This window comes from Mycolicibacterium gilvum, from assembly GCF_900454025.1.
In the GTDB taxonomy this organism is placed as follows: domain Bacteria; phylum Actinomycetota; class Actinomycetes; order Mycobacteriales; family Mycobacteriaceae; genus Mycobacterium; species Mycobacterium gilvum.
Window position 1 is genome coordinate 5,622,054 of record NZ_UGQM01000001.1, and the last position, 57,671, is coordinate 5,679,724.

General features: G+C 69.0%; 41 protein-coding genes, 1 tRNA gene and 2 pseudogenes (2 of these 44 cut by a window edge). 20 read left to right on the top strand and 24 right to left on the bottom strand.

The window, feature by feature from the left end; translation table 11 throughout:
• Nucleotides 1-31, top strand: the final stretch of a protein-coding gene (locus DYE23_RS26495) for a hypothetical protein (RefSeq protein ID WP_013473032.1). It extends 443 nt beyond the left edge of the window; the window shows 31 of its 474 coding nt (coding positions 444-474); its start codon lies off the left edge, out of view; it ends in the stop codon at nt 29-31.
• A 19-nt stretch (nt 32-50) separates the two neighbouring features.
• The gene (locus DYE23_RS26500) at nt 51-872 is read left to right on the top strand and encodes a crotonase/enoyl-CoA hydratase family protein (protein ID WP_011892091.1); all 822 of its coding nucleotides are present in this window, start codon (nt 51-53) and stop codon (nt 870-872) included.
• A 67-nt stretch (nt 873-939) separates the two neighbouring features.
• On the opposite strand, the gene DYE23_RS26505 is transcribed toward DYE23_RS26500, so the two are convergent.
• The gene (locus DYE23_RS26505) at nt 940-1,299 is read right to left on the bottom strand and encodes a DoxX family protein (RefSeq protein ID WP_011892090.1); all 360 of its coding nucleotides are present in this window, start codon (nt 1,297-1,299) and stop codon (nt 940-942) included.
• Nucleotides 1,300-1,454: 155 nt separating this feature from the next.
• Between DYE23_RS26505 and DYE23_RS26510 the strand changes: the two genes are divergently transcribed.
• Nucleotides 1,455-2,270, top strand: coding sequence for a sigma-70 family RNA polymerase sigma factor (locus tag DYE23_RS26510; RefSeq protein ID WP_264033112.1), 816 nt, complete (start codon nt 1,455-1,457; stop codon nt 2,268-2,270).
• A 14-nt stretch (nt 2,271-2,284) separates the two neighbouring features.
• Here DYE23_RS26510 and DYE23_RS26515 read toward each other — a convergent pair.
• Nucleotides 2,285-2,374, bottom strand: a tRNA-Ser gene (locus DYE23_RS26515).
• Nucleotides 2,375-2,384: 10 nt separating this feature from the next.
• Nucleotides 2,385-2,898, bottom strand: a pseudogene (locus DYE23_RS26520) (MarR family winged helix-turn-helix transcriptional regulator).
• Between the two features lie 78 nt (nt 2,899-2,976).
• Between DYE23_RS26520 and DYE23_RS26525 the strand changes: the two are divergent.
• On the top strand, nt 2,977-3,963 hold the full coding sequence (locus DYE23_RS26525) for an NAD(P)H-quinone oxidoreductase (RefSeq protein WP_013473036.1): 987 nt from the start codon (nt 2,977-2,979) through the stop codon (nt 3,961-3,963).
• A gap of 6 nt (nt 3,964-3,969) precedes the next feature.
• On the opposite strand, the gene DYE23_RS26530 is transcribed toward DYE23_RS26525, so the two are convergent.
• Complete coding sequence (locus DYE23_RS26530; RefSeq protein ID WP_013473037.1) at nt 3,970-5,166, bottom strand: cysteine desulfurase-like protein; 1,197 nt, start codon at nt 5,164-5,166, stop codon at nt 3,970-3,972.
• A 357-nt stretch (nt 5,167-5,523) separates the two neighbouring features.
• On the opposite strand from DYE23_RS26530, the gene DYE23_RS26535 reads away from it, so the two are divergent.
• The 4 genes from DYE23_RS26535 to wzm are packed head-to-tail and all read left to right on the top strand — an operon-like array spanning nt 5,524 to nt 8,609.
• Nucleotides 5,524-6,045: a bacterial proteasome activator family protein gene (locus tag DYE23_RS26535; protein ID WP_011892085.1), complete on the top strand. Its 522-nt coding sequence runs from the start codon at nt 5,524-5,526 to the stop codon at nt 6,043-6,045.
• Nucleotides 6,046-6,052: 7 nt separating this feature from the next.
• The gene (gene wzt / locus DYE23_RS26540; protein ID WP_115328593.1) at nt 6,053-6,871 is read left to right on the top strand and encodes a galactan export ABC transporter ATP-binding subunit Wzt/RfbE; all 819 of its coding nucleotides are present in this window, start codon (nt 6,053-6,055) and stop codon (nt 6,869-6,871) included.
• Entirely contained in the window at nt 6,868-7,782 is a 915-nt protein-coding gene (gene glfT1 / locus DYE23_RS26545) for a galactofuranosyltransferase GlfT1 (RefSeq protein ID WP_115328594.1), read from the top strand. The genes wzt and glfT1 overlap by 4 nt, the downstream gene beginning before the upstream one ends.
• Nucleotides 7,779-8,609: a galactan export ABC transporter permease subunit Wzm/RfbD gene (gene wzm, locus DYE23_RS26550; RefSeq protein ID WP_011892082.1), complete on the top strand. Its 831-nt coding sequence runs from the start codon at nt 7,779-7,781 to the stop codon at nt 8,607-8,609. The genes glfT1 and wzm overlap by 4 nt, the downstream gene beginning before the upstream one ends.
• A 3-nt stretch (nt 8,610-8,612) precedes the next feature.
• On the opposite strand, the gene DYE23_RS26555 is transcribed toward wzm, so the two are convergent.
• Nucleotides 8,613-9,056: a pyridoxamine 5'-phosphate oxidase family protein gene (locus DYE23_RS26555; protein ID WP_011892081.1), complete on the bottom strand. Its 444-nt coding sequence runs from the start codon at nt 9,054-9,056 to the stop codon at nt 8,613-8,615.
• Nucleotides 9,057-9,169: 113 nt separating this feature from the next.
• Here DYE23_RS26555 and DYE23_RS26560 point away from each other — a divergent pair, with 113 nt between their 5' ends.
• On the top strand, nt 9,170-10,498 hold the full coding sequence (locus tag DYE23_RS26560; protein ID WP_435404778.1) for an IS701 family transposase: 1,329 nt from the start codon (nt 9,170-9,172) through the stop codon (nt 10,496-10,498).
• Between the two features lie 134 nt (nt 10,499-10,632).
• Here the strand turns inward: DYE23_RS26560 and DYE23_RS26565 are convergent, their stop codons facing one another.
• Nucleotides 10,633-11,094, bottom strand: coding sequence for a carboxymuconolactone decarboxylase family protein (locus DYE23_RS26565; protein ID WP_115328595.1), 462 nt, complete (start codon nt 11,092-11,094; stop codon nt 10,633-10,635).
• 50 nt (nt 11,095-11,144) lie between these two features.
• Here DYE23_RS26565 and pdxR point away from each other — a divergent pair, with 50 nt between their 5' ends.
• The 9 genes from pdxR (at nt 11,145) to DYE23_RS26610 (ending at nt 28,500) form a co-directional block, all read left to right on the top strand.
• Nucleotides 11,145-12,566 (top strand): MocR-like pyridoxine biosynthesis transcription factor PdxR, encoded by a 1,422-nt coding sequence (pdxR, locus tag DYE23_RS26570; RefSeq protein ID WP_115328596.1) that lies wholly within the window; start codon nt 11,145-11,147, stop codon nt 12,564-12,566.
• 107 nt (nt 12,567-12,673) lie between these two features.
• Complete coding sequence (locus tag DYE23_RS26575; RefSeq protein WP_115328597.1) at nt 12,674-14,233, top strand: HNH endonuclease signature motif containing protein; 1,560 nt, start codon at nt 12,674-12,676, stop codon at nt 14,231-14,233.
• Nucleotides 14,234-14,265: 32 nt separating this feature from the next.
• The gene (locus DYE23_RS26580) at nt 14,266-14,661 is read left to right on the top strand and encodes a GtrA family protein (protein ID WP_115329116.1); all 396 of its coding nucleotides are present in this window, start codon (nt 14,266-14,268) and stop codon (nt 14,659-14,661) included.
• Between the two features lie 32 nt (nt 14,662-14,693).
• Nucleotides 14,694-16,076, top strand: a complete 1,383-nt coding sequence (dprE1, locus tag DYE23_RS26585) for a decaprenylphosphoryl-beta-D-ribose oxidase (protein ID WP_013473041.1) — start codon at nt 14,694-14,696, stop codon at nt 16,074-16,076.
• The gene (gene dprE2 / locus DYE23_RS26590) at nt 16,077-16,859 is read left to right on the top strand and encodes a decaprenylphospho-beta-D-erythro-pentofuranosid-2-ulose 2-reductase (RefSeq protein WP_115328598.1); all 783 of its coding nucleotides are present in this window, start codon (nt 16,077-16,079) and stop codon (nt 16,857-16,859) included.
• Nucleotides 16,859-18,721, top strand: coding sequence for a galactan 5-O-arabinofuranosyltransferase (locus tag DYE23_RS26595; RefSeq protein WP_115328599.1), 1,863 nt, complete (start codon nt 16,859-16,861; stop codon nt 18,719-18,721). Before dprE2 ends, DYE23_RS26595 begins: the two co-directional genes overlap by 1 nt.
• Nucleotides 18,722-18,725: 4 nt before the next feature.
• On the top strand, nt 18,726-21,959 hold the full coding sequence (locus tag DYE23_RS26600; protein ID WP_115328600.1) for an arabinosyltransferase domain-containing protein: 3,234 nt from the start codon (nt 18,726-18,728) through the stop codon (nt 21,957-21,959).
• A gap of 128 nt (nt 21,960-22,087) precedes the next feature.
• Nucleotides 22,088-25,303 (top strand): arabinosyltransferase domain-containing protein, encoded by a 3,216-nt coding sequence (locus DYE23_RS26605; RefSeq protein ID WP_235660641.1) that lies wholly within the window; start codon nt 22,088-22,090, stop codon nt 25,301-25,303.
• Nucleotides 25,300-28,500: an arabinosyltransferase domain-containing protein gene (locus DYE23_RS26610; RefSeq protein ID WP_011892071.1), complete on the top strand. Its 3,201-nt coding sequence runs from the start codon at nt 25,300-25,302 to the stop codon at nt 28,498-28,500. Before DYE23_RS26605 ends, DYE23_RS26610 begins: the two co-directional genes overlap by 4 nt.
• Here DYE23_RS26610 and DYE23_RS26615 read toward each other — a convergent pair.
• The 14 genes and pseudogenes from DYE23_RS26615 to glf all read right to left on the bottom strand — a co-directional run bounded on the left by DYE23_RS26615 (nt 28,497) and on the right by glf (nt 50,124).
• Entirely contained in the window at nt 28,497-29,852 is a 1,356-nt protein-coding gene (locus tag DYE23_RS26615) for a serine/threonine-protein kinase (RefSeq protein WP_115328602.1), read from the bottom strand. The genes DYE23_RS26610 and DYE23_RS26615 overlap by 4 nt on opposite strands.
• Nucleotides 29,853-29,871: 19 nt before the next feature.
• Nucleotides 29,872-30,771 (bottom strand): DUF4331 family protein, encoded by a 900-nt coding sequence (locus DYE23_RS26620; RefSeq protein WP_011892069.1) that lies wholly within the window; start codon nt 30,769-30,771, stop codon nt 29,872-29,874.
• Between the two features lie 44 nt (nt 30,772-30,815).
• Entirely contained in the window at nt 30,816-32,366 is a 1,551-nt protein-coding gene (locus DYE23_RS26625; protein ID WP_011892068.1) for an acyl-CoA carboxylase subunit beta, read from the bottom strand.
• Nucleotides 32,359-37,695, bottom strand: a complete 5,337-nt coding sequence (gene pks13 / locus DYE23_RS26630; protein WP_115329117.1) for a polyketide synthase Pks13 — start codon at nt 37,693-37,695, stop codon at nt 32,359-32,361. Before pks13 ends, DYE23_RS26625 begins: the two co-directional genes overlap by 8 nt.
• A gap of 55 nt (nt 37,696-37,750) precedes the next feature.
• Nucleotides 37,751-39,640: a long-chain-fatty-acid--AMP ligase FadD32 gene (fadD32, locus tag DYE23_RS26635; protein WP_115328603.1), complete on the bottom strand. Its 1,890-nt coding sequence runs from the start codon at nt 39,638-39,640 to the stop codon at nt 37,751-37,753.
• A 165-nt stretch (nt 39,641-39,805) separates the two neighbouring features.
• The gene (gene culp6 / locus DYE23_RS26640; RefSeq protein WP_011892065.1) at nt 39,806-40,813 is read right to left on the bottom strand and encodes a carboxylesterase Culp6; all 1,008 of its coding nucleotides are present in this window, start codon (nt 40,811-40,813) and stop codon (nt 39,806-39,808) included.
• Nucleotides 40,814-40,831: 18 nt separating this feature from the next.
• Nucleotides 40,832-41,219: pseudogene (locus DYE23_RS26645) on the bottom strand (DUF732 domain-containing protein).
• 122 nt (nt 41,220-41,341) lie between these two features.
• On the bottom strand, nt 41,342-42,244 hold the full coding sequence (locus tag DYE23_RS26650; RefSeq protein WP_115328604.1) for an alpha/beta hydrolase-fold protein: 903 nt from the start codon (nt 42,242-42,244) through the stop codon (nt 41,342-41,344).
• A 138-nt stretch (nt 42,245-42,382) separates the two neighbouring features.
• The gene (locus DYE23_RS26655) at nt 42,383-43,432 is read right to left on the bottom strand and encodes an esterase family protein (protein ID WP_115328605.1); all 1,050 of its coding nucleotides are present in this window, start codon (nt 43,430-43,432) and stop codon (nt 42,383-42,385) included.
• A gap of 218 nt (nt 43,433-43,650) precedes the next feature.
• Complete coding sequence (gene aftB, locus DYE23_RS26660) at nt 43,651-45,561, bottom strand: terminal beta-(1->2)-arabinofuranosyltransferase (RefSeq protein WP_115328606.1); 1,911 nt, start codon at nt 45,559-45,561, stop codon at nt 43,651-43,653.
• Nucleotides 45,539-46,468 carry a decaprenyl-phosphate phosphoribosyltransferase gene (locus DYE23_RS26665; protein ID WP_013473053.1) on the bottom strand — a complete coding sequence of 310 codons (930 nt, stop codon included), beginning with the start codon at nt 46,466-46,468 and terminating at the stop codon, nt 45,539-45,541. The genes aftB and DYE23_RS26665 overlap by 23 nt, the downstream gene beginning before the upstream one ends.
• Nucleotides 46,465-46,983, bottom strand: coding sequence for a phosphatase PAP2 family protein (locus DYE23_RS26670; RefSeq protein ID WP_011892059.1), 519 nt, complete (start codon nt 46,981-46,983; stop codon nt 46,465-46,467). The genes DYE23_RS26665 and DYE23_RS26670 overlap by 4 nt, the downstream gene beginning before the upstream one ends.
• Nucleotides 46,976-48,922: a glycosyltransferase gene (locus tag DYE23_RS26675; RefSeq protein WP_115328607.1), complete on the bottom strand. Its 1,947-nt coding sequence runs from the start codon at nt 48,920-48,922 to the stop codon at nt 46,976-46,978. The genes DYE23_RS26670 and DYE23_RS26675 overlap by 8 nt, the downstream gene beginning before the upstream one ends.
• On the bottom strand, nt 48,919-50,124 hold the full coding sequence (gene glf / locus DYE23_RS26680; protein ID WP_115328608.1) for a UDP-galactopyranose mutase: 1,206 nt from the start codon (nt 50,122-50,124) through the stop codon (nt 48,919-48,921). The genes DYE23_RS26675 and glf overlap by 4 nt, the downstream gene beginning before the upstream one ends.
• Nucleotides 50,125-50,295: 171 nt before the next feature.
• On the opposite strand from glf, the gene DYE23_RS26685 reads away from it, so the two are divergent.
• Together DYE23_RS26685 and DYE23_RS26690 are read left to right on the top strand one after the other, a co-directional pair.
• A complete protein-coding gene (locus DYE23_RS26685; RefSeq protein WP_115328609.1) occupies nt 50,296-51,267 on the top strand; it encodes a hypothetical protein in 972 nt (323 codons plus the stop codon).
• A 138-nt stretch (nt 51,268-51,405) separates the two neighbouring features.
• Nucleotides 51,406-53,031 carry an N-acetylmuramoyl-L-alanine amidase gene (locus tag DYE23_RS26690; protein WP_115328610.1) on the top strand — a complete coding sequence of 542 codons (1,626 nt, stop codon included), beginning with the start codon at nt 51,406-51,408 and terminating at the stop codon, nt 53,029-53,031.
• On the opposite strand, the gene DYE23_RS26695 is transcribed toward DYE23_RS26690, so the two are convergent.
• The 4 genes in view from DYE23_RS26695 to DYE23_RS26710 are tightly spaced (at most 5 nt apart) and all read right to left on the bottom strand, a layout consistent with a single transcriptional unit that may run on beyond the window.
• Nucleotides 53,028-55,733, bottom strand: coding sequence for a helix-turn-helix transcriptional regulator (locus tag DYE23_RS26695; protein ID WP_115328611.1), 2,706 nt, complete (start codon nt 55,731-55,733; stop codon nt 53,028-53,030). The genes DYE23_RS26690 and DYE23_RS26695 overlap by 4 nt on opposite strands.
• Before the next feature lie 4 nt (nt 55,734-55,737).
• A complete protein-coding gene (locus tag DYE23_RS26700; RefSeq protein WP_011892053.1) occupies nt 55,738-56,550 on the bottom strand; it encodes a Cof-type HAD-IIB family hydrolase in 813 nt (270 codons plus the stop codon).
• Nucleotides 56,547-57,293, bottom strand: a complete 747-nt coding sequence (locus tag DYE23_RS26705; protein WP_011892052.1) for a lysophospholipid acyltransferase family protein — start codon at nt 57,291-57,293, stop codon at nt 56,547-56,549. Before DYE23_RS26705 ends, DYE23_RS26700 begins: the two co-directional genes overlap by 4 nt.
• Nucleotides 57,294-57,298: 5 nt before the next feature.
• Nucleotides 57,299-57,671: the final stretch of a lysophospholipid acyltransferase family protein gene (locus DYE23_RS26710; protein ID WP_011892051.1), read on the bottom strand. It continues 416 nt past the right edge of the window; 373 of the gene's 789 nt are visible here — the last part of the coding sequence; its start codon lies beyond the right edge, outside the window; it ends in the stop codon at nt 57,299-57,301.

Consider the following 57,671-nt stretch of genomic DNA (forward strand, 5'->3'; position numbering starts at 1 on the left):
CGAGGTCCTGATGGGCGGCACGCCGCCGTAAGTGGCTAGCCTGCATACCTATGGGTAACTACGAAGCCGTCACGGTCGAGATCGCCGATCACATCGCGCAGGTGACGCTGATCGGCCCCGGTAAGGGCAACGCCATGGGCCCGGCGTTCTGGTCCGAGCTTCCCGTCGTGTTCCGCGAACTCGACGCAGATCCCGACGTCCGCGCGATCGTGCTGGTCGGCTCCGGACGCAACTTCAGCTACGGCCTCGACCTGGCCGCGATGGGCGACACCCTCGGCTCGATGATGAGCGACGCGTCGTCGTCGAAGCCGCGCGCCGACTTCCACACGCGCCTGAAGAGCATGCAGGACGCGATCACCGCCGTCGCCGACTGCCGCACCCCGACCATCGCGTCAGTGCACGGATGGTGCATCGGTGGCGGCGTCGACCTGATCTCGGCGGTCGACATCCGCTACGCCAGCAGCGACGCCAAGTTCTCGGTGCGCGAGGTCAAGCTCGCGATCGTCGCCGACGTCGGCTCGCTGGCCCGGCTGCCGCTGATCCTGTCCGACGGGCACCTGCGCGAACTGGCCCTGACCGGCAAGGACATCGACGCGGCGCGGGCCGAGAAGATCGGCCTGGTCAACGACGTCCACCCCGACGCCGACGCCTCGCTGGCCGCCGCGCGCGCGACCGCCGCCGAGATCGCCGCCAACCCGCCGCACACCGTCCACGGCATCAAGGACGTCCTCGACGAGCAGCGCACCGCCCAGGTCGCGGCCAGCCTGCGCTACGTCGCGGCATGGAACTCGGCGTTCCTTCCGTCGAAGGACCTCACCGAGGGCATCACGGCGATGTTCGAGAAGCGCGCGCCGAACTTCACCGGCGAGTAGCGGCCGGGCGCGGCAGCGTCTTCGGCAACGCCGCGGCGCACGCCAGGCTGACGACTGGGACAACGCGTCACCCACCGCCCGCCAGCTGTGCCATGTACACCGTCGAGGCCGCCGAGAGCAGCAGGTAGAACCCCGGGAACGCGATGTTGTGGAAGACCCGGGCGCGACCGTGGGCGCCGACAGCACCGATGAAGAACAGAACCAGACCGATGCCGGCCGCTACGCCGACCCAGGGCACGGCCACCAGACCGATCACGAGCCCCACCGCTCCGGCCAGCTTCGCGGTGGCGAGATAGGGCAGGGCGCTCACAGGAACATGCACCTGCGCCGAATTCCTCAGTACGAATCCGGCTTTCGCATAGTCGGCGATCGCGATCGCCGCGTTGGCGACGACGCAGACGATCGTCACGAGGAACAGCACCGTCATGCCTCGCACCTCGACGCCATGGCGCATGCGCCCGTGGGTAGTGTCGTCATCATCGCGTGCCTCCGTGTGTTGGGTGGTCGGGTAGGAGATTCGGTGGTCTCATTCGTCCCGACGTTTCCCAGCCGAGAAAGGTGACACCGGTGATAACACCCTCGGTGTTCGAGGCGACACGGCCGCAGCTGACAGCCATGGCCTTCAGAATGCTCGGCTCGATTCACGACGCGGAAGACGCAGTGCAGAGCGCCTGGATCAAAGCCTCCATCACGGCCACCGACGATCTGCGAAACCCCGCCGCCTACCTGACCACCGTCCTCACCCGCGAATGTGTCGACCAGCTGCGCATGCGGCAGCGCCGTCGGGAAGAACCGCTGGCGGCAGACATGATCCCGGCGGACACCGTCGCGGCAGACGAGCACTACCTACGGCGCGAGAGCATCTCCCGGGCCCTGATGGTGGTGCTCGACCGGCTGACGCCCTCTCAACGGGTCGCCTACGTTCTGCACGACGTGTTCGCCGTGCCGTTCCAGGAGATCGCCGAAACCCTCGGGACGAGTCCGGCCAGTGCGAAAAAGCACGCCAGCCGCGCACGAGAACGGATCCACCGCACTGTGCAGATCCCCGCCGCAGCCACCATCGACAGCGCGGTCGTCGAGGCATTTCTCGCAGCGGCGGCCGGTGGCGACACGGCCACCATGGTGGCGCTGATGGCGGACGACTGCGTACGAGTCGCCGACCCCACGCTCCTGCCCGCACACACGCCGGCCGTCGTCATCGGCGACTCTGCTGTCGCCGACGAGACCTCGCTGTTCATCGACCGAATCCGTGTCAGCGCACCGATGCTCGTCGACGGACGTACCGTCCATGTCATCGCCCCGGGCGGTCACGAGCTCGCAGTCATCGACATCACCGTCACCGACGGGCGTATCGCCCGCATCGAGATCACCCGAACCCACCCGAGCGGCCGGCGCTGAAGCCCGTCGTGACGTGGCGGTGGCGGAGGGATTTGAACCCCCGGACGGTGTTAGCCGTCTCTCGCTTTCAAGGCGAGTGCATTAGGCCGCTCTGCCACGCCACCGCGGGACAGTCTAGACGCGGCCGATCTTCGCCGGCGGTCCGCCGGCCTTCAGGCCCGCGCTGATGCGGCGGCAGTTCTCGCCCATCGCCGTGACCTGTGGGCGGCTCAGCCGGTCGAGGAAGTGCGTGCGCACCGCCGACCCGTAGGTCTGCATCGCGGTCGCCAGCGCCGTCCGGCCCTCCGCGGTGATGCTGGCCAGCACGCCGCGTCCGTCGTCCGGACTGGCGACGCGGCCGACGAGGCCCTGCACCTCCAGCCGGTGGATCTGACGGGTGACGCGGCTGGGCAGTGACATCAGCGCCTCGGCGACGTCTCCCATCCGTGCCGACCCCGTCGGCGACTTCGCCAACAGATCGAGCAGCCGGACGTCGTTCAAACGTCAGTCCGTGCTCATCCGAAAGCGACCTGTTCATGGTCGCGTACAACCTCAGTGCGGCGTCCAGAAAGTTCTGCCACGCCCTTTGCTCAGCAATGTCAAGCCCCGGCGTATCGCTCGCCGTGCGCCCCCCGATGATCCCCTCCATGGGCACATAGTAGAGCCGCGACGGTGTTGCCGGAGGGAAATTCTCAGGGACTTTGCCCTGCGTAGTAGCGTTGCCTAGGTGCGTGCGATCGTGGCGGAAACCCCTGACCAGCTCAATTGGCAGTCTGTGCCAGACCCGACGCCCGGTCCCGGCGAGGTCCTGATCAGGGTCCACGCCGCCGGAGTGAACCGCGCGGACCTCCTCCAGGCCGCCGGAAAGTACCCGCCGCCGCCCGGCGCGAGCGAAATCATCGGCCTGGAAGCGTCGGGCACGATCGCCGCGGTCGGCGACGGCGTCACCGAATGGTCCGAGGGCCAGCGGGTGTGCGCTTTGCTGGCCGGGGGCGGTTACGCCGAGTACGTGGCGGTTCCGGCCGGCCAGGTGCTGCCGGTGCCCGACGGCGTTCCGTTGGATCACGCGGCGGGCCTCCCGGAGGTCGCGTGCACCGTGTGGTCCAACCTGGTGATGACCGCCCGGCTGCGAGCGCCGGAACTGCTGCTCATCCATGGCGGCGCCAGCGGCATCGGCACCCATGCGATCCAGGTGGCGCGGGCGCTGAACTGTCGCGTCGCGGTCACCGCCGGGTCCCGCAACAAGCTCGACCTGTGCGCCGAACTCGGCGCCGAGATCACCATCGACTACCACCACGAAGACTTCGTCGAGGTGCTGCGCGACGCGGACTCCGATCATCCGGGCGCCGACGTGATCCTCGACATCATGGGCGCGTCCTACCTCGACCGCAACATCGATGCGCTTGCCACCGGTGGCCGGCTGGTGATCATCGGCATGCAGGGCGGTACGAAGGCGGAGATCAATCTGGGCAAGCTGCTCGCCAAGCGCGGCAGCGTGATGGCGACGGCGCTGCGGTCGCGACCCGTCACCGGACGCGGCAGCAAGAGCGTCATCGTCTCCGAGGTGATCGAGAACGTGTGGCCGTTGGTAGCCGACGGTCAGGTGCGGCCGGTGATCGGCGCGGAGTTCCCCATCTCGGAGGCGCAGGCCGCCCACGAGCTCCTGGCGTCCGGCGACGTGTCAGGGAAAGTGATTCTGCGCGTTGATGTTTAGCGCAGATCAGCCGAGCGAGGCGAGTGCGCGCACCAGCTGATCGACCTCGGCGGCGGTGCTGTAGTGCGCCAGCCCGATGGTGACCGCTCCGCCGACGTCGTTGACGCCGATCACGTCGAGGACGCGGGAGTTCGCGTTGGCGATGGCCAGGATGCCGTTGTCGGCCAGCCTCTGCACGACGCGCTCGGCCGACACGTTGTCGATGGCGAAGGTGAGCACCGGGATGCGGACCTCGGGGCTGCCGATCACCGTCAGCGTCGGAAGCGAGCGCAACGATGTCAGCAGGTAGTCGAACAGCGCGCTCAGGTACGCCGAGGCCGACCGCATCGACACCGCCAACCGCTCGCGCCGCGACCCCTGTGCCGAATCATCGAGCGTGGCAAGGTATTCGATGCTCGCCACAACGCCGGCGAGCATGCCGAACTGGTGCGCACCGAGCTCGAGACGGGCCGCACCCGTCGCCGTGGGATCCAGCGAGACCGAACCGAACGCGCTGATCAGCGACGGGTCGCGGAAGACCAGCGCCCCGATCGGGGGCCCGCCCCATGCGAGCGCGTTCACCGCGACGACGTCGGCGTCGATTTCGTTGATGTCGATGAGGCGGTACGGCGCGGCCGCCGAATGGTCGACGATCACCAGACCGTTGACCTCGTGCACCAGCTTGGTGACCTCGCGCAGCTCGGTGACCGTGCCCAGAGTTGCTGAGGCAGAAGCGATTGCGACGATGCGGGTGGGGCGGCTGACCAGGCTCTCCCACTGCCAGGTGGGCAGCTCGCCGGTCTCGATGTCGACCTCGGCCCACTTCACCTGGGCGCCGAACAGGTCGGCCGCGCGCAGCCACGGCGCGATGTTGGCCTCGTCGTCGAGGCGCGTCACGACGACCTCGTAGCCGAGCCCCACCCGACCCGAGGCCGCGTCGGCCAGCGAGGTCAACAGCACCGCACGGTCGGCGCCGAGCACCACACCCGCCGGATCGGCGTTGACCAGATCGGCCACGGCCTGCCGGGCGGCAGCCAGCACCGCGGCGCTGCGCCTGGCGGCGGGATGGGCACTGGAGGTCGTCGGCATCGAGCCGCGGAACGCCGTCGAGACCGCCCGCCCGACGGAATCGGGAAGAAGCATGCCGTTCTGGGCGTCCATGTGGACCCAGCCGTCGCCCAACGACGGATGCAACCCACGCACCCGGGCGACGTCAAATGCCATGCCAACTCACCTTCGTGCGTCTTGGAATCCACCGCACCGCCTCTTCCGGGACGGTCCGGTCCTGCCCGACTTCGCTCTAGTGCCGCCCGCGACCGAGGGGGCGCGGGTCACCTGCGCAGCCATACTAGTCGAGCCGCCCGACAGCGCGGGGTGTCAGCTGAGCGACCGTTGCTGGCGTGGGCCGCGGCAATTTTCCTGCGAATTTTCGCGTTTGCCACAACTGCGTCACCGCGGAACGCTCTGCCCACCGGGCCCGAGCACCGGTGACGCGCATCTCACCCTCGCGGGGCCCCGACACGGTTCGGATCACGGAGCCCGGACGCAACGGGACAGAAAAGCTGGGGCACTCTTAGGGACATGGCTACAAATTCCGATGACGACAACATCGAGATCATCGGCAGTGACGACGTCGCAGGCGACATGGACGTCGAGCGCGACGCCGACGGCAAGTCGCTGACCGATCTCGTCGAGCAGCCGGCCAAGGTGATGCGGATCGGCACGATGATCAAGCAGCTGTTGGAGGAGGTGCGCGCGGCCCCCCTCGACGAGGCGAGCCGCGGTCGCTTGCGCGACATCCACCGCACCAGCATCTCCGAGCTCGAGGAGGGCCTGGCCCCCGAGCTTCGCGAGGAGCTGGAACGGCTGACCCTGCCGTTCACCGAGGACAGCGTGCCCTCGGACGCCGAGCTGCGCATCGCTCAGGCCCAGCTCGTCGGCTGGCTGGAAGGGTTGTTCCACGGCATCCAGACCGCGCTGTTCGCCCAGCAGATGGCGGCGCGCCAGCAGCTCGAGCAGATGCGCCAGGGTGCGCTGCCGCCCGGCATGGGGGTGCCCGGCCAACGTGGCCCGTCGCATCCGGGCACCGGCCAGTACCTGTGAGAGCCGCGTGACCAGACCCGACGACGAACCGTTCATCGAGACCCGCAACGCGTGGGTCGAATTCCCGATCTTCGACGCCAAGACGCGCTCGTTGAAGAAGGCATTCCTCGGCAAGGCCGGCGGGGCGATCGGACGCAACGACTCCAACGTCGTCGTCATCGAGGCGCTGCGCGACATCACGCTGTCGCTGAAGATGGGCGACCGCGTCGGCCTGGTCGGGCACAACGGCGCGGGCAAGTCGACGCTGCTGCGCCTGCTGTCGGGCATCTACGAGCCGACCAGGGGTGTCGCCGAGGTCCGCGGACGCGTCGCGCCCGTCTTCGACCTCGGAGTCGGGATGGACCCGGAGATCTCCGGTTTCGAGAACATCCTCATCCGCGGGCTGTTCCTTGGGCAGACGCGCAAGCAGATGCTCGCGAAGGTCGACGAGATCGCCGAGTTCACCGAGCTCGGCGACTATCTGAACATGCCGCTGCGCACGTATTCGACGGGTATGCGGGTGCGCCTGGCGATGGGCGTGGTCACCAGCATCGACCCCGAGATCCTGCTGCTCGACGAAGGTATCGGCGCGGTGGACGCGGAGTTCCTGAAGAAGGCGCAGACGCGGCTGGCAGATCTGGTGGCGCGGTCGGGGATCCTGGTGTTCGCCAGCCATTCCAACGAGTTCCTCGCCCGGCTGTGCGACACCGCGATGTGGATCGACCACGGCACCATCAAGCTGCAGGGTGAGATCGAGGACGTCGTGCGCGCGTACGAGGGCGAGGACGCCGCGCGGCATGTGCGCGAGGTACTCGAGGAGAACAAGCGGGAAAACCGGTCCGCATGACGGAGACCATAGTCGCCGTCGTCGTCACCCACCGCCGCCCCGACGAGCTCGCGAAGTCTCTGGACGCGGTCTGCGCGCAGAGCCGCCGGCCGGACCACCTGATCGTCGTCGACAACGACCACGACGAGCGCGTGCGCGATCTCGTTGCCGGACAACCGGTTCCGACGACCTACCTAGGCTCGCGCCGAAACCTGGGCGGTGCGGGAGGATTCGCGCTCGGCATGCTGCACGCGCTGAGCCTCGGCGCCGACTGGATCTGGCTCGCCGACGACGACGGTCGGCCGCAGAACTCCGAGGTGCTCACGACGCTGCTGGACTGCGCCGAACGGCACGGTCTCGCCGAGGTGTCGCCGATGATCTGCGATCTCGACAATCCCGACAAGCTCGCGTTCCCGCTGCGGCGCGGCCTGTCGTGGCGGCGCTACGTCAGTGAACTCCGCGTCGAGTCCGAACTGCCCGACCTGATGCCGGGGATCTCACATCTGTTCAACGGCGCGCTCTTTCGCGCCGAGACGCTCGAGGCGGTCGGCGTGCCCGACCTGCGACTGTTCTTCCGCGGCGACGAAACCGAGGTGCACCGCCGACTGCTGCGCTCCGGCCTGCCGTTCGGGACCTGCCTGCAGGCGGTCTATCTGCATCCGCAGGGCGGTGACGAGTTCAAGCCGATCCTCGGCGGCAAGATGCACGCCCAGTACCCGGACAACGACACCAAGCGCTACTTCACCTATCGCAACCGCGGCTACCTGCAGGCTCAGCCCGGCATGCGCAAGCTGCTGCTCCAGGAGTGGCTGCGCTACGGCTGGTATTTTCTGATCTCCCGGCGCGACCCCGCGGGCCTGCGTGAATGGATCCGCCTGCGCCGCTTGGGTCGTCGTGAACGATTCTCCCGGGGCGAAAGGCTTCAACGATGACGATCATGGATGCGGCCGCCCGGTCCCGCACGTTCGGGCGGGCGTGGGGCGATCTGGTCGCCGGCTTCGGCAAGCGCGAACTCTGGCTGCACCTGGGGTGGCAGGACATCAAGCAGCGCTACCGCCGCTCGGTGCTCGGACCGTTCTGGATCACCATCGCCACCGGCACCACCGCCGTCGCGATGGGCGGACTGTACTCGATGCTGTTCAAACTCGAACTGTCCGAGCATCTTCCGTACGTGACTCTCGGCCTGATCGTGTGGAATCTGATCAACGCGTCGATCCTCGAAGGTGCCGACGTCTTCGTCGCCAACGAGGGCCTGATCAAACAGCTGCCGACGCCGCTGTCTGTGCACGTCTACCGGCTGGTGTGGCGGCAGATGCTGTTGTTCGCCCACAACATCATCATTTTCGTGATCATCGCGATCATCTATCCGAAGCCGTGGTCGTGGGCCGACCTGTCCGTGATTCCGGCGCTGCTGTTGCTCGCGCTGAACTGCGTCTGGGTGGCACTGTGTTTCGGCATTCTGGCGACCCGCTACCGCGACATCAGCCCTCTGCTGGGCAGCCTTGTGCAGCTGCTGTTCTTCATGACGCCGATCATCTGGAACGAGTCGACGCTGCAGGCCCAGGGCGCGGGCGGGTGGGCCAAGATCGTCGAGCTCAACCCGCTGCTGCATTACCTCGACATCGTGCGTGCGCCGCTGTTGGGCGCCGAGCAGGAGCTGCGGCACTGGGTGGTGGTGCTGGTGCTCACCGTCGTCGGGTGGGGTTTCGCGGCACTGGCGATGCGCCAGTACCGGGCCCGGGTCGCGTACTGGGTCTGACGCTCAGCTCGACAGTCCGGTGACCTCGGGCTCGGGCCCGAACACGAACCGGCGGCCCGTCAGCGTCTGCGGCGTGATGCGCACGAAGCGTTCCTTCTGCGTCGCGATCCACGGGTACAGCCCTCCGCGGCGCGCCTCGGCGATCTCGTTGGAGGTCGCCAGCAGCCGCGCCTTGCCCCGCACGACCACGCTCCAGCCTTCCGCGACGTTGTGGTCGTCGGCCTCGAACACCACGTACTCGTTGAGCGCCGCCGTCAGCAGCTTGGTGCCTTCCGCGGTGCGGAACAGCAGCGTGTTCTTCTGCACGACGAAGTTGACGGGGAAGATCTCGGTCCAGCCGTTGACGGTGGTGACCAGCCGGCCGAGCGACACACTGCCCAGCAGGTCCCAGCTCTCCGACTCGGACAGCTCGGTGACGGGTGCGTCTGATGAGGTCTTTGCGTCCATGAGTTCATGGTCGTCCCGACGCCGGTCGCACCCCTAGTACTACAGCCGTAGATCGTTGCTCGTCGGCGTGTTTGCCTTGCTGGATTGGGTGACCGCGGCATCGTTCGGAGTTTGTGAGAACTAACGATGATGCCGCGGTCGCCGCGGCTTACAGGGTAGACGTTGATCGGTGGCGAAGTGGCTTTGATGAGGTGCTGGATCGGGTCGCGTCACGGTTCGCTCGGTGCGAGCCGCTGCGCAACGCCGGCGCGTTGATGCTCGGGTTGGTCTGTGACATTGACCGTAAGAACTGTTGGACGCTGGCCGAGCGTTGCGGCCACAGCAGCCCGGACCGGATGCAGCATCTGCTGGCGCGGGCGAAGTGGGACGCCGAGGGAGTGCGTGATGATCTTCGCGCCTACGTGGTCGACCACCTCGGCGATGACGAGGCGATCCTGATCGTCGATGAGACTGGAGACGTGAAGAAGGGCACTCATACCGTCGGGACTCAGCGCCAGTACACCGGTACCGCGGGCAGGATCGAAAACGCCCAAGTCGCTGTGTATTTGGCCTATGCGGGGCCCAACAGTCACGCACTGGTGGACCGCGAGCTATACCTGCCGAAGTCGTGGATCGACGACTCGGAACGCCGTCAGTGCGCCGGGGTGCCCACCGATGTCGAGTTCGCCACCAAACCTGCGCTGGCCGAGCGGATGATCACTCGTGCTGTGGCCGCCGGAGTCCCTGCGCGATGGGCCACCGGCGACGAGGTCTACGGCGCCGACCCCGACCTGCGCGCCGCGATCGCCGCCCAGGGGCTGGGCTATGTGCTGGCCGTCGGGTCCAATCGCACCGTCACCACCAGTACGGGCAGCCAGCGAGTAGACGAGCTTGCCCGGTCTCTGCCGCGGCGGGCCTGGCGGCGCGTCAGCGCCGGAACCGGCGCCAAGGGCCAACGCTGGTACTCCTGGACGTTGGTCGAAATCACCGACGCCGAGCCCGGCCACCATCACCTGCTGGTGCGCCGCAACGACAAGACCGCTGAATTGGCCTATTACCGCTGCTACAGCCCCAATCCGGTCACCCTGGCCGACTACGTACGGGTCGCCGGGCGGCGCTGGAAGGTCGAGGAATCGTTTCAAGCCGGCAAGGGCCTGGCCGGGCTCGACGAGCACCAGGTACGGACCTGGACCTCTTGGCACCGCTGGGTCACCCTATCCATGCTTGCCCATGCCTTCCTCGTCGTCACGACCGCCGCTCAACGGCGCAGCGACGAACCCGACGACCAGACCGGCCAGACACTGATCACGTTGACAGTCAATGAATTCCGCAGACTCTTCATCGCCCTGGTATTGCAGCCGCTACACGCGGTTGCCGACGTCCTCGCCTGGTCCACCTGGCGGCGACGACATCAAACGAGAGCCCGCACCTACCATTACCGCAAACAACATCAACAACAATGAACGCTATCTACGGCTGTAGTACTAGGGTCCAAAGGCACTTCTCTGCTCCCGGCGCCTGCTCCCGCCCGCCGAACTTGCATTCCAGCAGGGCCTTACTCGAAGTTCTTCTGCTGGAATGCAATTTCGGCGGCGTTTCAGCGGCGCGGCGGGGGCGTGCGGACCGCGGCGTTGATGCGGTTCCAGGCGTTGATGGTCACGGCCATCGCGATGACCTGACCGAGTTCCCGATCCGAGAAAACCGCCGCCGCGTCCTCGTAGACGTCGTCGGAGACGCCGGCGTGGCCGAGTTCGGTGATCGCCTCGGTCAATGCCAGCGCGGCGCGCTCGGCGTCGTCGAACACACCTGCGGCCTCGGCCCACGCTGAGAGGAGATCGAGCTTCTGCTCGCTGACGCCGATCTTGCGGGCATCGCGGGTGTGCATGTCCAGGCAGAACGCGCACCGGTTCATCTGGGAGGCGCGGATCTTGATGAGTTCACCCAGCGCCGGGTCGACATCCTTGGCCGCTGCCGTGGACAGCACCATCATCGCGTCGTAGAGCTCGGGGGACGCCTTGTAGATCTTCAGGCGGGACCGGGTGGCGAGTATCTGTGTCATGTCGTCGACAGTAGGGCCGCAATGACCCACGATGATGGTTCAATTCGGTGGTGAGTTCGTGGTCCAATTCCGGTTCGCGGGATCTCCACCTGGATCTTCGCGAGGCGCTCCGACCGGGAGCGCGCGGCAATAGGAACGCGTTGGTCGCCGCGTTGCGCGAGGCCGTCCGGTCAGGACGACTGTCTGCGGGTACGACACTGCCGCCCTCGCGGGCGCTGGCCGCCGACCTCGGACTCGCGCGCAACACCGTCGCCGACGCGTATGCAGAACTCGTCGCCGAGGGCTGGCTGGCCTCGCGCCAGGGCGCAGGCACCTGGGTGGTCGACACGGCGCGTGCGTCGTCGCAGCCCCCACCGGTACCACCCCGACCACACGGCGCCCGGGTCGCGCCCGTACACAACCTCATGCCGGGGTCGCCCGACGTCGCCGAGTTCCCCCGCAGTCAGTGGGCAGCATCGGCGCGCAGGGCGCTCACGCATGCCCCCACCGACGCGTTCCGCATGGGAGACCCCCGCGGCCGCCCCGAATTGCGTTCTGCCCTGGCCGAATACCTCGCGCGGGCGCGTGGTGTGCGTACGTCGCCGGAGTCCCTCGTGATCTGCGCCGGCGTCCGGCACGCCGTCGAACTCCTGGCCAGGACGCTGGGAGGACCGGTCGCGGTCGAGGCCTACGGACTGTTCGTCTTCCGGGACGCCATCGCCGCGTGCGGTGTGCAGACGGTGCCGATCGGGGTGGACGACGACGGCGCGGTGATCGCCGACCTCGACGACACCTCTGCCCGATCCGTGCTCCTCACCCCGGCCCACCACAATCCGCTCGGCATGCCCCTGCACCCGTCCCGTCGCGCTGCCGTCATCGAATGGGCCACGCGCACAGGGGGTTACATTCTCGACGACGATTACGACGGCGAGTTCCGCTACGACCGTCAACCCGTGGGAGCCCTGCAGGCGCTGCGGCCCGATCGGGTCGCATACCTCGGCTCGACGAGCAAGAGTCTGTCGCAGGCGCTGCGGCTGGGCTGGATGGCTCTGCCGGCGGAACTCGTCGACCGGGTCGTGGAAACCGCCGGTGGGCAACAGTTTCACGTCGACGTCGTGTCGCAGCTGACCCTCGCCGATTTCCTCACCGCCGGCCATTACGACCGACACATCCGCCGGATGCGCATGCGCTACCGGCGACGCCGCGACATGCTGGTGTCTGCCCTGTCCCCGTTCGCCGTCGGGATCGGCGGCTTGGCGGCCGGGGTCAATCTGCTGGTGACCCTGCCGGACGGCGCCGAGCCCGAACTGATCCGCCGCGCGGGCGAGGCCGGTATCGCGCTGATCGGGTTGTCGATGATGCGGCATCCGCGGGCGGGCTCCGGTGTCGCGGAGCGCGACGGCCTGATCGTCGGGTTCGCCGCGGCACCCGAACACGCTTTTCCTGCAGCGGTTTCCGCACTGTGCGAGGTGCTGCGAGCCAGCGGGCTGTAGCTTCGCGGGACGGCCGATCCGGGGTCGGTTATCCACAAACCCGAATTGATCCACCGCCGGCCAAGATCCGCCTCGACCCGTCACACCCCGCCGGTAGACTCGCACACATGTTCGATAGTTTAGTTCCCGAGCCCGCCGCCCTGGCCGGGCTCTCGGATGCCGAACTCGTCGACGCCGCGGGCGCCGCCGCGCGCGCGGAGAACGCGGTCTGTGCCCGCAAGCTGGCCGTGATGGCCGAACTGTTCACCCGCCGCGTCGACCTGGCCCCCGAAGACCGACTGAACTGGTGGGTCGACCCCGACGCCGCCGTGGCCGCCGAAATCGCCGCCGCAGTCACCATCACCCAGGGCCTGGCCACCCACCAGACCTACCGGGCCGTCGTGCTGCGCGACCGCCTCCCCAAAGTAGGGGCCTTGTTCCTGGCCGGGCTCCTCAGTGAACTGCTGGTCCGGGCCATCATCACCCGCACCGACCTGATCACCTACCCCGAACTCATCGCCGCCGTCGACGCCGACCTGGCCGCCGACATCCTGCGCTGGGGACCACAGTCGGCCAAAAAAACCGAAGCCGCCATCGACCACATCGTCGAACGCCACGACCCCGACGCCGTGCGCCAAAGCCGGGCAGGCGACCTCGACCGGGCCATCGAAATCGGCAACCCCGGCGATGCGCCCGGATACACCACCGTCTGGGCGCGCATGTTCGCCGGCGACGCCGCCGCCGGACAACGCACCCTGACCGCGATGGCCTACAGCGTCTGCGACAACGACCCCCGCACCCTCGACGAACGCCGCAACGACGCCCTCACCGCCCTCTTCCACGGCATCACCACCCTGGCCTGCCGCTGCGGCCACACCGACTGCGACGCCGCCACCAACCCCCGACCCCCACGCGAACTCACCGTCTACGCCCTCACCGACCAAACCACCGCAGACTCCGCGAGTGAAGAACCGCGAGGCGACGCGACCGACGCCGATGCCAGTGCCGGTGACGCGCAGCCCGCGACGCCGACGGCGCCGAAGCCGCGCCACTCCAAGCCCACACTCCTGCCCGGCCGTTCGGGCTACCTGTTCGGGTCCGGGTTCATGCCCGCCCCGCTGTTCGACGCCCTGCTCGACGGTGCCAAGATCCGCGAGATCATCCACCCCGGCCAGGCCGGACCCGAACCCCGCTACACCCCCTCCACCGCGCTGGCCGACTTCATCCGCTGCCGCGATCTGACCTGCCGCTTCCCCGGCTGCGACACACCGGCCACCGAGGCCGACATCGACCACACCGTCGCCCACCCCGTCGGACCCACCCACGCGTCAAACCTCAAATGCCTGTGCCGTTTTCACCACTTGCTGAAAACGTTCTGGACCGGACCCGGCGGCTGGCACGACCGCCAACACCCCGACGGCACCATCACCTGGACCAGCCCGACCGGCCACACCTACATCACCCACCCCGGCAGCCGCCTGCTCTTCCCCACCCTCTGCCGCCCCACCGCCACCCTCTGGACCGGCGACCCACCCCGAAACTCGACCCGCAACAACCGCGGCAGCATGATGCCCCGCCGCACACGCACCCGCGCACAGAACCGCGCCACCTACATCACCGCCGAACGCACACGCAACGCCGCACACCGCACCGACAGCCCCCGCGGCAACGACCCACCGCCGTTCTGACCCCGTAAGCTGCCCGGGTGGCCGAGCCCCCGATGTCGCCGCAGCTGAGTCTGACGACACAGATCTGGCGTTTCCTCATCACCGGCGGACTGTCCGCGATCGTCGACTTCGGGCTGTATGTGGCGCTGCTGGCCGCCGGGCTGCACGTCAACATCGCCAAGACGATCAGCTTCATCGCCGGCACCACCACCGCCTATCTGATCAACCGCAGGTGGACGTTCCAGGCGCCGCCGAGCAAGGCCCGCTTCATCGCGGTCTGCGTGCTCTACGGCCTCACCTACGCCGTGCAGGTCGGGATCAACTACGTCTTCTACATGGAGTTCGACGACAAACCGTGGCGCGTACCGGTCGCGTTCGTGATCGCCCAGGGCACCGCGACAGTCATCAACTTCATCGTCCAGCGCGCGGTGATCTTCCGGCTCCGGTGAGCACCGGGCCGCAAGCGGTACCCTCTGTGACGATGTTGAGCACCGAGTTTCCGACCACCGCCCAGCGGCTGACCGGGTGGGGTCGCACCGCCCCGTCCGTCGCGCAGGTGCTGTCGACGCCGGATCCCGAGGTGATCGTCAAGGCCGTCACCCGCGCCGCCGAGAACCCGGGCCGGGGTGTGCTCGCCCGCGGTCTGGGCCGCTCCTACGGCGACAACGCCCAGAACGGCGGCGGCCTCGTCATCGACATGAGCTCGCTCGACCGCATCCACTCGATGGATGCCGACTCTCGCCTGGTGGACGTCGACGGCGGAGTCAACCTCGACCAGCTGATGCGCGCCGCGCTGCCCCTGGGGCTGTGGGTGCCGGTCCTGCCCGGCACCCGTCAGGTCACCATCGGCGGAGCCATCGCCTGCGACATCCACGGCAAGAACCACCACAGCGCCGGCAGCTTCGGCAACCACGTCCGCTCCATCGATCTGCTCACCGCTGACGGCCAGGTCCGCACCATCACCCCCGACGGCCCCGAGAGCCCCCTGTTCTGGGCCACCGTCGGCGGCAACGGGCTCACCGGCATCATCCTGCGCGCCACCATCGAGATGACGCCCACCGAGACCGCCTATTTCATCGCCGACGGCGACGTCACCACGAGCCTCGACGAGACCATCGCGTTCCACAGCGACGGCACCGAGGACAACTACACCTACTCCAGCGCATGGTTCGACGCGATCAGCCCGCCTCCGAAACTCGGCCGCGCGGCGATCTCCCGCGGATCCCTGGCCACCGTCGACCAGTTGCCCAAGAAGCTGCAGAAGAATCCGCTGAAATTCGATGCCCCGCAACTGCTGACGTTCCCCGACCTCTTCCCCAACGGGCTGGCCAACAAGTACACGTTCGGCCCCATCGGCGAACTCTGGTACCGCAAATCGGGCACCTATCGCGGCAAGGTGCAGAACCTGACGCAGTTCTATCACCCGCTCGACATGTTCGGTGAGTGGAACCGTGCCTACGGCGCCGCCGGGTTCACCCAGTACCAGTTCGTGGTTCCCACCACGGCGGTCGACGAATTCAAGGCCATCATCGTCGACATCCAGCGCTCCGGGTTCTACTCGTTCCTCAACGTGTTCAAACTGTTCGGGCCGGGAAACCAAGCGCCGCTGAGCTTTCCGATCCCCGGATGGAACGTCTGCGTCGACTTCCCGATCACTGCGGGACTCAACGAGTTCCTCAACGTCCTGGACAAGCGGGTGCTCCAATTCGGCGGACGTCTCTACACCGCCAAGGACTCCCGCACCACCGCCGAAACATTCCACGCCATGTATCCCCGCATCGACGAGTGGATCGCCGTGCGCCGCAACGTCGATCCCGACGGGGTGTTCGCCTCTGACATGGCCCGACGCTTGGAGCTTCTGTAAATGGTTCTCGACGCCACCGGTAACCCCCAGGCGATCCTGCTACTGGGCGGCACCTCGGAGATCGCCCTCGCGATCGGCGAGCGCTACCTGCGCAACGCCCGCGCCCGGGTGATCCTGGCCGACCTGCCCGGACACCCCCGCAAGGACGCCGCCATCGCCCAGATGGAGGTTGCCGGCGCCAAATCCGTCGAATGGATCGACTTCGACGCGCTCGACACCGAGAACCACCCGAACGTGATCGACGCGGCCTGGCATGACGGCGACGTCGACGTGGCCGTCGTCGCGTTCGGACTCCTCGGAGACGCCGAAGAGCTCTGGCAGAACCAGCGCAAGGCCGTCCAGATCGCCGGGATCAACTACACCGCAGCGGTGTCGGTCGGCGTGCTGCTCGGCGAGAAGATGCGCGCCCAGGGATCGGGACGCATCATCGCGATGAGCTCCGCGGCCGGAGAGCGGGTCCGCCGCTCCAACTTCGTGTACGGATCCACCAAGGCCGGCCTCGACGGTTTCTACCTCGGTCTCGGAGAAGCATTGCGCGACTACGGTGTTCGCGTCCTGGTGATCCGCCCCGGCCAGGTGCGCACGACCACCACCGTGGAGCACTGGAAGGCGACCGGCGCCAAAGAGGCTCCGTTCACCGTGGACAAGGAAGACGTCGCCGAGCTGGCGGTCACGGCCTCCAACAAGGGCAAGGACCTGATCTGGGCGCCCGGTCCGTTCCGGTTCGTGATGATGGTGCTGCGCCACATCCCGCGGCCCATCTTCCGCAGGCTCCCCATCTGATGCGTGGTGCGCTGGCCACCCTCGGCCAGATGCTGGTCGGCGCGGTGGTGGCCGCCGTGGTCGCGACCGTCAGCCTGATCGCGATCGCGCGCGTCGAATGGCCCGCCTACAACTCGTCGAACCAGCTGCACGCGCTGACCACGGTCGGCCAGGTCGTGTGCCTGCTCGGTCTGCTCGCCGCCGGAATCCTGTGGCGGCGGGGACGACAGACGGTGGCCCGCATCGGCTCCGCGCTGTTCCTGTCGGCGTTCACCGTCGTCACCCTCGCGATGCCGCTCGGCGCGACCAAGCTCTACCTGTTCGGCATCTCCGTCGACCAGCAGTTCCGCACCGAATACCTGACGCGGCTCGCCGACGAGCCCGGCCTGCGCGACATGACCTACATCGGGCTGCCGCCGTTCTACCCGGCCGGCTGGTTCTGGCTCGGCGGCAGGCTCGCCGCGCTGACCGGGACACCGGCCTGGGAGATGTTCAAACCGTGGTCGATCATCTCGATCACCATCGCGATCGTGCTCGCGTTCGTGCTGTGGGCCGCGATGATCCGCTTCGAATACGCCCTCGTCGTCTCGACCGCGACCGCCGCCGCCGCGCTGGCCTACTCCCCCGCCGAGCCGTACGCGGCGATCATCGCGGTGCTGCTGCCGCCGGTGTTCGTGCTGGCCTGGTCGGGGCTCGCGGGACGGGAACGCTCCGGGGGCTGGGCCGCCGTCGTCGGCACCGGCATCTTCCTCGGCGTCGCCGGCCTGTTCTACACCCTGCTGTTCGCCTACGCCGCCTTCACGATCGCGATCATGGCGGTGCTGCTGGCCGCTGCCCGCAGGCACTGGGACCCGCTGCTGCGGGTGGCCGTGATCGCGGTCCTTTCCGGGCTGATCATGCTGCTCACCTGGGGCCCGTATCTGCTCGCCGCACTGCGGGGCACCCCCGCCGAGTCCGGCACCGCCCAGCACTACCTGCCCAAGGACGGCGCCGAGCTGTCCTTCCCGATGCTGCAGTTCACCCTGCTCGGCGCGCTGTGCATGCTCGGCACCGTGTGGCTGGTAGTGCGTGCGCGCTCGTCCACGCGGGCACCAGCGCTGGCCGTCGCGGTGCTCGCCGTGTACGCATGGTCGCTGCTGTCGATGCTGACCACGCTCGTCGGCACCACGCTGCTGTCGTTCCGGCTGCAGCCGACCCTGACGATCCTGCTGGCGGCCGCCGGCGCGTTCGGGTTCCTGGAGGTGGCCCGGATGGCGGCGGCCCGTGTCCAACCGCCCAACGCCCGCCGCGTCGTCGCGGTCGCCACCGCGGTCGGCGCGATCGGCGCCGTCACGTTCGCCCAGGACATCCCCGACGTGCTGCGCTCCGACATCGTCGTCGCCTACACCGACACCGACGGCTACGGCGAACGCGCCGACCGGCGCCCGCCCGGCGCCGAGCAGTACTACCGCGAAGTCGACGCCCGCATCCGGGAAGTCACCGGCCGGCCCCGCAACGAGACCGTCGTGATGACCGCCGACTACAGCTTTCTGTCGTACTACCCCTACTACGGATTTCAGGGTTTGACCTCGCATTATGCGAACCCGCTCGCGGAGTTCGAGCAGCGCGCCGGTGCGATCGAGGGGTGGTCCATGCTGACCGACGCCGACGCGTTCATCGCGGCGCTGGACACCATGGCCTGGGAGCCGCCGTCGGTCTTCCTGATGCGTCGCGGGGCCAACGACACCTACACGCTGCGCCTGGCCGAGGACGTCTACCCGAACCAGCCCAACGTGCGCCGGTACCACGTCTCACTCGACGACGCGCTGTTCGACGATCCGCGCTTCGACGTGTCCACCATCGGGCCGTTCGTGCTGGCCATCCGCAAGCCAATTACCATCTAGCCCCGTGGTCGAGCAGCCGAGGAATGGCAACCACCGCACCGCGCGCCTCATCGCGATCATCGCGGGGCTGCTCGGGACGGTGCTGGCCGTCGCCACCCCGCTGCTTCCGGTCAACCAGACCACCGCCCAGCTGAACTGGCCGCAGGACGGTGTGCTGCGCAGCGTCGACGCCGCGCTCATCGGCTACGTCGCCACCGACCTCGACATCACGATCCCGTGCAGCGCCGCCGCCGGTCTCGACCGCCCCGGCCGCACCGTGCTGCTCTCGACGGTGCCCAAACAGGCGCCCAACGCGGTGGACCGCGGGCTGCTGATCGAACGCGTCAACAACGACCTGCTCGTCATCGTCCGCAACACCCCCGTCGTCAGCGCCCCGCTGGACCAGGTGCTCGGCCCGAACTGCCGCGAACTGCGCTTCACCGCCCACGCCGACAAGGTCACCGGCGAGTTCGTCGGCCTGCAGACCGAACCCGACGCCGCCGCTCCGGGGGAGGCGACCCCAGCGCCGGAACCGCTGCGCGGCGAGCGCGGCGGCTACGACTTCCGCCCGCAGATCGTCGGCGTGTTCACCGACCTGTCCGGCCCCGCACCGCCGGGCCTCGAGTTCGCTGCGACGGTCGACACCCGCTACAGCACCTCGCCGACGTTGCTGAAACTGCTCGCGATGATCGTCGGCGTCGCGATGACGCTGGTGTCGCTCGGCGCGCTGCACGTGCTCGACCGCGCCGACGGCCGACGCCACAAGCGGTTCCTGCCTCCGCGCTGGTGGTCGGTGTCGCCGCTCGACGGGCTGGTGGCCGCGGTGCTCGTGTGGTGGCACTTCGTCGGCGCCAACACCGCCGACGACGGCTACATCCTGACGATGGCCCGCGTCTCCGAGAACGCCGGCTACATGGCCAACTACTACCGCTGGTTCGGCACCCCCGAGGCCCCGGTCGGCTGGTACTACGACCTGCTGGCGCTGTGGTCGCACGTCAGCACCGCCAGCGTGTGGATGCGGCTGCCGACCCTGCTGATGGCGCTGGCCTGCTGGTGGGTGATCAGCCGCGAGGTCATCCCCCGCCTGGGCACCGCGGTCAAGCACAGCCGCGCGGCGGCATGGACCGCGGCGGGCCTGTTCCTCGCGTTCTGGCTGCCGCTGAACAACGGGCTGCGCCCGGAACCGATCATCGCGCTCGGCATCCTGCTGACCTGGTGCTCGGTCGAGCGCGGCGTCGCGACCAGCCGACTGCTGCCGGTGGCGATCGCGATCATCATCGGCGCGCTGACCCTGTTCTCCGGCCCCACCGGCATCGCCGCCGTCGGCGCGCTGCTGGTCGCCGTCGGACCGCTGAGAACCATTGTCGCCGCGCATGTCTCACGATTCGGCTACTGGGCGCTGCTGGCCCCGATCGCGGCCGCGGGCACCGTCACGATCTTCCTGATCTTCCGCGACCAGACGCTCGCCGCCGAACTGCAGGCCACCAGCTTCAAGTCCGCCGTCGGCCCCAGCCTGGCCTGGTTCGACGAGCACATCCGCTACTCGCGGCTGTTCACCACCAGCCCCGACGGCTCGGTGGCGCGCCGGTTCGCGGTCCTCACACTGCTGCTCGCGCTGGTGGTCTCGGTCGCGATGACGTTGCGCAAGGGCCGGATACCGGGCACGGCGATGGGCCCCAGCCAGCGCATCATCGGCATCACCGTGATCTCGATCCTGGCGATGATGTTCACCCCGACCAAGTGGACCCACCACTTCGGGGTGTTCGCCGGACTGGCCGGCTCCCTCGGCGCGCTGGCCGCAGTCGCGATCTCGGCCGCGGCGATGCGCTCACCGCGCAACCGCGCGATCTTCGCCGCCGCCGTGCTGTTCCTGACCGCGCTGTCGTTCGCGACCGTCAACGGCTGGTGGTACGTCTCCAACTTCGGGGTGCCGTGGTCGAACTCGTTCCCGGAGTGGAAGTTCGGCTTCACCACCATGCTGCTCGGCCTGTCGGTGCTGGCGCTGCTGGCCGCGGCCTGGCTGCACTTCTCCGGCCGCGACGTGCCCCCGCCGGACGGCACCCCGCCGCGCTGGAAGCGGATCACCCAGGCGCCGTTGGCGATCGCGACCTGGGCTCTGGTCATGTTCGAGGTGATCTCGCTGACCGTCGCGATGGTCGGTCAGTACCCGGCGTGGACCGTGGGCCGGTCGAATCTGCAGGCGCTGACCGGAAAGACCTGCGGCATGGCCGAGGACGTCCTCGTCGAGCAGGACGTCAACGCCGGGCTTCTCGCCCCCGTGGGCGTCCCCGTCGGTGACGCCCTCGGCGACGAGACCGCAGAAGGGTTCCGCCCCAACGGAATCCCGTCGGACCTGTCCGCCGACCCCGTGATGGAACAGCCGGGCGCCGACAACTTCGCCGACACCGACGGCAGCGCGGACGACACCAGCGGCGAGGCCGGCACCGAAGGCGGCACCACCGTCGCGGCCGGCGTGAACGGCTCGCGGGCCCGGCTGCCGTTCGGGCTGGATCCCGCGCGGACCCCGGTGCTGGGCAGCTGGAGCGGTGGCATCCAGCAGCCGGCGTCGCTGCGCTCGGCCTGGTACCAGCTGCCGGCTCACTGGAGCGAGCGGGACCGCTCCGACTCGCTGCTCGTCGTCTCCGCCGCGGGCCGGTTCGACTCCGGTGAGGTCGTGGTGCAGTGGGCCGGACCGGACGGCGAACCCGCGGGCAGCATCGGCTTCGGCGACGTCGGCGCCTCCCCGGCGTGGCGCAACCTGCGCGCCCCGCTGTCGGCGATCCCCGCCGACGCGACCCGCATCCGGCTGGTGGCCACCGACGACGATCTGAGCCCCGAGCACTGGATCGCGATCACCCCGCCGCGCATCCCCGAGCTGCGCACCCTGCAGGCCGTCGTCGGATCCACCGACCCCGTGCTGCTCGACTGGCTCGTCGGCCTCGCGTTCCCGTGCCAGCGGCCGTTCGACCACCGCAACGGCGTCATCGAGGTGCCGAAGTGGCGGATCCTGCCCGACCGTTTCGGCGCGGAAGCCAACTCGCCGGTGATGGACTACCTCGGCGGCGGCCCGCTCGGCATCACCGAACTGCTGCTGCGCGCGGTCACCGTGCCGACCTACCTGAAGAACGACTGGTTCCGCGACTGGGGTGCGCTCCAGCGGCTGATCCCGTTCTACGGCGACGCCGAACCGGCGCGCCTCGAGCTGGGCACCGCCGAACGCAGCGGACTGTGGAGCCCGGCGCCGCTGAGGCTGAGCTGACGGCTGACCAAACGGCTTCGTCGCAGCGCGGCACGCCGAAGTCGGCGGCAAAGGAACGTCGCCTACCATCGACCCTCGTGCCCGCCCCGTCCGCCCGCCTCGTCGCCGTCCTCGCGGGGCTCGCCGGGATGGTGCTGTGCGGACTCGCACCGCTGCTTCCGGTGACCCAGACGACCGCATCGATCACGTGGCCGCAGCCGGGCGGGCCCGGCAATCAGACCCAGAGCGCGGGCACCGACGGATTCGTCAGCGACATCACCGCACCCCTGGTCTCCGGAGCGCCCCGCTCGCTCGCCGTCACCATCCCGTGCACGGCGGTGGCCAGCCTGCCCGCCGACGGCGGCGTCGTGTTCTCCACCAACCCCGCCGACGGGATCGACGCCGGACGCAACGGCCTGTTCGTCCGCGCCAACGCCGACGTCGTCTACGTCGCGTTCCGCGACACGGTCGCCGCGGTGGCCCCGCGCGACGCCGTGGACTCCGGCGCGTGCAGCGAACTGCGGGTGTGGGCCGACGTGGGCACGGTCGGCGCCGATTTCGTCGGCATCCCCGACGCCACCGGAACGCTGCCGCCGGACAAGCGCCCGCAGGTGTCGGGGGTCTTCACCGACCTTCGCGTCGCGCCCGGGGCCGGGCTGACCGCCCGCATCGACATCGACACCCGGTTCATCACGACGCCCACCGCGCTGAAGCTCGCCGTGATGACGCTCGGCGTCGTCTGCGTGCTCGCATCGATCCTCGCGCTGGCGATCCTCGACCGGGCCCACGGCCGGCAGGTTCCCCGGGCATTGCGGCGGGGCCGCAGCGCAGGTCTGTGGACGTGGCTCACCGACGCCGCCGTGATCGGCGGACTGCTCCTCTGGCATGTCGTCGGGGCGCAGTCGTCCGACGACGGCTACAACACCACGATCGCGCGGGTGTCCGGCGAGGCCGGCTACATCACCAACTACTACCGCTACTTCGGCGCGTCCGAAGCCCCGTTCGACTGGTACCAGAGCGTGCTGGCCCACCTCGCGTCGATCAGCACCGCCAGTGTGTGGTTACGGCTGCCCGCGACGGCGGCGGCGATCGGCACCTGGCTGATCCTGAGCCGCTGCGTGCTGCCGCGCCTGGGCAGGCGGTTGGCCGGCAACCGGGTCGCGGTGCTGACCGCCGGCGCGGTGTTCCTCGCCGCGTGGCTGCCGTTCAACAACGGCCTGCGCCCCGAGCCGCTGATCGCGGTCGGCGTCGTCGCAGCGTGGATGCTGACCGAGCTGGCGATCGGGCGGCGTCGCCTGGTTCCGTTCGCCGTCGCGATCGTCATCGCCGTCTTCTGTGTGACGCTCGCACCGCAGGGTCTGGTCGCGGTCGCGCCGCTGCTCGTCGGCGCCCGGGCGATCACGCGGATCGTCGCCGCGCGCCGCGCCACCCACGGCCTGCTCGCGGCGCTCGCCTCGTTCGGGGCGGCCGCCTCCCTGCTGTTCGTCGTCGTGTTCCGCGACCAGACGCTGGCCACCGTCGCCGAGTCCGTCCGCATCAAGTACGTCGTGGGTCCGACGATCCCCTGGTATCAGGAATTCCTGCGCTACTACTGGCTCACGGTCGAGGAGAGCGTCGACGGCTCCCTGGCACGCCGGTTCTCCGTGCTGATCCTGCTGGTGTGCCTGTTCGGGGTGATCGCGCTCCTGCTGCGCCGCGGCAGCGTCCCCGGCGCCCACAACGGGCCGGTGTGGCGGCTGGTCGGCACCACGGGGATCGGCCTGCTGCTGCTCACCCTCACCCCGACCAAGTGGGCCGTGCAGTTCGGAGCCTTCGCCGGGCTGGCGGGTGCGCTCGGCGCGGTCACCGCGTTCGGGGTCGCGCGCGTCGGGCTGCACAGCCGACGCAACCTCGCGCTGTACGTGACGGCGCTGCTGTTCGTGCTGGCCTGGGCCACCTCCGGCATCAACGGATGGTTCTACAACGCCAACTACGGCGTGCCGTGGTTCGACAAGCAGCCGGTCATCCTGAGCTACCCGGTCACGACGATCTTCCTGGTGCTGGCCATCGCGTGCGGTCTGCTCGCCGGCTGGCTGCACTTCCGGATGGACTACGCCGGGCACACCCAGGTCGCCGACACCGGCCGCAACCGCGCGATCGCGTCGACGCCGCTGCTCGTGGTCGCCGTCATCATGGTCGTGCTCGAGCTCGGCTCGATGGTCAAGGCCACCGTCGGCCGCTACCCCGCCTACACCATCGGCTCCGCGAACATCGCGGCGCTGCGGGGTGACCGCTGCGCGATGGCCGACGACGTCCTCGTCGAGGCCGACACCAACGCCGGCATGCTGGCACCCGTTCCGGGCCAGCGCTTCGGGGAGTACGGGCCGCTCGGCGGCGAGAACCCGGTCGGCTTCACCCCCAACGGCGTCAGCGACACCCTCGAACCGGCCGAACCCGTCGGCGCCAACCCGGGCACCGTCAACTCCGACGGTCCCGTCGACAAACCGAACATCGGCGTCGGCTACACCGCGGGCACCGGCGGCGGGTACGGCCCCGAGGGCGTCAACGGGTCGCGGGTGTTCCTGCCGTTCGGACTGGACCCGCAGACCACACCGGTGATGGGCAGCTTCGACCAGAATGACGTCGCCGCGAAGGCCACGTCGTCCTGGTATCAGCTGCCGCCCCGCACCCCCGACCGCCCGCTCGTGGCCGTCGCCGCCGCCGGCGCGATCTGGTACTACAACGAGGACGGCTCGTTCAACTACGGCCAGTCGCTGAAGCTGCAGTGGGGCGTTCACAATCCCGACGGCTCGTACCAGGCGCTCAACGAGGTCGACCCGATCGACATCTTCACCCAGAAGGCGTGGCGCAACCTACGCTTCCCGCTGTCCACGGCACCGCCAGAGGCCAACGTCGCCCGCATCGTCGCCGACGACCCCAACCTGTCCGAAGACCAGTGGTTCGGCTTCACCCCGCCGCGGGTGCCCGTGCTGCAGACCGCCGGCGAGTTCCTCGGATCCGAGACGCCGGTGCTGATGGACATCGCGACCGCGGCGAACTTCCCGTGCCAGCGACCGTTCTCCGAGCGTCTCGGTGTCGCCGAGCTGCCCCAGTACCGGATCATGCCGAACTTCAAGCAGATCGTGGTGTCGTCGAACCAGTGGCAGGCCGCCGAGGACGGCGGACCGTTCCTGTTCATCCAGGCGCTGCTGCGCACCGAGTCGATCCCGACGTACCTGAGCGGCGACTGGTACCGGGACTGGGGTTCGCTGGAGCGCTACCTGCGGGTGGTCCCGGCGGACGAGGCGCCTGACGCCGTGATCGAGGAAGGGTCGACGCGAGTGTTCGGCTGGAGCCGCGGCGGACCGATCAGGGCACTCCCGTGAGAGACGCTGCCGTGAAAGACCACGTGAGGATCGCACGCTGGGTCGCGACGATCGCGGGCCTGCTCGGCTTCGTGATGGCCGTCGCGGTGCCGTTGCTTCCCGTCACCCAGACCACGGCGACGCTGAACTGGCCGCAGGGCGGGCAATTCTCCAACGTCACCGCACCGCTGATCTCGCAGGCCCCGGTCAGCCTCACCGCGACCGTGCCGTGCGACGTGCTGCGCGACATGCCCGCCGACGGCGGTCTGGTGTTCGGCACCGCACCCGCCGAGGGCCGCGACGCGGCGCTGAACGCGATGCTGGTCAACGTCACCGAAGAACGCGTCGACGTGATCGTGCGCAACGTCGTCGTCGCCAGCGTCGAACGTGAGCGCATCGACCGGGGAGCCGGCTGCGAACGACTCGACATCACCTCGAACCTGGACGGCACCTACGCCGAATTCGTCGGGCTGACCCAGGAATCCGGCGCGAACGCCGGCCAACCGCAGCGCACCGGCTACCCCGATCCGAACCTGCGACCCGCGATCGTCGGCGTCTTCACCGACCTCACCGGACCGGCCCCGCCCGGCCTGTCGTTCTCGGCCGACATCGACACCCGGTTCACCACGCATCCGACCGCGCTCAAGCTCGCCGCGATCGTGCTCGCCATCGTGTGCACGGTGATCGCGCTGCTGGCGCTGTGGCGCCTCGACCGGCTCGACGGCCGCCGGATGCACCGGATCATCCCGACCCGCTGGCGGAACCTGACCGCCGTCGACGTCGTGGTGCTGGGCACGTTCGCGATCTGGTACGTGATCGGCGCGAACTCCTCCGACGACGGCTACATCCTGCAGATGGCCCGCGTCGCCGACCACGCGGGCTACATGTCGAATTACTTCCGCTGGTTCGGCAGCCCGGAGGACCCGTTCGGCTGGTACTACAACCTGCTGGCGCTGATGACGCAGGTGAGCACCGCGAGCATCTGGATGCGGCTGCCCGACCTGATCTGCTCGGTGATCTGCTGGCTTCTGCTCTCGCGCGAGGTGCTGCCCCGACTGGGCCCCGCGGTCATCGCCAGCCGTCCGGCGCTGTGGGCGGCCGGACTGGTGCTGCTGGGCGCGTGGATGCCCTTCAACAACGGTCTTCGTCCCGAAGGCCAGATCGCCACCGGCGCCCTGATCACCTACGTGCTGATCGAGCGCGCGGTGACCTCGGGCAGGCTGACTCCGGCGGCACTGGCGATCACCACCGCCGCATTCACCCTCGGCATCCAGCCGACCGGTCTGATCGCCGTCGCCGCGCTGGTCGCCGGTGGCCGCCCCATCCTGCGAATCCTGATGCGGCGCAGGCAGACCGTCGGGCTGTGGCCGCTGCTCGCGCCCATGCTGGCCGCCGGGACCGTGATCCTCGCGGTGGTGTTCGCCGACCAGACCATGGCCACGGTGCTGGAAGCCACCAAGATCCGGACCGCGATCGGTCCCAGCCAGGAGTGGTGGACGGAGAACCTGCGCTACTACTACCTGATCCTGCCGACCGTCGACGGCGCCATCGCGCGCCGGGTCGCGTTCATGTTCACCGCTCTGTGCCTGTTCGCGTCGCTGTTCATCATGCTGCGTCGCAAGCGCGTTCCGGGCGTGGCCCGCGGACCGGCGTGGCGGCTGATGGGCGTCATCTTCGCGACCATCTTCTTCCTGATGTTCACCCCGACCAAGTGGATCCACCACTTCGGGCTGTTCGCGGCCGTCGGCGGCGCGATGGCGGCGCTGGCCACCGTGCTCGTCTCGCCGGCGGTGCTGCGATCGGCGCGCAACCGGATGGCGTTCCTCGCCGGGGTGCTGTTCATCCTCGCGATGTGCTTCGCCTCGACCAACGGCTGGTGGTACGTCTCGAACTTCGGTGCGCCGTTCAACAATTCGGTGCCCCAACTCGGCGGCGTCACCGTCTCCGCGGTGTTCTTCGTGCTGTTCGGCATCGCCGCACTCGCCGCGTTCTGGCTGCACCTGCGCAACAAACAGGACTCCCGGCTGGTCGACGTGCTCACCGCCGCCCCGATCCCGATCGCCGCCGGCCTCATGGTGCTGTTCATGGTGGCGTCCATGGCGATCGGCGTGGTCCGCCAGTACCCGACATACTCCAACGGCTGGGCCAACATCCGCGCCCTCGCCGGCGGCTGCGGCCTCGCCGACGACGTCCTCGTCGAGCCCGACTCCAACGACGGCTTCCTGCGGGCGCTGCCGGGAGATTGGGGCCCGCTGGGCGCGCTCGGCGGCACCGACCCGACGGGCTTCTCCCCCAACGGCGTTCCGGACCGGATCATCGCCGAGGCGATCCGGCTGAACAATCCGCAGCCCGGCACCGACTACGACTGGAACCGTCCGATCGAGCTGACCCGTCCCGGTGTCAACGGATCCACGGTGCCGCTGCCGTACGGTCTCGATCCGGCACGCGTTCCGGTCGCCGGCACGTATTCGACAGGGGCGCAACAAGAGAGCCGGCTCGCCTCGGCCTGGTACGAGCTGCCCGCCGCCGACGACGCCCACCCGCTCGTCGTCATCACCGCGGCCGGAACCATCACCGGCACCAGCGTCGCCGAGAACCTGACCACCGGCCAGACCGTCGACCTCGAGTACGCCACCCGGGGCCCCGACGGCGCCCCGGTGCCCGCCGGCCGCGTCAGCCCCTACGACATCGGGCCGACCCCGTCCTGGCGCAACCTGCGCTACCCCCGGTCCCAGATCCCCACCGACGCCGTCGCGGTCCGTGTCATCGCCGAGGATCTCTCACTCGGACAAGGTGATTGGGTCGCGGTGACCCCGCCGCGGGTGCCCGAGCTGCGGTCGGTCCAGGAGTACGTCGGCTCCGAGCAGCCGGTGCTGATGGACTGGGCGGTCGGGCTGGCCTTCCCGTGCCAGCAGCCGATGCTGCACGCCAACGGCGTCACCGAGATCCCCAAATTCCGTATCTCGCCGGACTATTACGCCAAGCTGCAGAGCACCGACACCTGGCAGGACGGCCTCAACGGCGGCCTGCTGGGCATCACCGACCTGCTGCTGCGCGCGTCGGTGATGCCGACCTACCTGTCCAACGACTGGGGACAGGACTGGGGTTCGCTGCGCCGCTTCGACACGATCGTCGACGCCACACCCGCCCAGATCGAGCTGGGCTCCGAGACACACAGCGGCCTGTCGTCCCCGGGGTCTATGCGCTACCGGCCCTAACCCTGGTTGTCGTTCGCGGTCGGGTCGGCGTTCTCCTGCTGGATGTCGTCGTGGCAGTCGGCCTGGCTCTGTCCCGTCTGCTCCACGCAGACCAGCACCGGGGCTCCCGCCGGCGCGGCGCTGCCGGGTTCCGGTGTGGCACTGGGGTGCGGGATCTCCCCGTCGTACAGCGACCACAGCGGCTCCCCCGTCGACGACAGCCGTGCGCAGTACGCAGACTTGCCGTCCCCGGTGATCCCGGCTGCGCCGAGCGTCGCGCAGTCCGCGCCGACGACGACCACCGGCACCGCCGTGGTCGGCCTTGCCTCCGAACGGATCTCGTCCTTTTCGAACACGGCCAGCAGCACCACCGCGACGACCGCCACCACCGCCAGCACCACCGCGGCGCCGACCAGGATGCGGCCCCGCGACGCGGACGCCTGCGCCGTGGGCGCGGCCGGCTTGGCGTGGCGGGGACCGGTCGGCGTCGCAGGAGCGTGCGCGGTCGCATCCGGGTCGCCCGCCGCGGTGACGGTGCTGCGGTTGCTCAGCGCACGCGCGAAATCCACGCACCGGTCATAGCGATCGGCCGGCGACTTGGCCAGCGCCTTCTGGAACGCCGCCCCCAGGCCCGACAACTCCGGTCGGTGCACCGCGATCGACGGCGGCTGCGCGGTGAGATGCTGGCTGATCACGATCGCCGGATTCGAATGCTGGAACGGCGCCTTGCCGGTGAGCAACTGAAACGCCGTGGCCGCCAACGCGTACTGGTCGGCGCGCCCGTCGATCGCCTCGTCGGCGGTCAACTGCTCGGGGGCGGAGTACGCGACCGTCCCGACGGTCATGTTCGTCCCGGTCAGCGCGCTGACCTCCCCGACGCGACGCGCGATTCCGAAGTCCGCCAACATGATCCGCTCGTTCTCGGTCTCCGGGTCGGCGATCAGGATGTTGGCCGGCTTCACGTCGCGGTGCAGCAGTCCGCGCTGGTGGGCGTAGTCGAGCGCCTCGCCGACCGCGGTGACCAGCCGGGCGACCAGTGCCGGCGGCATGCCGTCTGGGTAGCGCTCGGCGAGCAGTCGTGCCGCGTCGGTGCCCTCGACGTGATCCATCGAGATCCACAGTCGGCCCTCGAACTCGCCGCGGTCGTGCACCTGGACGATGTGCGGATGCCACAGGGACGCCGCGATGTCGGCCTCCCGGTTGAACCGCTCCCGGTACTCGCTGTCGGTGGACACCGACGCCGAGAGCACCTTCAGCGCGTCATAGCGCGGCAGCCTCGGATGCTTGGCCAGATAGACCTCGCCCATACCGCCGGCACCCAACATTCGCGAGATCGTGTATCCGGAGATGACCTCGCCTGCGCTCAGCGGCATTCGCGCATCCTATAAGCGCTTACCGCGGAGGGCCGAGGTACGGGAACTCTGTGAGCAGATCGGCCGGCGCACCCAGCCCGGAGAACCCCTTCTGACCCTTGGTCAGGAACCGTGACCGGTAGTCGGCCACGTCGTCGGTCAAGGCGCGCCCGTTCGGGTAGCGGGCCGGCTTCGACGGATCGAACGTCAGCACGTCGGGCAGCGTGCCCTCCTCCTCGATCGCGTCGATGGCCTCCTCGCGGGTGTAGCCGCCGGTCTCGGCCATCAGGTCGATCAGATTGCCCATCCAGTCGCCGCGGTCGCGGTTCGGCTCCCCGGCGTTGAACGCGACCAGGTCCTCGTCGGTGGTGAAGAAGCCGCTCACCCACGGATGCGCGATGCGGTCGGCATGCACCCACTTGCCGTCCTGGCGCAGGCTGCACCGCGCCCAGATGCGGACGTCGGGCTCCGCACCCAGATAGGAGGTGGGCAGTTCCACGGCCATCGCGATGACGTTGGCGTCGGCGAACGACGCGTCGCCGCGGGCGCCGGCGAAGAACACGAACCCCCCGCCGCGCGAGCGCCAGATGTGCGGCTCGTCGAACGACACCGCGACGTTGCCGAAGATCTCCGACCCGCACGCGGCGTCGACCCTCGCCTCGGCCTGCAGCGCGAGCCGCAGATCGACGAGCTGGCGGCCGTCGACCGGTTCGGAGAACACGAAGCTGAACGCGATGTCGTTGCGCAGGTCGCCGTCGTTGTCGATCCCGATGCGATACACCGCATCCGGATGCAGCGGCCCGGCCTCCGGGTTCGCCGTCAGGATCAGCGTGGTGCGGTCCGGCTCGTCGGGCGACTGGAACACGTACAGATCGCACAGGTCCAGACGGGGGTCGCCGAGGGGCGCGGCGCGCCTCAGCCCGGTGAAATCACTCGTCACAGACAGTATTCAATCGTAAGGAGGGCATCGGAGTGCACCGCGCCCTAGATGGGCGTCAGTCCGTGCTTGCGGTGCACCCGGTTGATCTGCTTGTCGGCCAACAGGTGCAGGCACTTGCGCAGGAGCAGCCGGGTTTCATGCGGCTCGATGACACCGTCGATGAAACCCCGCTCCGCAGCGATCCACGGCACCGCCAGGTTGGCGTTGTACCCCTCGATGAAGTCGGCCTTGATCTTCTGCACCTCCGGCGCGGTCGGATCCGGGAACCGCTTGACCAGCAGCTGCGCCGCGCCGTCGGCGCCGATGACCGCGATGCGGGCGGTCGGCCACGCGAAGTTGAAGTCGGAGGTGAGCTGCTTGGAACCCATCACCGCGTACGCGCCACCGTAGGACTTGCGGATCGTGATGGTGACCTTCGCGACGCTGGCCTCGACGACCGCGTTGAGGAAGCGGCCCCCGCGCTTGATGATGCCGCCCTTCTCCTGCTCGACGCCGGGCATGAAGCCGGGCGTGTCGACGACGAACACCAGCGGGGTGTTGAACGAGTCGCAGAACCTGACGAAGCGGGCCGCCTTGTCGGACGCCTCGTTGTCGATCGCGCCGGACATGTACATCGGCTGGTTGGCGATCACACCGACCGGGCGTCCGTCGACGCGCGCGAACGCGGTGATGATCGCCGGTCCGGCCTGCTCGGCGACCTGGAACACGTCGCCGTCGTCGAAGATCCGCAGCAGGATCTCCATCATGTCGTAGGCCTGATTGTCCGAATCGGGCACGATCGCGTCGAGCTCGAGATCGTGCGGGGTGATCTCCGGTTCCAGGCCGGGGTTCACGATCGGCGCGTCGTCGAACGTGTTGGCCGGCAGGAAGCTCAGGTAGTCCCGCACGTACTGGAACGCCGCCGCCTCGGACTCGACCACCTGGTGGATGTTGCCGTAGCGGGCCTGCGCATCCGCACCGCCGAGCTCGTCGAGGGTCACGTCCTCGCCGGTGACGTCCTTGATGACGTCGGGTCCGGTGACGAACATGTAGCCCTGGTCGCGCACCGCGACGACGAGGTCGGTCTGGATCGGGGAGTACACCGCACCGCCGGCGCACTTGCCGAAGATCAGCGAGATCTCGGGCACCAGGCCCCGCAACAGCTCGTGGCGCCGCCCGAGCTCGGCGTACCAGGCCAGCGACGTCGCGGTGTCCTGGATCCGGGCGCCGGCCGAGTCGTTGATGCCGATGATCGGGCAGCCGACCATGGCCACCCACTCCATCAGCTTGGCGACCTTGCGGCCGAACATCTCGCCGACCGAGCCCTGGAAGACGGTCTGGTCGTGGCTGAACACGCCGACCGGACGGCCGTTGATGGTGCCGTGGCCGGTGACGACGCCGTCACCGTAGAGCGCGTCGGGGTCGCCGGGGGTCTTGGCCAGCGCGCCGATCTCCAGGAAGCTGCCGGGGTCGAGCAGGGAGTGAATGCGGGCCCGCGCCGACGGGATCCCCTTCTTCTCCCGCTTGGCGACGGCCTTCTCACCCCCGGGCTCCTTGGCGAGCTCCAGCTTCTCGCGGAGCTCGGCCAGCAGTTCCGCAGTCGTGCGTTCAGTCATTCCCAGCCTCGATCAGGTTGATCGCCTCGCTCATATGAGCGCCGACCTTTGCAATGTACGGCTCGTCGATGGCCTGGATGTGTTCGCCTCCGATCGGCACGACCTCGAGGTCGTCGACGAACTCACCCCAGCCGCCGTCGGGCTGGCGGATGGCGTAGCGCGGTTCGAAGAAGATCGCGTCGTCGTGGTAGCGATCGGCCATGTAGAGGGTCACGTGACCGTCGTACGGCTGGATCTCGGCGGTCTCGAGGAGCCGGTTGTCCAGGTAGGACGTCCGCTGGTGCTCGATGATGCCGCCCGGGATGTCGACGCCGCTCTCCCTGACCGCGTCCAGGATGAACTGCACCTGGCCGCCGTCGTCGAGCGCCTCGAGTTCTTCGTACGGGATCTCCGGGATCTCGACGTTGAAGGTGCGCTGTGCGAACAGCGCGTAGCGATCCCAGCGGGCCCGCGTCTCCTCCTTGGTCTGCGGGATCTCCTCACCGGGACGCACCATGTCGATCAACCCGACGAACCGGACGTCGGCGCCCTCCCGCTTGAGCCCGATCGCGCACGCGTAGGCCAGCGCCCCGCCCAACGACCACCCGACCAGGATGTAGGGACCGTCGCCCTGGATCTGACGCAGCTTCGGGATGTACTCCGCGGCACGCTCCTCGACCGATCCCTCGACCCGCTCGAAGCCGTACATCGGGGTGTCGGCCGGCAGCCGCTTCAGCAGCGGCTCGTAGACGACGGTGGAACCGCCCGCGGGGTGGAACACGAACACCGGGATGCGGTTCGAGCCCTCCTGCCTGGCCCGGATGGTGCGGACGAACCCGTCGACCTCACCGGAGTCCATCTCGTCGCGGACGGCGACCGACAGGTCCTGGATCGTGCGCGCAGCCCTGACCTGCTCGGCGGTGACGGTGCCGTCGGCCCGCTCGGAGAGGCGCGCGGCGATCTTCTCGGCGACGTCGTCGGCGATGGACGGCAGCTCGTTGAAGATGCCCCCGGGTGACTTGCCGGTGACGATCGCCCACGTCGCGAACGTGACCCGCTCGGCGGCGTCGCGCGGCGGCACGTCGGCGCCGAGTGCCTCGGTGACGGCCTCCTGGGTGAGGACCTTGGCGGCCAGGCCGGCGGCACTGGGCTTCGCTCCGGTCGGCCCGGACGGGTCAGTGGGCGGCGCCGGGATCGACGGCGCCGACGGGCCCGTCGGGTCGGTGGGGGGCGGCGGGACCTCGGCGATCGGGTGACCCACCTCGGCGAGCTTCGCCTCGAGCTCGGCGACCGTAGTCGCCCCGCCCATCAGCTCGGCCTGCGCCGCGGCGATCTCCTCGGCGCTCTGGCCCTTCTGCGTCTCGGCGAGTTCTTCGACCTGGTCACGGTTCTCGACCGCATAGGCGATGAGCTTCTCGACCGCGTACAGGTTGGCGTCGCGTACCGCGGTCAGCTGGATCGGCGGCAGGTCGAAGTCGTACTCGACGCGGTTCTTGATGCGCACCGCCATCAGCGAGTCCAGGCCGAGCTCGATCAGCGGCACCTCCCACGGCAGGTCCTCGGGCTCGTAGCCCATGGCCGCGCCGACGATGGCACCGAGGCGATCCCCGATGGTCTCTCCGGAATCGGGCGACCACTTCGCAAAGCTCGCACCGAGATTCGCGCCGGCCGTCAGGTTGTCGGCCTCGAACTCCGGGGCCTTCTCCTGTTCCTGCTCCACCGGCGCGGCGACCGCCTCGGCGACCGTGCCCGCGCCGACCGCGGTCGGCAACGCGGTCTGCTGACCGCCGCGCGTCACGATCGCGTCGTAGACGAGGGTGAAGGACTCCTCGATCCGGGCGTGCACCTGCACGCTCGCACCGCCGGGATGCCGCGTCAGTGTGGTCACCAGCCGCGAACCGTCGGCGGGCACCGCACGCTGCTCCGACGCCGTCAACGTGGAGTCCGGGATCACCGCCACCGCAGCGGCTTTCACCAGCGCCGCGAGCGCCTGCCCGTCGACCGCCCCCCGCGCGCTGTACTCCCACACGTGCCTGCCGTCGGGGGTCGCGACGTGGTTGCCCGGCATCACCGACGAGCTGTCGCCGGTGAAGTTGACGTCGAGCCAGTGCGGCTTGCGCTTGAAGCGGGTCGGCGGGATCGCGGCGAAATCGGTCTCCGGGTCCTCCGCCTTCGTGAACAGCGTGCGGAAATCGAGATCGTGACCGTGCACGAACAGGTGCGCCATCGCCGAGGTCATCGAGTCGACCTCGTCCTGCTTGCGCGCCAGCGTCGGAATCAGCTGCGCGTCATGCAGACCCGCGGCCGCGGTGGTCAGACCCACCTGCATCAGCGCGACCGGATTGGGCGCCAGTTCCAGGAAGGTGGTGTGCCCGTTGTCGACGGCGTTGCGGATGCCGTGCGTGAAGTACACGCTGTGCCGCAGGCCCTTCTTCCAGTACTCCACGTCGTGGATCGCGTCCGAGCCGGCCCGGACCAGCGAGCCCTCGTGCACCGTCGAGTAGTACGGCACCTGCACCGGATGCGCCTCGATGCCCTGCAGTTCGGCGGCGAGCTCGCCGAGCAGCGGATCCATCTGCGTGGTGTGGCTGGCGCCCTTGGTCTGGAACTTGCGGGCGAACTTGCCCTCCGATTCGGCGCGCTCGATGATCGCGTCGACCTGGTCGGGTGGACCGCCGATGACCGTCTGATTCGGGGCGGCGTACACGCACACCTCGAGGTTCTTGTAATCCGAGAAGACGGTCTCGATCTCGTCCGCCGAGTACTCCACCAGCGCCATCAGCCGGATGTACTCGCCGAACAGCATCGCCTCGCCCTCACCCATCAGGTGGGCGCGCGAGCAGATGGTGCGGGTCGCGTCCTCCAGCGACAGACCGCCGGAGAAGTACGCCGCGGCGGCCTCACCGAGCGACTGCCCGATCAGCGCACCCGGCCGGGCCCCGTGCGCCTTGAGTAGTTCACCGAGCGCGATCTGGATTCCGAAGATGACCAACTGCACCTTCTCGATCGGCAGCTCGGTGGTCTCGTCGGAGTAGTCGATCGCGTCGTCGAGGATGAGCTCGAGGATCGAATGGCCTCGCTCGTCCTGAATGAGGCTGTCCACCTTGTTGATCCAGTCGGCGAAGATCTCGTCGCGCAGATACAGGCTCTTGGCCATCTTGCGGTGCTGGGCGCCGAATCCGGCCAGCACCCACACCGGCCCGTTGGTGACCGGCCCGTCGGAGCTGATCACGCTCGGATGCGTCTTGCCCTCGGCGACCGCACGCAGACCCTTGACGGCCTCGTCGTGGTCGTGGGCGAGCACCACCGCGCGCGAGCGGCCGTGGTTGCGCCGCGACAGCGAGCGCCCGATCGATTCCAGCGACGCCGCCCGCCCCTCCGGGCTGTCGACCCAGTCGGCCAGCTCGGCGGCGGTGGCCTTCTTGCGGGAGCTCAGGAAACCCGACACCGCAAGCGGCACAAGTTGAGTCGGGGGATCCGCGGCTTCTGCGGCGGCCAGTTCCTCGCGGGCGACCTCCAGCAGGCGCAGCGCCTCGTCGGTCAGCCCCGGAAGTTCGGGCTCCTCGTCGACGACCCGACCGTAGAACTCGTCGTCACCGCGATCGTCGTCCTGGTACTCGTCCTCGTCGTCCTCGACCAGCATGCCGCCGACGTACACCGCGGGCTTGGCGTCGCTCGCGGGCGTCACCACCGCGACGTCCGGTTCCGGGGCCGGTTCGACGAGGTCGGTGGGCAGCACCTCGCGCACCACCAGGTGCGCGTTCGCGCCGCCGAACCCGAAGCCCGACACACCGGCGACGGCGTGCCCGCTGTAGCGCGGCCAGTCCGACAGCGTGTCGGCGACCTTGAGGTGTTCGCGGTCGAAATCGATGTACGGGTTCGGGCCGGTGTAGTTGATCGACGCCGGAATCTTGTTGTAGTGCAACGCCAGTGCCACCTTGGCGAGGCTTGCCGCGCCCGCGGCCGACTCCAGGTGGCCGATGTTGGACTTCACCGCACCCAGCAGCGCCGGCTTGTCGGCGGCGCGGCCGCGACCGATGACCCGGCCCAGCGCGTCGGCCTCGATCGGGTCGCCCAGGATGGTGCCGGTGCCGTGCGCCTCGACGTAGTCGACGTCGCGGGGGTCGATGCCGGCGTCCTTGTAGGCCTTGCGCAGCACCGCTTCCTGCGCATCCGGGTTCGGCGCGAGCATGCCGTTGGACCGGCCGTCGTGGTTGACCGCGCCACCGGCGATCACCGCGAGGATCTGATCGCCGTCGCGGCGGGCGTCCTCCAGGCGCTTGAGCACGACCACGCCGCCGCCCTCGGACCGGGCGTAACCGTCGGCATCCTTGGAGAACGACTTGATGCGGCCGTCGGGCGCGAGCACCCCGCCGACCTCGTCGAAGCCGAGCGTCACCAGCGGCGTGATCAGCGCGTTGACACCACCGGCGATCACCACGTCGGCGTCCCCGCCGCGCAGCGCCTTGATGCCCTCGTGCACGGCGACCAGCGACGACGAACACGCCGTGTCGATCGCCATGGACGGCCCGCGGAAGTCGTAGAAGTAGGAGACCCGGTTCGCGACGACCGCGCTGGAGTTACCGGTGATCGCGTACGGATGCGCGACGGCCGGGTCGGCCACCGACATGAACATGTAGTCGTTGACCGAGCTGCCGAGGTAGACGCCGACACTCTCGCCGCGCAGGCTCGATGCCGGAATCCTGGCGTGCTCCAACGCTTCCCACGTCAGCTCCAGCGCCATGCGCTGCTGCGGGTCGATGTTGTCGGCTTCCATCTTCGACAGCGCGAAGAACTCGGCGTCGAAACCCTTGATGTCCGACAGGTAGCCGCCGCGGGTGCGCGCCTTGGCGACGCGTTCGGCGATGCGCGGCTCGGAGAGGAACTCCGACCAGCGGCCCTCCGGCAGGTCGGTGATGGCGTCGCGGCCTTCCAGCAGAGCCTGCCACATCTCGTCGGGGGTGTTCATGTCCCCCGGGAAACGCGTGCCCACACCGACGATCGCGATGTTGGCCCTGCCCTCGTCGACGTCACGAGACCAGTCCGCACCGTCGGCGGTGCGGTCTTCTTCGGGCTCGCCCTCGACGATGACCGTCGCGAGCGCCTCGATGGTCGGATGCCGGAACGCGACCGTCGCGGTCAGCGTCACGCCGGTGAGATCCTCGATGTCGCTGGCCATCGCCACGGCGTCGCGCGACGACAGACCGAGTTCGACCAGCGGTGCGGTCTCGCTGATCGAGTCCGGGGACTGCCCGGTCGCGTTGCCGACCCAGTTGCGCAGCCATTCACGCATCTCGGCGACGGTGATATCAGGACCCGACTTTGCCGAATCGTCTTGTGCTTGCGCCATGTTCACATAACCTCACGATCGCGAAGCGACCGGCACGGCCGCCGAGAATTGAGCGTCAGTCCACTTCATCCGGGAACGCGTTGGCCACCTTGCCGCTACGCAGGCTGCCGTCCAGGTACGCCGATCGGCAGGCGCGCCTGCCGATCTTGCCGCTGGAGGTGCGCGGGATCGCGCCGGCCGGCGTGAGCAGCACGTCGCGCACCGTCACACCGTGGCGGACCGCGATCGCGGCGCGGATGTCGTCGATGATCGGACCCATGTCGAGCTTGTGCGCGCCCGGTGCGCGCTCGCCGACGATGACCAGCTGTTCGGAGCTGTCGTCGGGGTCGCGCTTGATCCCGGCGTGCGCGTTGTCGAACACCTCGTCGGGCAATTGGTTGGCAGGCACCGAGAACGCGGCGACGAAGCCGGTGCGCAGCGCCTTGGTGGCCTCCTGCGCGGAGTACTCCAGGTCCTGCGGATAGTGGTTGCGGCCGTCGATGATCACCAGATCCTTGACGCGCCCGGTGATGAACAGCTCGCCGTCGTGGTACGCGCCGAGGTCACCGGTGCGCACCCACGTCGCGTCCGCCTCGGCGCCCTCGGCGTGTGACGGCGTGGTCCGCGACTTGAGCAGGTTCTGGAAGGTCGCGATGGTCTCCTCGGGCTTGTTCCAGTACCCGGTGCCCATGTTCTGACCGCTGATCCAGATCTCACCGATCTGCCCGTCCGGCAGTTCGGTCGCGGTGTCGTTGTCGACGATCACCGCCCACTCCGCGATGCCGATCTGGCCGGCGCCGGCCTGGGCGACGGCCTTCGGCGAGTCGTCGGGCACCTGCACGAACCGGTGGCTGTTCAGCTCGTCGCGGTCCACCGAGATGATCTTCGGATGCTCGTGGATCGGGGTCGTCGACACGAACAGCGTGGCCTCGGCCAGACCGTAGGACGGCTTGATCGCCTCGGGCTTGAAACCGTAGGGGCTGAACGCCTCGTTGAACCGGCGCACGGTCGCGGCCGAGATCGGCTCGCTGCCGTTGAGGATGCACTTGATGTTGGACAGGTCCAGCGGCGGCTCGTCGTCCTTGGGCAGCGCACGCGCGGCGGCGTGGTCGAACGCGAAGTTCGGGGCCACCGAGATGACACCGCCGGTGTCGTCGGGCTTGCGCGCCATCGCCCGGATCCAGCGACCCGGCCTGCGGACGAACGCCGCCGGCGTCATGAACGAGATGTGGTGGCCGAGCATCGGCGACAGCAGCACCGTGATCAACCCCATGTCGTGGAAGAACGGCAGCCAGGACACCCCGCGGTCGCCCTCTTCGGCGTCGAGCGCCTCGATCACCTGGACCACGTTGGTGGCGAGGTTGAGGTGGGTGATCTGTACGCCAGTGGGGATGCGGGTCGAGCCCGAGGTGTACTGCAGGTAGGCGATCGTGTCGTGCTGCACGTCGACCGGTTCCCAGGTGGCGCCGACCTCGTCGGGCACGGCGTCGACCGCGATGACGCGCGGACGGTCCTTGGCGGGCCGGGTCCGGAAGAACTTGCGCACGCCCTCGGCGGCGGCGGTCGTGGTCAGGATCGCCGACGGCGTGCAGTCGTCGAGGACCGCATGCAGGCGTCCGACATGGCCGGGTTCGTTCGGGTCGAACAGCGGGACCGCGATGCGGCCGGAGTACAGGGTGCCGAAGAACGCGACGAGGTAGTCCAGGTTCTGCGGGCACAGGATCGCGACCCGGTCGCCGGGCTCGGTCACCTGCTGCAGACGGGCGCCGACGGCCTTGTTGCGGGTGCTGAAGTCCGCCCAGTGCAGGTCACGTTCCACGCCGTCGCGCTCGGTGGAGAAGTCGATGAACCGGTAGGCCATCTTGTCGCCGCGCACCTTGGCCCACCGTTCGACGTGACGGACCAAGTTTCCGTTGTCGGGGAACTTGATCAAGCCGTCCTTGAGGAACGGGTTGTGGAAGGCCATCTCATACTCCAATCAAGCGGGAAATCCCCGGAAGCCCCGAAGATCGTACCGGGGAAGTGGCCCCCCACCAGTCAACCGCCGGCGACCGCTCTTAGATTTTCCTTAATCTGCTGGCAATGCTAGGCGACCTGCGCAACCAAGGCCAAATCAACGTTACGACTTCACTCACCCGTGTTTCGGCTCCGGCGCGCCGCTGATCAGACCTTGCGCCCAGTTCAACGTCCAACCCGTCGCCGACAGCCCGTCGAGGTTCCAGAAATCCGGCGTGGCGTACATCGCATGCACCGGTTGACCAGCACCTCCCGACAGCACCTGCAGGGTCTGCGGCAGCTGGGTGATGTTGAACGCGGATTCCGGCGCCGCACAGATCAGGTCACCCCGGGCGCAGATCTCGAAGGTCCGGTTGTTGAGCAGGCCGAACCCGCCCGGACGCGGGCCGCTCATCGTCAACCCCAGCGCCGACAGCGTCGGCACCTCGTGCAGCGTGATCTCGGCACCCTGGCCCGGCGCGTTGGGACCCACCTCCTGGCCCACGCCCGCCTGCCGGCGCCCGTCGGCGATCAGCGCCACCCCCAGCACCAGATCCTGGTCGACGGGACCGCGGCCGTTGCCGATGTCGGAGGCGATGTCGCCGGCGATGACCGCGCCCTGCGAGAACCCGACCAGCACATAGCTGGTCAGCGGGCAGCGGTTGTTCATGTCGGCGATCGCGGCGATCGCGGCGCGGGTGCCCTCTTCGCGGCTGTCGTTGTACGACATCTGCTGATCCGCCGACAGCGGGTTACGGAACTGCGCGGTGTAGGGCACGGTGAACACTTCGAGCCGGTCGGTGCCGAACTGCGCGCGGATCGGGTTGGTGACGTTGAGCAGCAGCGCCGCCGGGAACTGCACCGGGTTGAACGGATCGAGCTGGCGCGACGACTCCCAGGTACCGGGAATCGACACCAGCTGCACGTCGGGGCAGCTGGCGTCCTGGAACTCCGGACGCGGCTTGGATGTCGGCGGAACCGCGCCGGGCGGCACCGCGGACGGCGGCACCGCGGTCGGCGGCGTGTCCGGCCTGCGCAGCACGACGATGACGATCGCCACGATCAGCACCACGACAAGGCCCACCGCTCCCGCTGCGAACAGCGCGAGGATGCGGTGGCGTTTCCGCCGGTTGGTCTTCGCCATGGGTGTGTGGGGCTCCTGCTAACAGAGTCGGTCGGTCGCGATCCGAATGTAGTCGGCGGTGGTCGAATGGGCCGCATCCGGTGACGGCAGCTCCGCCCGGATCTCGGCGGCGGCGTCGGCGTCCCTGATGTCGTTACGCACCAGGGGCTCGACGAAGTCCCACACCGCCTGGTCGGTCTGCCCGGCCGGTCCGCACCTGACACACGTACGAGCCGATGCTCAGCGCAGACAGCTCACTGGACGGTTCGACCCCGGCCTCGGCCAGCGCGTCCAGGTAGGACTGCTGATGCGGGCTCACGATCAGCGCGTTGGACCTGGCGCCCGGACTGCCCGGCCCGGGGAGCGCCGACGTGGACATGCCGTGCGGCGATGCGGTCTCCACCTCGGGCTCCATGCCGGCGATCATGTCGGCCGAACACCCGGTCAGCCATGCCGCGGGGAGGGCGACGAGCGCTGACAGTCCTGCCACCGCCGATCGTGAGCCGAGTTGCACGACTCCAAGGTACCGGGCGGGCCCGCGAGGACCCGTCAGCGAATGGTCGCGACGAGTTCGCCGGTCATCGCGGCCAGCTGACCGCTCCACGAACCCCAGTCGTGATTACCCGAGGTCGGGAAGTCGAAGTGGCCGTTGCTGCCCCCGACCGCGCGATAGTGCTGGTAGAACGTGCGGTTGCTGCCCTGGGCCTGGTCGCAGTAGCCGATCATCGCGGGCACGTCGGTGCAGGTGGTGGCCGTCGGGCTGTAGATCCACAGCCGGGTGTTGTTGTTGGCCAGCAGCTGCGAGTGCACGTCGGGGTCGTGCCACTTCCAGCGTCCGAGCTGTGGCAATCCCCACATGTTGCGGACGTCGACACCGCCGAACCGGGCGAGGCCGTCGGTGATGGCTCCGTTCATCGCGGTCGCCGACGGCGTCAGGAAGCCCGACAGCGACCCGGCGAAGCGGTAACGGTCCGGGTGGAAGGTCGCCATCGTCAGCGCGCCGGTGCCGCCCATGGCGGCTCCCACGATGCCGTGTCCGCCCGGCGCCAGACCCTTGTTGGCGGCCAGCCAGTTGGGCAGCTCATCGGCGAGGAACGTCTCCCACTGCTTGCTGCCGTCCTGCTCCCAGTTCGTGTACATCGACCACGCGCCGCCGGCGGGGGCGGCGACCGAGATGCCGAGGCCGGAGAGGGTGTTCATCGCGTTGCCCGCGGTGACCCAGTTGCTGACGTCCGGCGCGGCGTTGAACGCGTCGAGCAGCACGACCGCGTGCGGACCGCCACCCTGGAACGCGACCGGGATGGCGCGGCCCATGGCGGCCGACGGCACCATCAACATCTCGACACCCTGGGCGTGCGCGACGGGTGTGGCGGGCGTGAACGGCGCCACCGCTCCCGCCGAGAACAGCGCGGCCATCGCCACGGCCGCTACTGCTCGAACGATCCCACGCATCTGCGCCCCACTTTCGTACGTCGAGAACCTCCGCGTTAGTGAATCACATCACCGCGACGGGCCGGGCGCGAAAAGATCGACGGCGGCGACCCCGGGTAGGGGATCGCCGCCGTCAATTGTCAGGCTTGCCGAGCGTGCCTAGCCGCCCGCGCCGGGGGCCTCGGCTCCGGCCGCTGCTGCCGGTGCCGACGGCTGCGGAACCGCGCCGAGCACCCGCTGGATGTCAGGCTTCATCTGCTGCAGCTGCTGTCCCCAGTAGGGCCAGTCGTGCGTGCCGCCCGCCGGGAAGTTGAACACGCCGTTCTTGCCGCCCGCGGCGATGTACTCCTCCTGGAAGGTCTTGTTGGTGCGCAGCGTGAGGCTCTCCAGGAACTTGGCCGGCAAGTTGTCGCCCGCCACGTTGCCGTTGACCTCGGCCGGCTTGCCGTTGCCCGCGTAGACCCAGATGCGGGTGTTGTTGGCGACCAGCTTGCCGATGTTGACCATCGGGTCGTTGCGCTTCCAGGCGCTGCTCTCGTCCTCGGTGCGGCCCCACATGTCGTTGGCCTTGTAGCCGCCCGCGTCACCCATCGAGATGTTGATCAGGAACGGCCACCATCCCTCGGACGGGTTCAGGTAGCCCGACAGCGACGCCGCGTACTGGAACTGCTGCGGGTGGTAGATCGCCAGCGTCAGCGCGGCCGAACCGGCCATCGACAGGCCGACGGCGGCGTTGCGGTTCGGGTCGACGCCCTTGTTGGCGGCGAGGTAGGCGGGCAGCTCCTGGGTCAGGAAGGTCTCCCACTTGTAGGTGCTGCAACCGGCCTTGCCACAGGCCGGGCTGTACCAGTCGCTGTAGAAGCTGGACTGGCCGCCGACGGGCATGATCACCGCGAGGCCGGAGTCGAGGTACCACTCGAACGCCGGGGTGTTGATGTCCCAGCCGTTGAAGTCTTCCTGCGCACGCAGACCGTCGAGCAGGTACACGCCGGGCGCGTTCGGCCCGCCGCTCTGGAACTGGACCTTGATGTCGCGTCCCATACCGGCCGAGGGCACCATCAGGTACTCCACCGGAAGGCCCGGACGCGAGAACGCGCCGGCGGTGGCCGAGCCACCCACGGCGCTGATCAGACCGGGCAGCACGATCGCCGCAAGCGCGACCACCGTGCTCCGGCGAGCTGCTGCGCGCAGCTTCCCAACGAACTTCATGCTTGAGTTTTTCCCATCTGTCGTAAAACGGCAGTAGGCCGTCGCTTTTCCCAAGCGATCCCCGAGTCCGGCCCAATTGCCCTGTAGTCAACCACACCTTTGTGGTGATCTCTCATTTCGTCACAGTCAATATCGGACCGACATGGCTACTGCGTTACGAAAGCAGAAAACCTTCCCTGCCAGCAAATCGCGTGTCCCGCACGGCCCCTGTACCGCCGTCACGGACCCGTCGGCGGCATCCCGGTGTACTGCGGATTGATCGGCTCGGGAATCGGCAGACCGCACCGGTGCAGTTCGTAGAGCGGCACCCGGTCCAGCCGGTAGCGGGTGTACTCCGCGGCGTTCACCAGATTCGACAGGAACCGGCGCGGACCCATCGGCGCCCGGATCGCGTCGAGCATCCTCTCGGTCTCCGGACACGTCAGGGCCACCTCCGCCTGGCGGATCCAGTCCTCGTCCAGATAGTCCGGGATGTAGGGCTCGACCTTGAAGAACGGCCCCTCGGCGACCGCCCAGTCGGGAAAGAGGTTCTTGTCGTGGCCGATTCGGCCGTCCTCGATCCGGGCGGTATGTGCGGCAAGGGGATTGGCCAGCCCGATCTGATCGATGACGCGCACGTCGAGGCCGACGTTCATGCCGAGCATGCCCATGTTGGTGAAGAACACCGTGTGCGGCCCGCGGTAGTCCGGGGGTGCGTCCGGCGGCGGCGGATAGGCCGGCACCACGTCCCACATGTCGTAGTTCCCCGACGGCAGCAGCAGCGCCCCGTCCGGGGTGTTCTCGATCGCGGTGACCACCGCGCGCATCCGCGGGTAGTCCAGGTAGTCCGCCGCGGTCAGCGGGTGGGCGTGACCCGTCGCCTGGGCGTAGAAGCGCCGTTCGTCGACGATGCCGGTGTAGGTGACCCGGGTGGCGTCGGCGCCCATGCCCGGCGAGTGCGCGGCCCACAGCGACCAACCGGCGACCGCGAGCCACAGCAGGCTGGTCGCCCCGGCGTACAGATAGCCCGCACCGCGCGCCATCCGGCGGCCGTCGGGCAGCAGCAGCGGGATCACCGACACCGGCGCCAGCAGGCAGAACAACGGTGTCAGCAGCACGCGGCCGTGCATGAAGTCGCCACCCTGGCGGATCCAGTACACCGCCTGCAGCAGGCCGCTGAGAAGCATGAAAACCACGACGGCCGAAGGGCTCTGGACCAGCCGGGCGAGCCGGCCCGAACCCGGGCGACGGTCGACCCGTGGCGGCCGCCCGCACAGCAGCATCACCATGACCGCCAGGCCGATCAGCAGCACCGCGGCCGCCCACAGCAGATAGGGCTGGTTGAAGTTCGCCAGGTAGGTGAAGCCCTGCTGCCACTTCGCCCCGGTCGCATCCTTGGCCAGCGCCGTACCGGGAAACAGCAGACCGTAGTAGCCCATCCGGAAGATCTGGTAGGCCACCGGCAGCAGCCCGCCCGCGACGAAGATCAGCGCCCGTCTGCGCCAACCGCCTGCGGCGATCAGCATCATCACCAGTGCGAGCCCACCGATCAGCGCGAGTTCGGGACGCACCAGCACGCTGAACCCGGCCACCGCCGCGAGTGCTGCGTCGAAGGTCCGTGTCGTCTCCCGCCGGGCCTGCGACCAGGCCACCATCATCCACCACAGCAGACCGAGATAGGCCAGCACCAAACCGTTTTCGAGACCCGAGGTGGCGAAGTCGCGCGCCGGGGGCACCGCGATGTAGACCAGCGCCCCGGCCGGCAGCAGCAGCGCCTTGCGGCCTCTCAGGACGGGGGCGTACAGCCGCGCGGTGCCGAGCATCACCAGCACGACGCCGAGCACACTGAGGATCAGCGCGAAGGTCAGCGCGACGTACTCGAGCCGGGCGGGGCCTGCGACCAGGCCACCGAAATACATCAGGTACGACCAGGCCGTCGAGGTGTTGGCCTCCACCCGTTCGCCGGCGTTGAACACAGGGCCGTTGCCCGCCAGCATGTTCCGGGTGGTGCGCAGCACGATCAGGCCGTCGTCGGCGATCCAGCGGCGCTGCCAGGCACCCCAGCCGAACAGCAGCGCGACCGCGGTGACGCTCAACCAGAGGCTGATCCGCACCCGGACCACGGTGTCAGCCGAGGAAGACTGCGGCACCGATGGTCCCGATCCACGTCAGCAGCAGCAGTTGCAGCACGCGATCCTTCAACGCGATCTCCTCGGGCTCGCCGGCGAGTCCGCCGTCCACGTCGACGGCGTAGCGCAGGATCGCGATGGTGATCGGGATGATCGTGACGGCATACCAGGATGCGGCCGCGCCGTCACGCTCGAAGGCCCAGAGGCTGTAGCAGACCACCATCGACGTGGCCGCCACCGTCCACACGAACCGCAGATACGACGCGGTGTAGCTCTCCAGCGACTTGCGGATCTTGGCGCCCGTCCGCTCGGCGAGTTGCAGTTCGGCATAACGCTTTCCGGCCACCATGAACAGCGAGCCGAACGTCATCACCAGCAGGAACCACTGGGACAGGGGGATGCCCGCGGCCGCGCCGCCCGCGATCGCCCGGATCAGGTACGCCGACGACACGATGCAGATGTCCAGCACCGCCTGGTGCTTCAGCCCGAAGCAGTACGCCAGCTGCATCAGGATGTACACGCCGATCACCAGCGTGAGATTCACCGAGGCGAGCAGCGAGATGCCCAGCGCCGCAAGGCCGAGGACCACCGCGAGGGTGTAGGCCAGCCACTCGGGCACCACGCCCGCGGCGATCGGGCGGAACCGCTTGGTCGGGTGCTGACGGTCGGCCTCGACGTCGCGCGAATCGTTGACCAGATAGATGCACGAGGCGGCCAACGAGAACGCGACGAACGCGATCAGGATGTTGATCGCCATCTCGTCGTAGTCGTAGCGGATGTCGCCGCCGAGCGCCGCGATCGGCGCGGCGAGCACCAGCAGGTTCTTCACCCACTGCCGCGGGCGGATCGCCTTGATGACTCCGGTGACGATGTTCTTCGGCGGCCCCGCAGTGGAATTCGCGTCGCGCGCGACCTCGGACGTACTCATGTGGTTGCTCCTTCCAGGGCCCTTTCGACTGCCTTGGCCACTGCGGCGCCGACCACCACCCCGGCGAGCACATCTGTCGGATAGTGCACCCCGAGTACCAGACGCGACAGCGCCATCGGCGGAATCAGCAACGCGGGCAACGGAAGTCCCGTCGGGCGGGCGAGCAGCAGGGCAGCGGCCGTCGTCGACGTCGCGTGCGCGGACGGAAAACTCAACCGGCTCGGCGTGGCGACGTTCACCGCGATCGCCGGATGGTGCGGCCGCGTGCGCCTGACCACGCGCTTGATCACCACCGCGGCGGCGTGCGCGGCGAACGCGCCCGCGCCCGCGGCCAGGTAGTCGCTGCGCTGACGCGGCGAGACCAGCGCCCCGATCCCCGCGAGCGCGAGCCATCCGAGGCTGTGTTCACCGAAGTGGGACATCGCCCGCGCGACGGGCAGCACACCCGGGCGTGCGCCCAGCGTCGACTGCACCGCCACCAGCACGGCGTCCTCGCCGCGCGGACTGTCAGCCATGACCCGACTCGGACGTGGAATTGAGCACTCGCTCCCACTCGTCCTTGCTGGTCAAGGTCGGCAGCGCGGCCCGGTAGACCTTGCGCATACGGTCGAATTTGCGGGCCAGCTTCGCCTGGCGCTTGAGTGACTCGCGCAGCAACTCGAACATCTTCTCGCGGTCACGCTGGCGGTAGACCACGCCGCGTCCGTCGGCGGTGGTCACGGTGACCCCGTCGACCTTGCACAGCGAGAACCAGCGCGCGTCCTGGGTCGCGACGTTGATCTGCGGGCGCTGGTGATGCACCGGATCGTGGGGCTTGAGCTGGTGGGCGATCCCGCGTCCGAGGCGCAGCGAGATCGCCAGCGGGTTGGTCGGGATCTCCACCTTCTTGCGCCACGTCTTGTCCGATGGCGGGGGCAACGCGGTCGCGCTCTCGAGCACGACCGCGTCCGGATAGTCCTTGCGCATCCTGCGCACCTCGGGCAGGGCGGACTCCAGGATCGAGAACAGGTGATCGGGCCCGGCCAGGAAGTCGTCCATCGCCTTGTTCTGGATCGCGACCGTCGAATACTCCAGGCAGATGAGGTGTTTGATCGTCGCCTTGAAATGGCTGGCGATCAGCCCCTTGACGTCGCCGTCCCAGTGCAGTGCGGCCACCACCAACCGGTTGCGCAGGTGGAAGTACGCCTGCCAGTCGATCGCGTCGTCCTTGTCGCTCCAGGCCATGTGCCAGATCGCCGCACCGGGCAGCGTCACGGTCGGATACCCGTGCTCACCGGCCCGCAGCCCGTACTCGGCGTCATCCCACTTGATGAACAGCGGCAGCGGCTGACCCAGCTCCTCGGCGACCTGCCGCGGGATCATGCACATCCACCAGCCGTTGTAGTCGACGTCGATGCGCCGGTGCAGCAGCCGGCTGCGGTACTCCTCTTCGTCGTTGAGCTTGTACTGGGCGAAGTTGTGGTCGTACTCGGTGTTGATCGCGTTGGTCCACATGAAGTTCTCGGCCGCGACCATCTCGCCCATCACGTGCAGGTGCGACGGCTCCTGCAGGTTGAGCATCTGCCCGCCGACCAGGGTCGGGACCTTCGCGAAACGGTTGAGCGCCAGCGCGCGCAGGATCGAGTCCGGCTCGACGCGGATGTCGTCGTCCATGAACAGGATCTGTTCACAGTCGGTGTTCTTGAGCGCCTCGTACATGACGCGGCTGTAGCCGCCCGAACCACCCAGGTTGGGCTGGTTGTGGATGGTGAGGCGGTTGCCGAGCGCCGCGGCGGCCTCGTCGAACCCCGGATGGTCCTTGGCCTTGCTGGTGCCCTGGTCCGACACGATGACCGCGCCGATCACCTCGTCCACCAGCGGATCCGACGTCAGCGCGGCGAGCGCGTTGACGGCGTCCGACGGCCGGTTGAAGGTCGGGATGCCGACCGCGACGTTGGCCCGGCCCGGTGCGGGGACCGGGGCGTACCAGGCGGCGTGGTGCAGCGTGCACTGCGCATCGGTGGTGATGTCGAACCAGATCCAGCCCCCGTCCTCGAACGGGGTCAGCTCGATCTCGAACTCTGCGACGGCGGGGACGTCGGATCCCTCGGTGCTGTGCACGGGGGCGCCGCCGACGGTGATCCGCGCGCCGGTGGACTTCGACCGGTAGACGTCCACGCGGGCGCTGCCGGTGAGTTCGACGCGCAGCACCACCGACTCCAGCGTCGACCAGCGCCGCCAGTAGCTGGCCGGGAACGCGTTGAAGTACGTCGCGAACGACACCTCGGACTCGGCGCCGATCTCCAGCGTGGTCCGGGTCGGCGCGTGGGCGCGCCGGGCGTTGGTCTCCGATTCCTCTATATAGAGCTTGCGCACGTCGAGAGGCTCACCGGGCCGCGGCAGGATGATCCGGGCCAGGGGGCTGACCGCGCGTGACGGTCCGGCCTCGAGGGCGCCGGACGGGATGTCACTCATGCTTGACTGCTTTCTGTGTCGGGCTCGGCCAGCGGCGTCCCGTCGCGCAGGTGCGGTTGCAGGACGTTGTCGTACATATTCAGCGCGCTGGCGATCGCCATGTGCATGTCCAGGTACTGATAGGTGCCGAGCCGGCCGCCGAACAGAACCTTCGACGACGCCGTCTCCGCCTTGGCCCGCGCCCGGTAGGCGGCGAGCACCGCGCGGTCGGCGTCGGTGTTGATCGGATAGTAGGGCTCGTCGTCGTTCTCGGCGAACCGCGAGTACTCCCGCATGATCACCGTCTTGTCGTCCGGGTAGTCCCGTTCCGGGTGGAAGTGCCGGAACTCGTGGATACGCGTGTAGGGCACGTCGGCGTCGTTGTAGTTCATGACGGGGGTGCCTTGAAAGTCCCCGGTCTGCAGGACTTCGAGCTCGAAGTCCAGCGTGCGCCAGCCGAGGCGGCCTTCGGCGTAGTCGAAGTAACGATCCAGCGGGCCGGTGTAGATAACTGGTGCGTCCGGGTTCTCAGCCCTCAGCTGGTCGCGGACGTCGAACCAGTCGGTGTCCAGCCGCACCTCGATGCGGTCGTCGGCGGCCATGTTCTCCAGCCATGCGGTGTAGCCGTCGACCGGCAGGCCCTCGTAGGTGTCGTTGAAGTAGCGGTTGTCGAACGTGTAGCGGACCGGCAGCCGGGTGATGTTGCTCGCCGGCAGCGTCCGGGGGTCGGTCTGCCACTGCTTGGCGGTGTAGTGCTTGACGAACGCCTCGTAGAGGGGGCGGCCGATCAGTGAGATGGCCTTCTCTTCGAGGTTCTGCGCGTCGGCGGTGTCTATCTCGGCGGCCTGCTCCTTGATCAGCGCGCGGGCCTCGTCCGGAGTGAAATACCTCCCGAAGAACTGGCTGACCAGCCCCAGACCCATCGGGAACTGGTAGGCCTGGCCGGCGTGCAGCGCGAACACCCGGTGCTGGTAACCGGTGAACTCGGTGAACTGCCGCACGTAGTCCCAGACCCGCTGATTGCTGGTGTGGAAGAGGTGCGCGCCGTACTTGTGGACTTCGATCCCGGTCTGCGGTTCGGCTTCGGAGTAGGCGTTGCCGCCGATGTGCGGCCGCCGTTCGATAACGAGGACCCGCTTGCCGAGTTGCGTCGCGGCCCGTTCGGCGATCGTGAGACCGAAGAAGCCGGAACCGACGACGAAGAGATCAAAACCAGAGTTCATCGGCAGCAAGGGTATCCGACCGCGACCCCCCGACCCGCGTTGGCCGAGCCGCGCAGGTCGCGATTGGCTCACGATTCCGCATCGTCACTCTAGTCACAGCAGTCCCACCCGTAGCATCAGTCACGTACGACTAGTCAGATCTTCACTTGTCCATTCTTTAGGGAGACTTCCGTGCCGAACCGACGTCGCCGCCGGCTCTCGACAGCCCTGAGCACAGTCGCCGCTCTGGCCGTCGCGAGTCCGATTGCAGTTATCGCCGTTTCCGAATTGTCCGCGTCGACCCTGGCAGACCGCGACGGTGCGCCACAGCACCGCGAGTTCGTCCAGGCCGCCACCATCACCGATCTTCCGGGCGAGTTGATGACCGCCCTGTCCCAGGGGCTCTCCCAGTTCGGGATCAACCTGCCGCCGTTGCCGACGGGGCTGCTCACCGGAACCGGGGCGGCCGCGCCGACCACCCTGTCACCGGGCCTGGGTACCGCCGGTCTGACCTCACCCGGCCTGATGCCGGGACTGTCGGCCGCACCGTCGCTCACCGACCCCAGCCTGGCCAACCCGGCCCTGACAAACCCGGGACTGACGAGCCCGACGGGCCTGACGGCCCCGGGACTCACGACGCCCGGACTCACGACGCCGAGCCTCACCGATCCCGCGCTGGCCTCGCCGGGGCTGACCACACCGGCACTGACCGACCCGGGACTCACGACCCCGGGACTCACGACACCCGGGCTGACCACCCCGGCCGCCCTGACGGATCCGGCACTGGGAGTGTCACCGATCGGGTCGGGTCTGCCGGCCACCGGCGAGATCCCGATCTCGGCGCCGATCGGCCTGGACCCCGCCCTGGGGTCGTACCCGATCCTGGGCGATCCGTCGCTCGCGGCGACCCAGCCGGTCGCGTCCAGCAGCGGCGGCCTGCTCGGCGACCTGACCAGCGCAGCGAACTCCCTGGGCGCCGGCGAGGCCATTGACCTGCTCAAGGGCGTCCTGATGCCGGCGATCATGTCCGCGGTCAAGCCGCCGGTCCCGCCGGTGCCGGCCGCACCCCTGGCCACCGCCGCCGGCGAGGTGGCAGCACCCGTCGAGGCCGGACTCGGCGCAGCCGAGGCCTCCTTCGAGACGGGCGCGGAACCGGGCGCCTAGCCACGACAGACCTACCACCGGAACGGCACCGCAGAAGCGCCAGCACGCTCTGCGGTGCCGTTGTGGTGGTTCCGGCGGGACCGCAGAAGACGCGTGTCGCAACACAGGTATCAAGCGTCACATACGTAACATCAGTCCGTGCTGTATCCGCGCCACGCACCATCGGTGCTGTTCACCGCGCTCGCCGCGACGGTGATGCTGCTGCCGTGGGCGATCTCGGGCATCCCCGACGGGGACGAAAAACCGACGGCCGACGCACCCCTGCTCGTCCAACAGCCCCTCGCCGATCTCGGCGGCGGCGAGACGATCCGCGAGCTCCACCAGGACACCCCGTTCTCGATGGTGGCGCTGACCTCAGCCGACCTCACCGGGACCTCCGCGCGCGTGCGCGCCAAGAAGGACGACGGCTCGTGGGGACAGTGGTACGACGTCGAGCCGCTCGAAGGAGTGGGCGCCGACACCCCGAGCCCGGGCGGGATACGCGGCACCGACCCCGTGTTCGTCGGACGCACCACGACGGTGCAGATCGCGGTGACCCGACCCGACGACGCCGCGGCCACCGCGCCGGCGGCGCCGGCCGCCCCCGCGCCGACGGGCCCGGCGCTCGGCTACGTGCCGGCCAACGTCGAACAGCCTCTCGCCGAGAACGTCACCGCGGTGCTGATCAGTCCACCTGAGGCGCCCCCGGATCTCGGCCCACTACCCAACGCCGCGACACCCGCCGGAGTGCCGCCCCGCATCATCAACCGCATGGAATGGGGCGCCGACGAGGGGATGCGTTGCGGAGAACCCCGCTACGACAACAAGATCCGGGCCGGTGTGCTCCACCACACGGCCGGCAGCAACGATTACAGCCCCGGTGACTCCGCGGGCATCATCCGCTCGATCTACGAGTACCACACCCGCACGCTGGGCTGGTGCGACATCGCCTACAACGCGATGGTGGACAAGTACGGCCAGGTGTTCGAGGGCCGTGCGGGCGGTATGGCACGGCCCGTCGAGGGCGCGCACACCGGCGGCTTCAACCACAACACGTGGGGCGTCGCGATGCTCGGCAACTTCGAGGCCGTGCCACCGACACCGATCCAATTGCGCAACACCTCAAGGCTTCTCGGGTGGGTGCTCGGCCAGTCGGGCGTCGACCCGCTCGGCACCGTGGTGCTCCCGTCCGAGGGCGGTTCGTTCACCAAGTTCCCGTTCGGCGCCCCGACGACGCTGCCCGCGATCTTCACCCACCGCGACGTCGGCAACACCGAATGCCCCGGCGCCGCCGCGTACGCGCTGCTCCCCGAAGTGCGCAACATCGCGGCGCGGTTCAACGATCCGCCCGGACCCGAACAGCTCGCCGAGACCCTGCGCGGCGGAGCGATCTTCGCCAAATGGGACTCCCTCGGCGGCATGAACAGCTATCTGGGCCGACCGACCTCGCCCGAGGCGTCCGGACTGGGCGCGGCCCGCTACGTGACCTTCGAGCACGGCGCGGTCTATTGGTCCCCGGAGACCGGCGCCGAGCCCGTCACCGGCGAGCTCTACAAGGCCTGGGGCGCACTGGGATTCGAGCGGGGCGCACTGGGATTGCCGACCAGCGCCGAGATCGCCGAGCCGCAGTGGATCGTGCAGAACTTCCAGCACGGGACCCTGAACTTCGACAGGGAGAAGGGCACCGTCACCCGCGTCACCGACGGCGTCCCGGTGGAACTGCCTCCCGCCGACCTCAATCCCGTTCAGCTGGAACGCTTCACCCCACCGAGCAACCCGGTCTAACGCAGCATCCTGCCCAACTGGGCCCTGGACCGGATCCCCAGCTTCCGGTAGACGCGGCTCAGATTCGTCTCGATGGTCTTCACGCTGACGAACAACGCCTCGGCCACGTCGCGGTTGCTCATCCCCGATGCCGCCAACTCGGCGATCCGGCGCTCGGAGGCGGTGAGCTCCGACCCGACCGCCGACCTGCCCGCCGCGATGCGGGACAGGTCCTGTCGGGCCCGCTCGATCCACAGCGGGACACCGAGGTCCTCGAACTGGGCGAGCGCGTCACCCACCACGACCGCGGCCGCGTCACGGCGGCGCAGCCTGCGCAACACCTCACCGTGGGTGAGCGCGGTGCGTGCCCGCTCGAACGGCATCGCGAGCCGGGCGTGCTCGGCCATCGCGCGCTCGGCGGCGGCCAGCGCGCCCTCGACGTCACCGGTGGCATTCAGAAGCAGGGCCCTGCAACGATGTCCGACGGCGAGCTGCCACGGCCTGTCCAGCTCGGCACCGTTGCGCTCGAACGCCGCGATCAGAGGCTCCGCGTCGTCGAGGCGCCCGACCGCGATCAGCGCCTCGATCGCGTCGGGCATGAAGCACGCGGACATCAGCTCGGTGCCCGGGAACCCGCGGTACAGCTCGACCAGCGGCTCGGCGGCGCGCAGCGCCTGATCGTGGTTGCCTCGCGACACCTCCAGGAACGCCAGTGTCGCGCTCGCCCACACGGTCAGCGCGACATAGTCACCCTCCTGCGACAACGCTCTGCTCGCGTGGTCGCGGGCCTGCTCGTCCCGGCCGCGGTACGCGGCGACAGCCGCGCAGACACTGAACGCGATCACCATCGAGCCGCCGAGCTGCTCGGCCCGCTCCATCGTGTCGGCGGCGTAGGCGTCCGCCTCGGCGTACCGTCCCCGCCAGATCGCCACCAGTGTGCGGTATCCGAGGACTGCCATCACGTCCTGCTCGGCGCCCCGCTGCGCACTGCGCTGCGCCACGGCCGCCAACTGACCGTCCGCCTCGGCCAGCCGGCCCGTCAACGCCAGAGACAGACCACGAGCAGCACTGGCGCGGAACGGAATCGGTGTGTTGTCCTCGGGGTCCTCAAGATCGACCGCGCGCAACAGGGCTGCCGAGTCCAGCCCGTTTCCGGCCTGGAAGCTGACGTGGACCCACATGGCCAGCGCCCGGCTGGTCAACGCGGGCACACCGGCACGTTCGGCGACGGCGACCGCCTCCCGCACGGTCGCGAGCTGCGCGGTGAACGACCCGGTCATCCCGAGACAGAACCCCAGTGACAGCAGCGTCGTGACCAACACCGCGTCGTTGTCGGCGTCCGCGCGGGCACGCTCGAGCAGCTCGACCGCCCGGATGTAGTCGTCCTCCACCATGCGCACTCCGGCAAGGAGATTCAGCGCGATCGCGCACAGCACACCCGGCCGCAGATCGACGAGCGCCTGCTCGAGCAGCGTCGCGGCCCGCCGCATGTCACCGGCGACGACGTGGTGCTCGGCGGCCCGGATGCGCCGCGACACGCTGTCTCCGCCGAGCTGCATCGCCCACTCGAGGAGCTCCGCGGCCGCCGCCGGGGCGCCGCGCGCCCGGGCCGCATCGGCAGCGGCGTCCAGAGTCGTCAACGTGGTCTCGTCGGCGACGGTCGACGCGAGAGCGAGGTGGCGGGCGCGCAACTCGGGGTCGGTCTTGAGATCGGCCAGCCTGCGGTGGACCTCCCGCCGGCGCTGCGGGTCGGCGCCGGCGTAGATCCCGTTGGCCAGCACCGGGTGCGTGAACCGGATCCGGTTGCCGTCGATGACGACGATGCCCTCGACCTCGGCCGCCTCGACCAGACCCGTGACCGCCGCGGGGGTGACCCCGACCGCCTTCGCCAGCAGATCCACCGTCGGCGACGTGGCCGACGCGGCCACCAGCAGCACGTCCCGGACATCCTCGGCGAGCCCGTCCACCCGGAGTCGGACCAACTCGGACAGCGATTCGGGCAACCGCTGCCCCGGACGGCTCCCGGCGCCGTCGGCCACGCGTGCCAACTCCAACGCGTACAACGGATTACCGCCGGAGACCTCGGCGATCCGGACGATCTGCGGCCGGGAGAACCTTCTGCCCAGCCGGCTCGACAGCATCGTGTGCAGTGCCCCGAGACTCATCGGCGCGACCGGCAGCCGCGTGAGCGCCCCGGTGCCGACCTGCAGCCAGGTGGCGGCGGGCAACCCGGGCCCCACCCCCGGGCGTTCGGCGACGACGAAGCCGACCCTGCCCTTGACCCGGCGTGCGACGAAAGCGAGCACCGCGACGCTGGACGGATCGAGCCACTGCACGTCGTCGACCGCGACCAACACCGGTGTGCGCGTGGCCGAGCCGTGTACGGCGCCGAGCAGCGCCGCGGCGATCACCCGTTCGTCCGTCGGTCCGCCCGTGCCGTCCCCACGCCGCAGCACCCCATCCGCCGCCCTGCGTTGCAGCTCGGGCAACCCGTCGAGGATGTCGGTCTGCACGCCGGCGAACAGATCGGCGATCGCGGCGTGCGCGAGCCCCGACCCGGACTGGTCCCCGTGCGCCGAGAGCACCCGGAAACCCGCCTGCCGGGCCGCGTCCACGACCCCCGCCAGCATCGTGGTCTTGCCGATGCCGGCCTCACCCTCGATCAACAGACCGGCCGGCTGCAGCTGCTGCAGCCCCGCCAGGAAGTCGTCGACGGCCTTCACGCGCTTACCGCCACCACCGTTCCAGGACGCGGGCGACCCCGTCCTCGGCGTTGGTGCCCGTCACCTCGTCGGCGGCGGCGAGCGCGTCGGGATGCGCGTTGCCCATCGCCACACCCAATCCGGCCCAGCCGAGCATCGGGACGTCGTTGGGCATGTCACCGAAAGTCACGATGTCGGCGGCGTCCACCCCCAGCGGGCGGGCCAGCTCCTCGATCCCGGTGGCCTTGCTGATGCCCAACGGCATGATCTCGATCAGCCCGTTGTTCGTCGAGTACGTGATGTCGCCCTCGGTGCCGATGTGCTGGGCGAGGACCTCGGCCATGTCGGCGCTGCGGGCACCGGCCTTGCGCACCAGGAGTTTGACCGCGGGAGCGCTGAGCAGATCCTCGATCGAGACCTCGGTGTTGTCCGGGTTCAGCCAGGCGTGCTCGTATCCCGGCGAGCTGACGAACTGCGGCGTGGCCGCGTCGTGGGCGCTGCTGCCGACACGTTCCACGGCCAGCCCCGCGCCGGGGATCGTCCGCGTCGCGATCTCGGCCAGCATCGCGAGCACGTCGGTCGAGAGGGTGCGCGCCGAGACGATCCGGTCCGTGGACGGGTCGTAGATCACGGCGCCGTTGGCGCACACCGCCATCGGCGCGAAACCCAACTGATCGACGACGGGCCCGACCCAACGGGGTGGCCGTCCGGTGGCCAGCACGAACCGCACTCCGGCATCGACCGCCGCCCGCACGGCGGACCGTGTTCTGGCCGTGACGTTCTCGTCGTTGTCGAGCAGGGTGCCGTCCACGTCGGTGGCGATCATCAACGGCGTCATCGGCGCCCGTTCCGTCTGCGTGCCCGCTCCGCCAACTCCGCTTCCTCCATCCGTCGTGCCTCCTCGGGCGTCGGCGCACCGCCGCCGAGGCGGCGGGGTAGCCAGAACGCTCCCGGCGGTTGCCCGTAATCGTCCTGCACCTCGTGCAGCAACCTGGTCATCTCCGCACGCAGCACCGCGCCGGCATCAGCTGCGGCCGCCGCCGGTTCCAGCGGCGCCCCGACCGATACCGTGACCGGAAACCTCCTGCGGCCCAGCGCTCTCGGGTGATCCTTGGTCCACACGCGATGGGCTCCCCACACGATCAGCGGCACGATCGGCACCCGGGCCTCGACGGCCATGCGCACCGCACCGGACTTGAACTCCTTGAGCTCGAAGCTGCGGCTGATCGTCGCCTCGGGATACACCCCGACGATCTCGCCCCGCAGCAGAGACTGCACCGCGGCGGCGTACGCGCCCGCACCCGCCTGCCGGTCCACCGGGATGGTGCCGGTGTGCTCGATCAGCCACCCGAGGACCGGCACGTCCTGCATCTCCGCCTTGATCATGAACCGCATGCGCCGGCCCCGCCGCTTGGCCGCCAGCGCCGCCGGTAGGAAGTCGACATACCCGGTGTGGTTGATCGCGATCACCGCGCCGCCGGTGGCCGGCAGGTTCTCCAGCCCCCGGAAGGTGATCTCGGTACCGGTGGCGCGCACGAGGGCCTCGGCCGTGATCTCCAGTGTGCGGAAGACCGGCTCCATCGGACTTAATCCGGTGCCTCGGCGTTCCCGGTGTCGATCCCCGGTGTCGCGGAACGTCGGGCGGCTTTCTGCGCCGCCTCCTCCGCGTCCATCCGGTTGGCCTCCGCCAGCGTCGGCGCGCCGCCACCCATCCGGTGCGGCACCCAGAACTCGCCGGGCGGGTGGGGTCCGTAGGCGTCCTGCACCTGCGCGAGCAGGTGCTGCATCCGCGAGTGCAGCAGGGTGGTGAGCTCGGCGGCGGGCAGCGTCGGCTCGATCGGCGTGCCCACCGCGATGTGGATCGGCACCTTGGGCCGCTTCATGTTCTTCGGATGGCCCTTGGTCCAGATCCGCTGCGCACCCCACACGATGTGCGGCACGATCGGCACGTTCGCCGCG

Bases quoted from the DNA above. Each gene is read 5' to 3' on its own strand.
- DYE23_RS26500 (WP_011892091.1), top strand. From the start codon at position 51: ATGGGTAACTACGAAGCCGTCACGGTCGAGATCGCCGATCACATCGCG.
- DYE23_RS26505 (WP_011892090.1), bottom strand. From the start codon at position 1,299: ATGACGGTGCTGTTCCTCGTGACGATCGTCTGCGTCGTCGCCAACGCG.
- DYE23_RS26530 (WP_013473037.1), bottom strand. From the start codon at position 5,166: ATGGCATTTGACGTCGCCCGGGTGCGTGGGTTGCATCCGTCGTTGGGC.
- DYE23_RS26535 (WP_011892085.1), top strand. From the start codon at position 5,524: ATGGCTACAAATTCCGATGACGACAACATCGAGATCATCGGCAGTGAC.
- glfT1 (WP_115328594.1), top strand. From the start codon at position 6,868: ATGACGGAGACCATAGTCGCCGTCGTCGTCACCCACCGCCGCCCCGAC.
- wzm (WP_011892082.1), top strand. From the start codon at position 7,779: ATGACGATCATGGATGCGGCCGCCCGGTCCCGCACGTTCGGGCGGGCG.
- DYE23_RS26555 (WP_011892081.1), bottom strand. From the start codon at position 9,056: ATGGACGCAAAGACCTCATCAGACGCACCCGTCACCGAGCTGTCCGAG.
- DYE23_RS26565 (WP_115328595.1), bottom strand. From the start codon at position 11,094: ATGACACAGATACTCGCCACCCGGTCCCGCCTGAAGATCTACAAGGCG.
- DYE23_RS26575 (WP_115328597.1), top strand. From the start codon at position 12,674: ATGTTCGATAGTTTAGTTCCCGAGCCCGCCGCCCTGGCCGGGCTCTCG.
- DYE23_RS26580 (WP_115329116.1), top strand. From the start codon at position 14,266: ATGTCGCCGCAGCTGAGTCTGACGACACAGATCTGGCGTTTCCTCATC.
- dprE1 (WP_013473041.1), top strand. From the start codon at position 14,694: ATGTTGAGCACCGAGTTTCCGACCACCGCCCAGCGGCTGACCGGGTGG.
- dprE2 (WP_115328598.1), top strand. From the start codon at position 16,077: ATGGTTCTCGACGCCACCGGTAACCCCCAGGCGATCCTGCTACTGGGC.
- DYE23_RS26595 (WP_115328599.1), top strand. From the start codon at position 16,859: ATGCGTGGTGCGCTGGCCACCCTCGGCCAGATGCTGGTCGGCGCGGTG.
- DYE23_RS26605 (WP_235660641.1), top strand. From the start codon at position 22,088: ATGGTGCTGTGCGGACTCGCACCGCTGCTTCCGGTGACCCAGACGACC.
- DYE23_RS26615 (WP_115328602.1), bottom strand. From the start codon at position 29,852: ATGCCGCTGAGCGCAGGCGAGGTCATCTCCGGATACACGATCTCGCGA.
- DYE23_RS26625 (WP_011892068.1), bottom strand. From the start codon at position 32,366: ATGACTGAACGCACGACTGCGGAACTGCTGGCCGAGCTCCGCGAGAAG.
- pks13 (WP_115329117.1), bottom strand. From the start codon at position 37,695: ATGGCGCAAGCACAAGACGATTCGGCAAAGTCGGGTCCTGATATCACC.
- fadD32 (WP_115328603.1), bottom strand. From the start codon at position 39,640: ATGGCCTTCCACAACCCGTTCCTCAAGGACGGCTTGATCAAGTTCCCC.
- culp6 (WP_011892065.1), bottom strand. From the start codon at position 40,813: ATGGCGAAGACCAACCGGCGGAAACGCCACCGCATCCTCGCGCTGTTC.
- DYE23_RS26650 (WP_115328604.1), bottom strand. From the start codon at position 42,244: ATGCGTGGGATCGTTCGAGCAGTAGCGGCCGTGGCGATGGCCGCGCTG.
- DYE23_RS26655 (WP_115328605.1), bottom strand. From the start codon at position 43,432: ATGAAGTTCGTTGGGAAGCTGCGCGCAGCAGCTCGCCGGAGCACGGTG.
- DYE23_RS26665 (WP_013473053.1), bottom strand. From the start codon at position 46,468: ATGAGTACGTCCGAGGTCGCGCGCGACGCGAATTCCACTGCGGGGCCG.
- DYE23_RS26670 (WP_011892059.1), bottom strand. From the start codon at position 46,983: ATGGCTGACAGTCCGCGCGGCGAGGACGCCGTGCTGGTGGCGGTGCAG.
- DYE23_RS26675 (WP_115328607.1), bottom strand. From the start codon at position 48,922: ATGAGTGACATCCCGTCCGGCGCCCTCGAGGCCGGACCGTCACGCGCG.
- glf (WP_115328608.1), bottom strand. From the start codon at position 50,124: ATGAACTCTGGTTTTGATCTCTTCGTCGTCGGTTCCGGCTTCTTCGGT.
- DYE23_RS26700 (WP_011892053.1), bottom strand. From the start codon at position 56,550: ATGACGCCGTTGATGATCGCCACCGACGTGGACGGCACCCTGCTCGAC.
- DYE23_RS26705 (WP_011892052.1), bottom strand. From the start codon at position 57,293: ATGGAGCCGGTCTTCCGCACACTGGAGATCACGGCCGAGGCCCTCGTG.